The sequence below is a fragment of the Pseudomonas sp. B37(2017) genome (genome assembly GCF_002112885.1).
Classification (GTDB): domain Bacteria; phylum Pseudomonadota; class Gammaproteobacteria; order Pseudomonadales; family Pseudomonadaceae; genus Aquipseudomonas; species Aquipseudomonas paraglycinae.
Genome location: NZ_NEIX01000011.1, coordinates 168,563 through 224,394, shown reverse-complemented (window position 1 = coordinate 224,394; position 55,832 = coordinate 168,563). Strand labels below are relative to the sequence as shown.

The following is a 55,832-nucleotide window of genomic DNA, read 5'->3' as shown; positions in this document are numbered from 1 at the left end:
AACAACCTTGAGTTCGATCACGCTGACATCTTCCCTGATCTGCCGGCCATCGAACGGCAATTCCACCACTTGGTGCGGACCATCCCGAGCGAAGGTCTGGTGATTCACCCGACCACCGAGCCGGCCTTGCAGCGTGTGATCGAGATGGGCTGCTGGACTCCGGTGCAAACCACCGGTGCCGGCGGTCAGTGGCAGGTCAAGTTGCTGAAAGACGACGGCTCGGCATTCGAAGTGATGTTCGAAGGCGTGTCCCAAGGTGTGGTCGAGTGGGAACTGACCGGTCAGCACAACGTTGCCAACGCCTTGGCGACTTTGGCCGCCGCGCGTCACGTCGGTGTTGTACCGTCGATGGGCATCGCCGGGTTGAGCGCGTTCAAGAGCGTCAAGCGCCGGATGGAGAAAGTCGCGGAGGTGCGCGGCATCACCATCTACGACGACTTCGCCCACCACCCGACCGCGATTGCCACCACCCTCGACGGCCTGCGCAAGCGCATTGGCGATGCGCCGCTGATCGCGATCATCGAGCCGCGCTCCAACTCGATGAAGCTCGGCGCCCACCGTGACGGTCTGCCGGACAGCGTGGTCGATGCCGATCAGGTGATCTGGTATGCCCCGGCCAACCTCGGTTGGGATCTGGCAGGCACCGCCGCGTTGTGCACCGTGCCGTCGATCGTCAGCGATTCGCTGGAAGGCATCATCGAACGCGTGAAGAGCCAGGCCCAGCCCGGCACCCACGTGGTGATCATGAGCAACGGCGGCTTCGGCGGCCTGCACGGCAAACTCGCCGAGGCGCTGAAATGAACACTCGTTTCGAGAGCAATGGCCCGGAACGCATCACGCTGGCGATGACTGGCGCATCCGGCGCCCAGTACGGTTTGCGCCTGCTGGACTGTCTGGTGCGCGAGGATCGCGAGGTGCATTTCCTGATCTCCAAGGCCGCGCAACTGGTGATGGCCACCGAGACCGACGTATCGCTGCCGGCCAAGCCGCAAATGATGCAGGCGTTCCTCACCGAATACACCGGCGCGGCCGCCGGGCAGATCCGTGTGTACGGCAAGGAAGACTGGATGTCGCCGGTGGCCTCGGGCTCCGGCGCCCCGGCCGCCATGGTGGTGGTGCCGTGCTCAACGGGTACGCTCTCGGCGATTGCCACCGGCGCCTGCAACAACCTGATCGAACGGGCGGCGGACGTCACCTTGAAGGAACGTCGCCAGCTGATTCTGGTGCCGCGCGAAGCGCCGTATTCGAGCATTCACCTGGAGCACATGCTCAAGCTGTCGAACATGGGCGTGACCATCCTGCCGGCCTCGCCGGGTTTCTATCACCAGCCGCAGACCATCGATGACCTGATCGATTTCGTGGTGGCGCGGATTCTCAATCTGCTGGGCATTCCCCAGGACATGCTGCCGCGCTGGGGCGAACACCATCTGAGCAGCGATGAATAAGCTGCTGGCGATCCTGCTGGCGCTGCAACTGACCGGCTGCGCCACGGCGCGCACGCTGGATGCCGCCAAGCCCGGCGCGCCGGTGGTGTATTCCGGCACCCGGCTTGATCTGTATGCAATGAATGGCGGTTGTTGCGCGATGGATCGATTCGGCGCCGAGGCACCGAGCTATCCCGGCGTGGATCTGCCGGCCAGCGCATTGCTCGATACGCTGCTGTTGCCGTTGTCGTTGCTGACGGTCATCGGTGTAGGGTTTCAAGCGACTGGCGGGTTATGAGCCAATGGCACGACCCCGCAAGGGCGTGCCATTGAAGCTCCCTACAACGTGATCGTTTCGGGCGGAAAGACGATGTCGTCGGAGAATATGTCCTGTCCTGCCGGCAATTCGATAACGCGTTTGCCGGCATTCGCCACTTCATCGATCAACCCGTCATATTCGTCCCGGTTCAATTCCCCTGCCCGTGTGCGGGCTTCGATGACGTCGGCAGGGTTCTGATCTGATCCCGTGGCGTGTGTCAGCGCCTGCAAATGGATATCTTCCACTGTCGCCGCGCGGGTCATGCCTGAGTTGACCAGCCAGACGCGCCTCGACGTGAAACCGATCGACGACATCGAAACATGCCCCTCCATTTTCATGCTCGGGAACCACGTTTTGCCGTCCGCGGGGCTTCGTTCGAGCCGCGTCGGGTTGTAGACGCGATTGTCCTGTCCCGCAACGACTTCCACATTGCGGGTATCGAGCAGGTAGCAAAACCGGATGCGTTGAGCGGGGGGCGTCGAAGTGCCGCTGGTTGTCTGGTGCGCCTCTATGCCTGTCACTCCTCTGGTTTCATTCGCAAAGTCCATGGCGGTCTTCAGGCTGAACATTGCACTGACGGGCGTCTCGCTTGTTGCGCCCACGGCCGATACCACGCGTGGGACCATGGCCCCAGGCCGGGCTATTTCGAAAGGTGTCCGGTCATCCACTTTGAACACGGCGGGAATGTCGGTTCTGTACAGATAATTGTGCGTGTTGCGCTTGAAGCCGCTGAGCCGCAACAGCTCCTGAAAGAAGGGTTCGGTCAGACTCGCCTTCAGCAGGCTGGTGCCTTCTCCCTGATTTCTCAGCTGGATGATTTCAGCATCGATTTCCGGCAGAAACGGTTCGAAGAGTTTTTCGTTGGTTACCAGCCGGGTGCGTTCCTGATAGGTCTTGACCCACCCTGGCATTTCATCATTGATCAGGTTCTTGAACTGCCCTGTCGGCGACAGCTCCTTGCACAATCGTATTAGTTGCTGGACGGAAAGATTGTAGGGCTGGAACCGGGCGAGGATTTGCTCTCGTGTTTTGAGCGGAGAATCAGGGTTGGTCCACAGCCGCAGGTAGTCGATCAGTTGTTCACGCTGGGAAGGGTATTCCCGTTGTTTGACCCAGGCAGGTGGTTTCTGATGGAGCGCAACCTCCCGACGAAAGCGCACGATGTCGGGTCCTTCGATCCGGTAAAGGTTCCAGATGTCGATGTCCCGCCAGAACGGGCGCAGAACATTCTCTTTGTAGATCGGATAATCGGTGGCTTTGACGACAATCAGGCTGGCGCCTTCACGAAACGCCAGTTGAGTGAGAGGTCCATGATTGTCATTCAAGCCAGGCTTGCGCTGCATTTCGACATAACCATGGAAATTCGACTTGTCGAGATCCCAGGTGTAGTGGCGCTGATCACCGTAGGCAAGCGTGGCGTCCGCTGTCCCGGACGTGTCGGGTGTTGATGGGCGTGGAGAGGGCGAGCCGGGTGTTGGCGGGCTTGGCAATGGCGTTTGTGGGCCAGATGGGCTGCGGTGCAAGGTGACGGACTGGAGGTGTTCCGCCCATTGGGCGGGCGTGCGGTTCTGATGGTTCAGGAGGCTGTTGAACAGGTCGCGATCCATGTCCATGCCAGACCAGCGGTATAGCTCGTCAAACAGGTAGGCGTTTTCCATCCGTTGTGTCCGAACGGTAGCCCATAGAGGTTTCTTTCCGGTGCTGTGCGCTTCGCTGCGGAAACGGGTGATTTCTGCGCCCTGTATCCCGTAGAGATCCCAGATATCGCGGTCTGTCCAGGCTGTTAACAGTTCGGCTGGCTGATCGATTCGCGAGGCGGAAGGCTCGACACTGACAAACGAGCCGCTTTCGTCCATGAATGCATGATGCAGCGGCGGCCCGACCTCGTCGGTCCGGCGCATTTTTCGGTGCAGGACCACATAGCCATGGTGATTGTTGGCCTTCTCGTTCCATACGTAATGTTGGGTGTCGACGTAAATCGGTGCAGTGTTCGGCTGCGTCCTGGCCGGTCCCGGCAGGTGGGGCTGTGCTGCGTTATCGTCGGTATTGTCTGCCTGCCGGTGTACCGTGGACTCGAGGGGCTGACTGATAATCCGCGGCTCAGCGACCCGCCAGGTATTGCTTTCGGGGTCGAATTGCAGGATGGGGCCCGAGGGCTGCGCTTCCTGTGACCGCATGGCTCGGTAGGTGCCGAGGCCTTCGTCCCAGGCCACCATGACCGTCGTGGTCGTGGTGTATTGCACCTCGGCATAAATGCGCCCCCTGTGAACCCGCAACCCTTCGGTGTTGACGGCAGGCAATAGCGTTCGCAATTGCGTCGGCAACTCGTACTGACGGATCGATCCGCTCGCGTGTGGGTTGCTGGGTGATCCTCCTTCGGTGTCTCCAGCCGGGTGGGTCAGATCCTGAATCTGTATCGCGGGCAATGTGTCACTTGAAGAGTGGGGTGCAGGCGCCTCCGTGGGGCGGCTGACGCTGTCTGTTTCCGGGAATCGAATCGAACCCGGGAAATCATGACGCTGAGTCAACGACGTTTCCGGAGTCCTGTCGAGGGTGGGGGTATTTTTGCTGGTGCCTTTCGACGTTTTTGTTTGCGGTGCCATCAAGGAATCCTTTCATTGATTGCCTGACGTGCTGTGGTGTCATCCCGTGGCGGAATGGCCGTAGACGCAGGTGTGCTGGAGGGCACGTTATCCATGAAAGGGAAGGGGCACGTAGTAGATAGTTACTACACGCGGGTTGATTCGATTCACTTCATTTCGAATGTCGGCCAGTTCACGCAAGATCCTCGGGCTTCATTGGAAATGGTTACCCGGGACCCGCGTTGAACCGCTGTGGCGAGTGAGCTTACTTGCCGAGTTTTCTCAGTTCGTCCGACTCGACAATCCGCACGCCATCCTGCTCCTCCAGCGCCAGGCGCCACATGGCACGGGCCAGTTGGCAGGCTTCGATGCCACGGTATTTGCCGGGAATCAATTTAGAGAATGGCGCGGCGAGCTGTTCGCCCAGGCGGGGCTCGCTGCGTTCGCCGAGCAACAGCGATGGCCGGCAAATGGTCAGTTGCGGCCAGTCCTGCGCGCGCAATGCGTATTCCATCTCGCCTTTGACCCGGTTGTAGAACACCGAGGACCGGCGATCGGCCCCCAGGGCGCTGATCACGATCAGGTGCCGTGCGCCCATCTCCCGGGCGCGCTTGGCGAACGCCACCACCATGTCCAGATCCACGGCGCGAAACGCCTCTTCGGAGCCGGCCTGTTTGATCGTGGTGCCGAGGCAGCAATAGGCGATGTCGACCCGACCGGCCAGTTGCGGCAGGAAGGTCTGCGGATCACCGACCGGGTTTTCCAGATGCGGGTGTTCGGCCAGCGGCCGGCGTGAGGGGGCAAGGACGCGGCTGATCGTCGGCTCGTTGAGCAGGCGGTCGAGCAGATGTTCACCGGTCAATCCGGTGGCTCCGGCAAGCAAGACATGCTGAGGCGTCAAGTACATAGTGTCTCTCCCTTGATACTGTTCAGCTTAGTTGCTCTTTATCGCTCCGTCGTTCAACGCAGCACTTTGCAATGCTTTTCTCGCTTGCTGTTTACGCAGCAGTTGCCAATGTGCCAGTACGGTTTTCGGCGCCCAGATCTGCGGTTCAGAGGCTTCGAAGCTGTCCGCCAATTCCCGTTCGGCGACGGTGGCCTTGGCCAGCTTGAAGGCTTGTTCCAGGTCGTCGGTCTGGTTCAGCGCCTGGGCAAACAGGGCGTCGCCGAAGTAGGTGAAGTTGGCCTCCTCGGAGCAGCCGAACGACACGCGGTCGGCGCGCGAGGCAGTCATGATCAGCGTGCGTTCATCCTTCAACGCCGGAATGAAGCCACCGGAATAGCACGAGGAGATGACGATGATCTTGTCGCGGTTCTTCAGTGGCGCGAGCACGGCGGCGAGTTCGTCGGCGGGCAGGTCGGCCAGTTCCATGCGCGGCTGGTCGAGCACCAGCTCGTGTTCGGCAGTGCCGTGGCTGGTCAGGTAGATGAACACCAGATCTTCCGGGCCACTGCGTTCGGCCAGGGTCTGCGCTGCGCGGCGCAGGTTTTCGCGGGTGGCCATCGGCCGGTCGCCGAGGTGGTCGCGATGGTTGACCAGGCGGATCTGGCCAAACGCGCCGAAACGGCTGGTGAGCATGTTGGCCACGTAATCGGATTCACGCAGGAACACGCTCTGTTTGCCATCGCCGCCGAGGGTCAGGGTGTACAGCTCCACTGCCGGGGTCGAGACCGGCACATTGGCCAGCGCTTCATCGAGCAGGCGACCCTGGGCCAGCAGGCCGAGTTCTAGGGTGTCCGGCAGCAACTTGCCGTCGGCATCGCGTACCCGCTGGCCGTTGATCCAGGTACCGCTGAGCACGCTGCCATCGGTGAGCACCAGGGTGCCGCGTCCGGAATAACTGTCGCTGTCGAATCCACCGACGTAGAAGCTGCCATCGGACAGGTTCAGGCGTCCCTGACCGCTGAAGCGCCAGTCATTGAAATAGCCGATGTAGTGGCTGCCGTCGGCGCCGATCAGTTCGCCCTTGCCGGTCAGCGCGCCTTCCTTGAACTGCCCGAGCCAGACATCGCCATCGGCGTTTTCGTAGCGACCCTTGCCGTGCAGTTGATTGTTCTTGAAGCCGCCGACGTAGATGTCGCCGTCGGCACTGTTGAAGGTGCCGTTGCCTTCGAGCTGGCCGTTGACGAAGTGGCCGGTGAACTGATTGCCGCTGGGATCGCCGCGCTGGCCTTCGCCGTTGGGTTTGCCGTGGGCGAACTGGCCCTGGTAGGAGCTGCCGTCGTCCAGCTCGAGGCGACCGAGCCCGGAATACTGGTCGGCCTTGAATTCGCCGCGATAGGTCATCGCGTTTTCTTTGAGGGTGCCTTCGCCGTCGCGCCGGCCCAGCTTGAAGCCGCCGGAGTAGCTGCCGGCCGTGGTGGTCAACGTGCCCTGGCCGTCGAACAGCCCTTGCTGGAAGTTGCCGCGATAGACCTCGCCATTGCTGCCGTGCCATTCGCCCTGGCCATGCCATTGCCCCTTGTCGAACGCCCCGGCGTACCAGCTGCCGTTGGGGTAGTCGACCCGGCCCTGACCTTGCAGCAAGCCATCGACCAGTTCACCGCGATAGCGGCCGCCGTCGGGCAGGCGCGCATCCGGCGGCAACAGCGATTCGCCGTCGCCACACGCGGCCAGCAACAGGGTCAAGGCAAGGGGAGCAAGAGGAGCGAATGAGCGCATAGCGGGATCCGGGCAATTAGGCGACCGAGTATGCCGCAGCTATGTGACCTTATACAGCCGGCAGGGAGGAGCGGATGCGAAACAGCGTGAGCCGCTTCGCATCCAGGCGCTTAAACGAAGCAGAGCGACAGCGGTTCGGCGATGTAGGCCGGTTTGTCCGAGCCTTCGATCTCCAGGGTGGCGGTGGCCTTGAGCAGCCACTGGCCAGGTTTTTTCTCGGTCACTTCACCGAGGTCGACCTTGAGCCGGACCTTGGAATTGACCTTGACCGGCTGGATGAAACGCACGCTGTCCAGGCCGTAGTTGACCACCATCTTCACGCCTTGCGGCAGGATCAGGATGTCTTCCATCAGTTTGGGGATCAGCGACAACGACAGGAAACCGTGTGCGATGGTGCTGCCAAATGGCGTTTGCGCGGCTTTGACCGGGTCGACATGGATGAACTGGTAATCCCCGGTGGCTTCGGCGAACAGGTTGATGCGCTCCTGATCGATGGTGAGCCATTCGGAACGTCCGAGTTCCTTGCCGACATAATCTTTGAGCTCTGCAACTGGAACATAGGGCATTGAGACTCTCCTTGGGTTCATCGGTTTTATAGTTTTTCAGGTGGGGGATTTGACCGCCCTGCGAACCACTGTAGATCATCATGGCGATTTGCTCAGGTCAACCGACCATGCTTTTGGCGAATGCCGATCCATAGCGCAGGCGTGCTTATAATGCCCGGCCCGTGCTTGTCGGGAAGTCGGACGGAGATGACGGATGTTGCTACGCGGCCTGACCATGCTGGTGCTGTTTCAATTGCTCGGCACGGCCCTCAATCATTTGCTGTTGCCGGTACTGCCGGGGCCGATCATCGGCCTTTTGCTGTTGCTGGTATTTCTGATCGTGCGCGGTGAAGTCGGCGAGCCGTTGAACCTCGCCGCCGGCAGTCTGCTGCGTTATCTGCCATTGCTGCTGGTGCCGCCGGCGGTGGGCGTGATGGTCTACGCCACGGCGATAGCCGCGGATTTCTGGGCCATCGTCGGTGCGCTGGTGGTCTCGCTGATTCTATCGATGGCCTTCGCCGGCGTGCTGATGCAACGGCTGGTCAAGCGTCACGCGCCGCATTCGGAGGAGTCCTGATGCTGTTCGACTGGCAAGGTGCCTGGGCGTCGGTGATTCACCATCCGCTGTTCGGCATCGGCATCACCCTCGGGGCTTATCAACTAGTGCTGGCGGCGTTCGAGAAAACCCGCTGGATCTTTCTGCAACCGGTGCTGGTCTCGATGCTGTTGGTGATCGGCGTGCTGGTCGGCTGCGGCCTGACCTACGCCGAGTACCGCAAGAGCACCGAGATCCTCAGCATTCTGCTGGGCCCGGCGACCGTTGCGCTGGCGGTGCCGCTGTATCTGAATCTGCGACGCATCCGCCAATTGTTCTGGCCGATTTTTACTACGCTGGTGATAGGCGGCGTGGTCGCCACGGGTATGGGCGTGGCGCTGGGCTGGTGGTTCGGTGCCGATCACATGATCCTGATGACCATGGCGCCCAAATCGGTGACCTCGCCGATCGCCATGCTGGTGGCCGAGCAGATCGGCGGTGTCGCAGCATTGGCGGCGGTGTTTGTGTTGATCACCGGGGTGATCGGCGCGATCTTCGGTCCGGCGCTGCTGACCCGACTCGGCGTGCACAGCCCGGAGGCGCGCGGCATGGCGCTGGGCATGACGGCGCATGCAGTCGGCACGTCGGTGGCGTTGCAGGAAAGCGATGAGTGCGGCGCCTTCGCGGCGCTGGCGATGAGTCTGATGGGCGTGGCCACGGCGGTGTTCCTGCCGTTGGCGGTGTCGATGGTGGTGTAAGGAAATGTCTATGAGTCTGCCGCTTTTTCCGCTGAACACGGTGCTGTTTCCCGGCTGCAATCTGGATTTGCAGATCTTCGAGGCGCGCTACCTGGACATGATCGGCCGCTGCATGAAACAGGGCGGCGGGTTCGGCGTGGTGTGCATCCTGGAGGGCAGCGAAGTCGGCGTCGCGCCGGAAGGTTTCGCCATGGTCGGGTGCGAAGCGCGGATCACCGATTTCCAGCAGCAGGACAACGGACTGCTGGGTATCCGGGTGCAGGGCGGGCGCCGGTTCATCGTGCAGCGCACCGACGTGCAACGCGATCAACTGATCATGGCCGAGGTCGAGTGGCTGGACGAAGAACCCGAGCAACCGTTGCAGGATGAGGACGCCGATCTGGTGGCGTTGCTCAAGGCCCTGGCCGAACACCCGATGGTCGAGGCGCTGAACATGGGCATCGAAGCAGCGGGGCAGCAATCGCTGGCCAATCAGCTGGCGTATCTGCTGCCGTTCGCCGAGGAAGACAAGATCGACCTGTTGCAACTCGACGACCCGCAGCAGCGACTGGATGCGATCCAGGCGCTGCTCGATGAGTTGCAGGGCGAGTTGTTCGCTTAAGACTCAGCCCGGTTATTCCGGCCAGACGATGTCGTTGGCGAACCAGTCCTTGCCGCTCGGCAATGAAAGGATCGGCTTGCCGGCCTTGGCCACCGCATCGATCAAAGCGTCGTATTCATGTTGATTGGAAACGCCACTGTGGGTCCGCGCTTCGATGTCATTGCCGATGTAGCTGCTTTGAGCGAGGGCGGCAACGTCGTCGACCTTCGCGGCGCGGGTGAACGTCGAGTCGAGCAGCCACAGACGCTCTGATTCGATGCCTCGCCTGGACGTTGAAATCAGGGCTTCGAGTTCGTCCTCGGGAAACCAGGCGTTCTTTTCCAGTGCCGCCAGATTGAGCAAGTGGTTCTCCTCGTTGAGGACCACCTCCATCCTTCGCGTATCGATGACGTAAGAGAAGATGAACTGCTGATCGTGGCGGATCGTCTCGTAATTGCGTTCGGTGTCCAGTTCCACGTCCGATGCATCGGACCAGTCGTTGTCGGAGTTCCCCGACTCGTTGTCCGATTCACCCGGTTTCTTGCCGGGATATTTGTTTCTCTGACTGTTGTAACGCAGGTACTCCGGATCGGGAGCCTTGGTGCCCCTGGCGCCATACCTCTTGACCAGCTTGTGGCTGACCGTGGCACTGATCGGTTTTTCGGTCGTGGCGCCGCGCGGGTGTTTCAAGCGCGGCAGCATGCGTCCGTCGTTGTAGAGCTCGAAAGGCGTGCGTTCATCGGCCCTGAACAGGCCCGGAATATCCGTGCGGTACAGGCAGTCGCTGCTATTGCGCAGGTAACCGAGTCGGGTCAGAAAAGCATCGAGAAATTCCCGGGTGACGCTTTTGTCGAAGTCGACCAGATCGCTGCGCAGTGTTCCGTTCCTCACGGGTAGGAGCAGTGGTTCGATTTCCTCCTGTAGTTGATCGAAGCGGGTCGGATCGTTCTCGTCCCGGGAGCGTAAGTGATGCTGCTCGGCCCACTCCGGCATCACCCGGGGATTGGCGGTCAGATCACTGTGCAACCGGATGTGTTGGCGTGGCGACAGGTTATAGGCGCGCAAAAATTCGACGCGCTGGCCGAACGTCATCAGTGGATACATCGTGAGCAACGAGTCGTTCAGCAGTCGGGTGGTGGCTTCATGCGCCGACAAAGGAGAGGTCAGTGCTTGTTTGGCTGGCACCGGCGTATCAATGTCATGGACCTGAGAGTGAGGGCGTTTCAAAGGGTAATGTGAGGCCGGGCTCCAGGTCGATTCACCGGTATTTCTGTAGAGCGCCGGCCCGGGAGACAACTTTTTGTACAGATCCATTACCCGATAGGTGCCCAGGTTCGCATCGAACTCCACATAGACCGTGCCGCTGTCTTTCACATCGACGAATGCGCGTCCGACGATGTAGCGCAGGCCGTCCTTGTTGGGCGGTTGCATGTTGCGCAGCAATCCGGGGTTCAAACGGTAACTGTCCAGTCCGGTCGACGTTTCACGAGAAGCGACCGGCAGGTCAGACACTTCGATTTTCGGCAATCCGGGTGTGTCCGCGAGAGGCGGGGTGTGTCCCGGGCTTCGCTGATGCGAGGTCGTCAGGTCTGGCAACGAATGCGGTAGCTGCGGGTCTGGAGCTTGCGGTCGCAATCGTGGGTGTTCAGCGAGCGAGTCGGCGGACGTATTACCTTTGGAAAAACCTGGCGGCGAGGGTGTTTTTGGTCGCATGGTGTCATTCCTTGACGATGATCAGGTGCTCGGCAGATATCGAGCGGGACGCAGTGGTTTCGCTGCTCCAGACGTTGGTGGCAACGTTGTAGGAGATCTTGCCGGCAGCGGTTTCGCTCAGGCGAATGTGGTGAACCGACACTTCGTCGGACTCAAGCTCTTCACGCAGTTGATGCTCATGAACGTCCTGGGCGATGGCCTGAACCGATGGGTAGGCTCGGGCATCGATGGCGCACAGACCGATCACCTCGAACAGTGCATTGATCCGATAACGGTTTCCCGAGGAGACCACGACTTCAATGGTTTCCAGTGGCAGCAGCGGATCGTTGCTGTCCGGCAGTTGAATCCGGATGCTGCCGATTCTGAGCAGGTTGTCCTTGATGGCGAGATCGCGGTGGCTGACCTGTTCCTCCAGATGTTGTGTGTGAATGAGCCAGGTGGAAGAACCCGAGATCTGGGCATCTGCGTCTGCGGTGGACAGCCGGATGGACGTTGCGCTGGCGGGAAACAGTTCATAGCTGGACGATCGTCCCTCCAGCCAATAGGTCGCGTTGTGCTCGGCTGCCTGAAAGTCGACCCGCTGCGGGGTTGCCTTCAACGTGCGTTTCTCCACAGAGGGTCGGACGAATATATACCGACCGGCTCGCTCGCGCAGCGCGGTGCGGCTTTGCACAACCGTATAACCCGGGTTCCTTGCGTCGTTTAGATACGTGGGACGTGGAAAGTCGAGGTGATAGGAAATCCCGTCTCGCATGACCAGCGTCATCGGATGAATCATCTGCCAGCCAGAGGCCAGAATTCCGGCTCCCATGTCGCGTTTCTTGCCCGGATTTTCTCTTGCAGCACCGTGCAACGAGAGCAGGCCACCACCCTCGTGGAACGTGAGGGTGTGGTGAATGTCCGTGTAGCTGAGCTGCGTGAATGCATTTGGCCGTGTTTTTGTAACGGTATAAATCGCCCGGACTTCATCGATCTCCGTGCTGTCGCGGTCGACGTACAGAGTGCTTCGGGTCGGATTTTCGTGTGGTGTTGCCGTCAGGATTGCGTGACGGATCTGGCGCGAGATGAAGTAATACGAGTGCGGTTTGTTCGAGATCCTGAAGGGATGATCGTTGACCGGCACCGGCGAGGTTTTCGTCGTGCCGACGGTCAGAACGGTAACTTTCACGGTCAGGTCGGCCAGGTCCGGGGTATCGGCAGGCCACGCCGGCTGCAAGTGGTAGCCGTCCTGTGTAATGAATGTCCATTTGTCGTTGCGCAGGGTGCGTTTGCCATCGACCGTCCGGTACACCGCCTCCAGCACCAGTTCCCGCCTTGGCGACCGGATGTCGTCGTCGCGCAGGGATTCAATGACCAGCGCGTCATTGCGTACGTACCAGCGCTGGATGGCTTCGAGTGTCACGCCCAGATAGACCTTGCTCGGCTCCTGGCCATCTTCGTGGAGGGAGACCTTGAGACAGTCAGGGGCAATTTCATAGGTATCGCTACCGCTGCCGCCATCGACCGTGCCATGAAGTCCACGGACAGAGATGCGGTCATCGCCGGCCCCGGCATCGACGCGGTCATCGCCATTGGCGGCAATGGTGTCGGCGCGATCGGAACCGGTCACGCGGTTGAGCGCGCCGGCCAGTGTCTCGACCTTTTCGATGGACCTGAAGGTTGAATGCAGCACCGGCTCACGCGACGGGTCCACAGGGCGCACTGCCAGCCTGCCGCTTTTAAGGTCGACATCAAAACCGATATGGCGCGGCGGGTTGGCAACAGGGTCTTGGTTTTTGTGTTTGCCTTGCAGCCAGAGCAGATCGGTGCCGTCACCGCCGGACAGCTCACTGACGGTGGTCGGGTCGTCAGACAGCGCTTCTGATGCCGACTGAAACAGAAAGGAGTCATCCTTGTTGCCACCGTCCAGGGTTTTGCGACCGCTGGCATAGCTGAAGAAATTCGGCTTGTCCTCGACGCCTTGAACCGTGTCGTGGCCGCCGCCCAGGTTCCAGAAGACCCCTTTCGCCGGGGCGCTTTTCGCACTGGCGATGACAGCGTCCGAGTCGGGTAATCCCTTCCTGGCGTCGTAGGTGTCATCCGTATCGCTGATGACAGGGCGGTTTTCGCTGGTATAGGGCGTTTCGCCTTTGCTTTCATCCCATTGGAAACGATAGAGGCGAGTCGGCTGCAACGTAACCTCGAAACGGCCATTGACGATCACGTCGACACTTTCCTTGAATTCATTGTCGAGCCAGCCAAGGCTGCGGGTTTTCAAGGCTTTGGCATAATCGCCCGTGGTCTTTGCAACCAGGTAGCGATCCATCAGCGCCTTGTCCTGGCTTTGTCCGGTGAACGCGAACCAGCCGGCACGCCAGCGTTCGTGCACGGTCAGCTCGATGTAATCGTCGATGTCGTCGACCATGCGCGCGGCACCGTAGATTCGGGCACCGACAATCATGATCGCCGCCGCTGCAATCCCCACCGGGCCCGCCGCCTGAAAACCCATCAGGGCTGCGCAGCCAAGGGCAATGGACAATGCGCCGCTGAACACGCTCAAGCCGCCGGTGACGTACAGATCCTGAGCTTCCTTGCCTTGGGCCTTGGCGGCATCGTTGAAGGATTTGATGGCGGTGTAGATGTCGAAGGGCAGCGTCAGCACGCTGGCGATCAGACCCGCGCCCCGGCTCAGCCATTTGCCCATGGTGGTCTTGCCGAATTGTTCGAGGGCCATGGATCCCTGACGGATCATCTGTTCGCCGGTCTTGTTCAGCGCGTATTCGAGGCCCAGTGAAGTGATCTCGGCGAGAGCACCCCCCGCATTGATCAGCAATTCGCCCATCTGACCTTTCTTGAGGCCGTCGATGGCGCCCATGTAGGCGCTGTACAAACCGTAGGCCTGCAGCCCGGCGCCCATACTGGTCATGCCGCGACTTTTAGCCTTGTCTACCCAGCCCGGCAGGTGTTCGGGCAGCGGGCTTCTGTGGATATCCAGCTGTTGAGTGGCGGTCAGCAGTTTGCCGATTTTCTGCAGGGGATGCTCAGCATCACTGGCGGATATTTCGCGCAGAAGCGGTGCTGCTTCGGGGGAGCGCAGAGTGACGATTTCGTAGAGTAATTCCGGTACATGTTGGTGCTCCTGACCATCGACTGACTTGATCCGCTGCTCAACCTGGGCGGGATCGAATTGCAGCCCATCGATAAAGGCCTGATCGGGCTCGGGGAAGTACGTGTTGGCCGCTGTAATGGCCTCGCCGTTGACCCGGGCACCCAGCGCCTGAAGTGTCTGGCGGCTCACGGTCAGTTCGCCAAATCGCATGGGCCCGAACAGTTTGTCCAGGTGATTCAGGTCGGGAACTTTGCCGGGCGTTGTATCGGTTTCGGCCGTCGTTGAATTTGATGGAATGTTAATGTCGGAAATTGTTATGGGGGCTGTAAGAATAGTTTCAGGATTGATGTTAAAGGGTTTGGCCAAAATCAATGCTCGCTTGTGAAGTGTCGAAAGACTTTGGCATGGCGGGTGGTTGTGTTCAGTTGTTATTGTTTTGCTGATTGTATTGTTGTTTTTTGTATTGCCTTTGAAGTGGTCTGTCGGGTGTTTTTGATTTAGCGTTGAATCCGACTCGCAGGAAGCGGGCTTCATGAACAAGGAGAGCGTTATGACAATTTATGAAGATGAGTGGGCGTTCTGGGATGATATTGCCGGAAAGTATATTTTCAAACATGCGGGCGTTGATCTGAATGCCGAGATTGTCCTGAAGGCTGCCGGTTACTACGCGGATTCCATGGTGCTTGAGCGCCGCAAGCGCAAACGTGTGAAGAACGAGTCGGCCCAGGCTGCCGATAAATGAAATCCTGTCTGTTGTTCAGTCCGTTTTTAACAAGAAGAGAACCTTCATATGTCTGATGCCAATAATATTACCTTCACGGGGCAACTGTTCGCGGATGGACTTCCGCTGGTGCTCAATTATCAAGTCATGGAGCAGCGTTTGAAGCAACCGCGAATCACCATGGGGCAGAGGTTGAATGCGGAGATTTCCCTGAATGATGAAATCAGTTCGCCAATCGTGACACTCGCGGATCATGATGATGCCGAGCCGCTGTTATTGGAGTTTGTTCCTGATTATCAGGGACGATATGCCCTTAATGTCAAAACGGCCGGTCGTTACTTTGATTGGCAGCTGCGACTTGATCAAAGTACAAGGCATCTTCTGGCCGCGCAAAGTGGCGGTAGTTACTTTGAGCTGGAAACGTATGCCGGAAAGCTCAAGTCGTTTGGTGACCTGCCGTCCAATCCGGTTTCTGTGGCGCTGTTCAGCGTAGAAAAGAAGATGCGCCTGTTTCAGCATGAGACAAAGGAAGGGCTCACCTACTTCCTGGACAAGAATCCGAACGACACCGGGCACAATGCCTACAACCCTTCGTCGGTATCGTTCGTCTTGAGGACCAATCCTTCGCTGCTGTCTGCCGTCGCCTAGTACGAATAGCGCAGCATGGTATGCGGCAAGTGTCGCAGCACGAAGAAGCCGAACAGGGCGACCAGCGCCGGCAACACCAGCCACCAGACTCTCTGCGGCATGGCGCCGAGCGGTGATTGCCGCTGGCTGAGCCAGAGCCCGGCGGCGCACACGCACGCGGCGAGCATGGCGCCGGCCAGCACATCCGTCGGCCAGTGTGCGCCCAGATACACTCGCGACAAGGCAATCGCCAGTGCCGGAATGCAGCCGATCAGCAACCAGGTCAGTCGCAGCCTCGGCGGTTGCCCGCGTCCGGCGAGTACGGCCAGGGTCAGGAACAGCGCGAACGATCCTGACGCATGGCCGCTGGGCATGCTGTAACTGGTGAGCGGATCGGTCAGCACTTCCGGGCGCACCCGGGCGAAGAACATCTTGGTGCCGGTGTTGGCCAGGGCCGTGACAAGCAGGGTGCCGCCCACGAAGATCGCGTGGCGCCACTGGCGGCACAGCAACAGCAGCGCAGTCAGCAGGGCGCTGAACAGCAGCATGTTGCGGAACTCACCGATCAGGGTGAAGACCACTGCCACCTCATCCAGTGCCGGGCGGCGGTGTTCCTGCACCAGGGTCATGACGCCCTGATCGAGGGCGGTCAGGTACGGGTAACCGATGAACAGGCCGATCAGGATCAACAGGCTCATGCTGCTGATCCAGATCGTCGCCCGGCGATGGCGGCGCAGGCTGCTGTTGGCGCTCAGGCCGACCATCACCGCAATGCTGCCGGCGACGATCCCGGCCTGCAGCCAGAAACCCTCCGGCAACGGCAGTCGAATCGCCGCCCCGGTGGCCCAGCCCGGCAGCAGGTACGCGAGGCTCCAGCCGGCCGCTGCCAGCAGACTCACGGCGGCGAAGCGCGGGAAGGGCATGTCGCACATCCCGGCGACCATCGGCAGCATCGGCCGCAACGGGCCGATGAAGCGTCCGACCAGCAGGCTGGCGATGCCATAACGCTGGAAGTAGGTTTCCGCGCCGGCCATCCATTCCGGGTGATGGCGCAACCCCGGCAGACGCCGGATGTTCTGGTGGAAGTGGCGGCCGAGGAAATACGAAATCACATCGCCGAGAATCCCGCCGAGGAAACCCAGCAACAGGGTTTCACTCAGCGACAGGGCGCCGCTGCCGGCCAGCACCGCCACGGCAAACAGCAGCACCGTGCCGGGCACGATCAACCCGGCAATCGCCAGGCATTCCACGCAGGCCACGACAAACACTGCAGCGGCCAGCCACTGCGGATTGGCGGCCAGCCACCCGGTCACGCTATCGAGCCATGGGCCCATACAAACCACTCCATTTCATTGATGTCCCTGATCGGCGAGCCGAAGGGTGTGCATTCACAGCAGAAAATAATCGCGACCTTCGACCTGACCCCGGCGCAGCGGGTTCCGCGTGCACCACTGGGCATAGGCAGCATCGACGAAGCGATACATCAAGTGTTCGTCACGGCCATGGGGAATGCCCAGGCGGGTGGTCTGAATCACATGAGTTGGCGCGGGGCCGGTGTCTTCCACCAGCAGGATTTCATGGTCGAAGCGTTTGGCATCCCACACCGGCACTTTCAGCCCCAGCGCCTTGCACAGCAACGTCTGTCCGGCACAGAGTTTCTGCGACGGACGCGGGCGCCCCTGGGCATCGGGGTTGTTCAGCAGCATCTGCGCTAGACTGGCCGGGCCGCTGATCTCGTCGACCCACGGATAAGCCGATTTGATCAGCACCGCATTGCCCGGACCCTGCGCGCTGAAGTTCAGCGAATCGCCGCCCCGGGCGTAGTACATATAGATGTGGCCGCCGTCCAGAAACAAAGCCTTACGCTTTTCTGTGTAGCCGAGGGACGCGTGGCTGCCTTTTTCTTCGCAGTAATACGCTTCGGTTTCGATGATTCGGGCGCTGAGCCACAAATCGCCGACGCGGTGGCGGATGACTTTGCCGAGCAGATCGCGGGCCAGCGTCTGGGCGTCACGGTCGAAAAAGGCGTCCGCAAGGCCGACAGGCTGGCGCGCGGAGGTGGCGCGAACGGTCAGGTTGGACATGGCAAACAGGGTTTATCCAGGCGGAGGAGGTCGTGATGATAACAATTCGCGGCTTAATCCCGGCTGAACGTCGGCAAATCACCGTCCATTTCGACCATCCGCCCGTCACCGCTGTTAGTCCCGGGACGCGACAGCTATAATCTGCCGCTTTCCTCTTTGCCAAGACCCCAGCAGACCATGACTGAGTCCGTTCTTGACTACATGACCCGATTGGGTCGCGCCGCCCGCGAAGCCTCCCGCGTCATCGGTCGTGCCAGTACCGCGCAGAAAAACCGCGCCCTGCTGGCTGCCGCCAATGCCCTGGACGCCGCCCGCGCCGAGCTTGCGGCAGCCAATGAACAGGATCTGGCCGCCGGTCGCGCCAACGGTCTGGAGCCGGCACTGCTGGAGCGTCTGGAACTGACCCCGGCGCGCATCGATGGCATGATCGTCGGCCTGCGCCAGGTCGCAGCGCTGCCGGATCCGGTCGGTGCGATCCGCGACATGAGCTTCCGTCCGTCGGGCATTCAGGTCGGCAAGATGCGCGTACCGCTGGGCGTGATCGGGATCATCTACGAATCCCGTCCCAACGTGACCATCGATGCCGCGAGCCTGTGCCTGAAGTCCGGCAACGCGACCATCCTGCGCGGCGGTTCCGAAGCGATTCATTCCAACCGCGCGATTGCCGCCTGCATCCAGCGCGGTCTGGCCGAAGCCGAACTGCCGGCTGCCGTGGTGCAAGTGGTGGAAACCACCGATCGCGCCGCCGTCGGCGCGCTGATCACCATGCCGGAGTACGTCGACGTGATCGTGCCGCGCGGTGGTCGGGGCCTGATCGAGCGCATCAGCCGTGATGCCCGGGTGCCGGTGATCAAGCATCTGGACGGCATCTGCCACGTTTATGTCAGCGAACACGCCGACCTGCCGAAAGCTCAGCGCATCGCCTTCAATGCCAAGACCTATCGCTATGGCATCTGCGGTGCGATGGAGACCTTGCTGGTCGATCAAAGTGTTGCGAAGGATTTCCTGCCGTCGATGGCGAAGCAGTTCCGCGAAAAAGGCGTCGAACTGCGTGGTTGCGAACGCACCCGGGCGATCATCGAGGCCGTAGCGGCGACCGAAGAAGACTGGAGCACCGAGTACCTGGCGCCGATTCTGTCGATCCGCGTGGTGGATGGTCTGGATCAGGCCATCGAGCACATCAACCATTTCGGCTCCCACCACACCGACTCGATTGTCAGCGAAAACCTCGCCGACACCCGCCAGTTCGTGGCTCAGGTCGACTCGGCGTCGGTGATGATCAACACCCCGACCTGCTTCGCCGACGGATTCGAATACGGATTGGGTGCCGAGATCGGCATTTCTACTGATAAGCTGCACGCCCGTGGCCCGGTGGGCCTCGAAGGGCTGACCTGCGAGAAGTACATCGTGGTCGGTGATGGCCAGTTGCGCGGCCAGGCGACGGTCTGACTTGTCCGACCTCGACCTGAAAGCGCCGAAACCCGGCAAGAAATCCCGTCCCCGGCGCATTGGCGTACTGGGCGGGACGTTCGACCCGGTGCACGTCGGCCATTTGCGCGGCGCGCTGGAAGTGGCCGAAGCGCTGGAGCTCGATGAGCTGCGCATGATGCCCAGCGCCCGGCCGCCGCACCGCGATACACCGCAGGTGTCGGCGCAGGACCGGCTGGCAATGGTTGAATGTGCGGTGGCCGGTGTGCCGCCGCTGGTGGTGGACGCCCGCGAATTGCAGCGGGACAAACCGTCCTGGACCATCGATACCCTGGAGTCGCTGCGCGCCGAAATGGCCGCCGAGACCCAGGTTTTTCTGCTTCTGGGCTGGGACGCATTTTGCGGCCTGCCCACTTGGCACCGCTGGGAAGAGTTGCTCCAGCATTGCCACATCCTGGTGCTACAGCGCCCGGACGCCGACAGCGAACCGCCGGATGCCTTGCGCAACCTGCTGGCAGCGCGTTCGGTGAGCGACCCGCTGGCCCTGAAGGGGCCGAGCGGACAGATTGCATTCGTCTGGCAGACACCGCTCGCGGTTTCCGCCACCCAGATCCGTCAACTGCTGGCCAGCGGTAAGTCGGTACGTTTCCTGGTGCCCGACGCGGTCCTGGCCTACATCGATGCGCACGGTCTGTACCGTGCGTCGAACTGAACAAGGCGTGCTTCACTGATACGAATCCACGTGTCGCCAAGCCGCCGAAAATATGAGCAAAACGAGTTTTATATGACTGACAAAGACCAAACCAAAGTAAAGCGCAAAGGCACATTCAAGAGCGCCCCGCTGCCAGAGCCGGTCAACACCAACGAACCGCTGAAGGGCGACGAACTGGTCAAGGTGGCCGTTGCAGCCCTGGAAGACGTCAAGGCCCAGGACATTCAGATCATTGATGTGCGCGACAAGCAGAGCATCACCGACTACATGATCATCGCCACCGGTACTTCCAACCGCCAGATCAACGCGATGCTGGACAAGGTTCGCGAAGAGGTCAAAAAGAACGGCGCCAAGCCGCTGGGCGAAGAAGGCAAGGGCGACAGCGACTGGGTGCTGCTGGACCTGGACCTGGTGATCGTGCACATGATGACCGCCTCGGCACGTCAGTTCTACGACCTGGAGCGCCTGTGGGCCGGTGCCGAGCAAAGCCGTGCGGCGGACGCCAAGCACCACAGCCCGGAAAACACCCACGAGCATTTCACCAAGCTCAACAAAGACCAGCTGTAAGGGATTGCTGTGCGACTGCGACTGATCGCCGTCGGTTCACGCATGCCCAAGTGGGTGGAAGAAGGCTGGCATGAATATGCCAAGCGTCTTCCGTCCGAGCTGGCGCTGGAACTGGTGGAAATTCCGCTCAATACCCGTGGCAAGAACGCCGACGTGGCCCGCTTCATCCGTCAGGAAGGCGAAGCCATGCTGGCCAAGGTCGGGCCGAACGAGCGGATCGTCACCCTCGAAGTTCATGGCAAGCCGTGGAGCACCGAGCAACTGGCGGTCGAACTCGATCGCTGGCGCCTGGACTCGCGCACGGTCAACTTCATGGTCGGTGGCCCGGAAGGGCTGGCGCCGGAAGTCTGTGCCCGCGCGGATCAGCGCTGGTCGTTGTCGCCGCTGACGCTGCCGCACCCGCTGGTGCGCATCCTCATCGGCGAGCAGTTGTATCGTGCCTGGACCGTGCTGTCCGGCCACCCTTACCACAAGTAATCCGCCCTCATGTCTCAGCCGATCCGCATCAAGGACCACGAAAAAGACGCCCGTCTGGTGCGTGGTCGCGTCGTGTTCGGCGCAATTGCGGTGGTGGCGCTGATCTGCGTGCTGATTGCGCGCCTGTACTACCTGCAGGTGATTCAGTACGAATATCACTCGACCCTGTCGGAAAACAACCGGGTGCATGTCCAGCCGATCCCGCCGACCCGTGGCCTGATTTTCGACCGCAACGGCGTGGTGGTGGCGGACAACCGTCCGAGCTTCAGCCTGAGCATGACCCGCGAGCGCTCCGGCGACTGGCAGCAGGTGCTCGACGTGATCGTCGAGGTCTTGCAGCTGACGCCGGAAGACCGGGTGATCTTCGAGAAACGCATGCGTCAGGGCCGCCGGCCGTTCGAGCCGGTGCCGATCCTGTTCGAGCTGAGCGAAGAGCAGATCGCCCGGATCGCGGTGAATCAGTTCCGCCTGCCGGGCGTCGAGGTGGTCGCGCAACTGGTGCGTCATTACCCGCAGGGCGCGCATTTCGCGCACTCGGTGGGTTACATGGGGCGGATCAACGAGAAAGAGCTGAAGACCCTCGATCCAGTCAACTACAGCGGCACCCACCACATCGGCAAGACCGGCATCGAGCGCTTCTATGAAGCCGAGCTGCACGGTCAGGTGGGTTACGAAGAGGTCGAGACCAACGCCCGTGGCCGCGTTCTGCGCGTGCTCAAGCGTACCGATCCGGTGCCGGGCAAGGACATTGTCCTGAGCCTCGACATCAAATTGCAGGAAGCCGCCGAGGCTGCGCTGGGTGGCCGGCGTGGTGCGGTGGTGGCGCTCGATCCGAAAACCGGCGAAGTGCTGGCGATGGTCAGCCAGCCGAGTTTCGACCCGAACCTGTTCGTCACCGGCATCAGCTTCAAGGCGTACGCCGAGCTGCGTGATTCGATCGACCGACCGCTGTTCAACCGCGTGCTGCGCGGTCTGTACCCGCCGGGCTCGACGATCAAGCCGGCGGTGGCGATTGCCGGTCTCGATGCGGGCGTGGTGACGGCGTCGAGCCGGGTGTTCGACCCCGGTTACTACATGCTGCCCAACTACGATCACAAGTACCGCAACTGGAACCGCACCGGGGACGGCTTCGTCGACCTCGACACGGCGATCATGCGGTCCAACGACACCTACTTCTATGACCTGGCACACAAGCTGGGCATCGACCGGTTGTCGGCCTACATGAACAAGTTCGGTATCGGCCAGAAGGTCTCGCTGGACATGTTCGAAGAATCCCCCGGCCTGATGCCGTCCCGCGAGTGGAAACGCGCGACCCGGCGTCAGGCGTGGTTCCCCGGCGAAACCCTGATTCTCGGGATCGGCCAGGGCTACATGCAATCGACTCCGCTGCAACTGGCCCAGGCGACTGCGCTGGTGGCCAACAAGGGTGTGTGGAATCGCCCGCACCTGGCCAAATCCCTCGAAGGCGTGAAACCGGTGGATGAGAATCCGATGCCGGACATCATCCTGCGCGATCCGTCGGACTGGACCAAGGTCAACCATGGCATGCAACAGGTGATGCACGGTGCACGCGGTACGGCGCGTAAAGCGGCCATCGGCGCGCAATACCGGATCGCCGGCAAGTCGGGTACGGCGCAGGTCGTGGCGATCAAGCAAGGTGAGAAGTACGACCGCTCCAAGGTTCAGGAACGCCACCGCGACCACGCCTTGTTCGTCGGTTTCGCGCCGGCGGATGACCCGAAAATCGTGGTGTCGGTGATGGTCGAGAACGGTGAGTCCGGTTCCGGCGTCGCGGCACCGGTGGTGCGGCAGGTCATGGATGCCTGGCTGCTGGATCAGGACGGACGGTTGAAGGCCGAATACGCCAGCCCTATCAGTGCGGAGGCTACGGCCCGTGATGAATAATTTCGATCGCATGCTCTCCAGCGAGGATGTGATGCGTCGCCGGGCGACGCTGTTGCAACGTTTGCATATCGACGGCCCGTTGCTGGTGCTGCTGCTGATTCTCGCGGCCGGCAGCCTGTTCGTGCTGTATTCGGCCAGCGGCAAGAGCTGGGATCTGCTGGCCAAACAGGCCACGTCGTTCGGCATCGGTCTGGTGTCGATGATCGTCATTGCCCAGTTCGAGCCAAGGTTCATGGCGCGCTGGGTGCCGCTCGGCTACGTGATCGGGGTGGTGCTGCTGCTGGTGGTGGACATCATGGGCCACAACGCCATGGGCGCGACCCGCTGGATCAACATTCCCGGGGTGATCCGCTTCCAGCCCTCGGAATTCATGAAGATCCTGATGCCGGCGACCATCGCCTGGTATTTGTCCAAACGCACGTTGCCGCCGCAGCTCAAGCATGTCGGCATCAGTCTGCTGCTGATCGGCGTGCCGTTCGCCCTGATCGTGCGTCAGCCGGATCTCGGCACTTCGCTGCTGATTCTGGCCGGCGGCGCCTTCGTACTGTTTATGGGCGGGCTGCGCTGGCGCTGGATTCTCAGCGTACTGGCGGCGGCGATTCCGGTGTCGGTTGCGATGTGGTTCTTCATCATGCACGACTACCAGAAGCAGCGGATCCTGACGTTCCTCGACCCGGAAAGCGATCCACTGGGCACCGGCTGGAACATCATTCAGTCGAAAGCTGCGATCGGTTCCGGCGGGGTATTCGGCAAGGGCTGGTTGCTGGGCACCCAGTCGCACCTGGACTTCCTGCCGGAAAGCCACACCGACTTCATCATCGCCGTACTGGGCGAAGAGTTCGGGCTGGTGGGCATCTGCGCGCTGTTGCTGATCTATCTGTTGCTGATCGGTCGCGGCCTGGTGATTACCGCCCAGGCGCAGACGCTGTTCGGCAAATTGCTGGCTGGCGCTTTGACCATGACGTTTTTTGTTTACGTTTTCGTCAACATCGGTATGGTCAGTGGCCTGTTGCCGGTGGTGGGGGTGCCGTTGCCGTTCATTAGCTACGGCGGAACTTCGCTGGTGACGCTGCTGTCAGCGTTTGGGGTTTTGATGTCGATCCATACCCATCGCAAGTGGATCGCACAGGTTTGAATAAGGTGAAGAGTTCAATGCAAGTAATGCGTGACTGGGCGACACGATACGCACCGTGGCTCGGCCTGGTAGGCATCCTTGGCAGCGCGCAGGAAGCGTTGGCCGGCGATTACGAAGGCTCGCCCCAGGTGGCCGAATTCGTCGGTGAAATGACCCGCGACTACGGTTTCGCCGGCGAACAGCTGATGGCCGTGTTCCGCGAGGCCCAGCGCAAGCAGGCGATTCTCGACGCCATTTCCAAACCCGCCGAACGGGTCAAGCAGTGGAAAGAATACCGTCCGATGTTCATCACCGACGCGCGCATCGCCCGCGGTGTGGACTTCTGGCGTCAGCACGAGGCGACTCTGGCCCGCGCCGAGCAGGAATACGGCGTTCCGGCCCAGGTGATCGTATCGATCATCGGCGTTGAGACCTTTTTCGGACGTAATACCGGCAATTACCGGGTGATCGATGCCTTGTCCACGCTGGGTTTCGACTATCCTCCCCGTGCCGAATTTTTCCGCAAGGAGCTGCGTGAGTTCCTGCTGCTGGCGCGCGAAGAGCAGGTCGACCCGCTGACCCTCAAGGGTTCCTACGCCGGGGCGATGGGCTTGCCGCAGTTCATGCCGAGCAGTTTCCGCGCCTACGCGGTGGATTTCGACGGCGACGGCCACATCAATATCTGGAACAACCCGGATGATGCGATCGGCAGCGTCGCCAGCTATTTCAAGCGTCACGGCTGGGTCGCCGGCGAGCCGGTGGTCAGTCGCGCGGATATACGCGGTGAGCAGGTAGATGAAGGCCTGACCACCGGCATCGAGCCGACGAAAACCGTCGGGGAGTTGCGAGCGCTGGGCTGGTCGAGTCATGATGCGCTGCGCGATAACATGCCGGTCACCGCATTCCGCCTCGAAGGCGACAATGGCCCGGAATACTGGATGGGCCTGAAGAATTTCTACGCGATCACGCGTTATAACCGCAGCGTGATGTACGCCATGGCCGTACATCAACTGTCTGAACAGCTGGTACAAGCACGGGGCGTCAAGTAATGCGGGCATTGCCTATCAATAAACCCCTGAAGCTGGTGGCTTTCGCTGCGTTGGCGGTGCTGGTCGCCAGTTGTTCGACCAGCCGTTCGCCGAGCCAGAAGCCGACCACCGCCGTGCGTTCGCAGCCGGGCCTGGACATCAACCGGGCCCACAAGGACGGCGCGCCGTGGTGGGACGTCGACGTATCGCGCATCCCGGATGCCACGCCGACCCTGCACACCGGCCCGTACAAGGCCAACCCGTACACCGTGCTGGGCAAGACCTACTTCCCGTTGCAGGAATCCAAGACGTACGTGGCCTCCGGCACCGCGTCCTGGTACGGCACCAAGTTCCACGGTCAGAACACCGCCAACGGCGAGGTCTACGACCTGTACGGCATGAGTGCCGCCCACAAGACATTACCGCTGCCGAGTTACGTTCGGGTGACCAACCTGGACAACAACCGCACGGTGATCCTGCGAGTCAACGACCGTGGCCCGTTCTACTCGGACCGGATCATCGACCTGTCCTACGCCGCCGCCAAGAAGCTCGGTTATGCCGAAATCGGCACCGCGCGGGTCAAGGTCGAAGGCATCGACCCGCAGCAATGGTGGGCCGCCAAGGGCCGTCCGGCGCCTTTGATGCTCAACGAGCCGCAAGTCGCGCAGAATAGCGCCCCGGTGATCACGGCCTCGGCCGGCACCGTCGAGCAATGGACTCCGCCGCCGCAGCAGCACGCCGCGGCCGTCGTGCCAGTTCAGCTTGATGCAAAAAAAAACGCTTCTGCACCAGCGTCTGGCCAGTATCTGCAGGTGGGCGCGTTCGCCAACCCGGACGCTGCAGAGCTCCTGAGGTCGAAGCTCAGCGGGATGGTGAGCGCTCCGGTGTTTATCAGCTCGATCGTGCGCAATCAGCAGACCCTGCACCGGGTTCGCCTGGGACCGATCGGTTCGCCGGGTGAAATTGCCCAGGTACAGAACAGCGTGCGCCTGGCCAACCTGGGTTCGCCAAGTGTGGTCACCGAGTAAACGTAGGACTTGATTGACGGTTCACCAGCGATTGGGGGGTGAACCAGGTTGTTGGCTCGTCGAAGAACAAAAGCCCGGCAAGGGTGACTGGAGTGAGCAACTGAACACGCGATGCTCGTAGGGTTTGCTCGAAAGCTCGCCGAGCGGCGATCAGGCAAGGCAAAAACAGGTGAGGAAGCGGAGTGTAGGGGACCTACATGAGCATTTCGAATCTGTTTTTAACGCAGCATGATCGTCGCGCAGGCAGGTTTCGGGCAAAACCTGAAAGACATCTGATTAAATTTTGTCCGCCAGGACAGTTTCCATTAGCGATTTCGAGAGACGGATGAACATCACCACCTTTGCCAAACGCCTGTGTCTGCTAGTCCCGCTGCTCCTCTCGCCAGCCGCCTTCGCGGCCGAGATGATGCCGTCGCCACCACAACTGGCCGCCAAATCCTACGTGCTCATGGATGCCAACAGCGGCAACGTGCTGGTGGAGAACAACGGTGACCAGCGTCTGCCGCCGGCCAGCCTGACCAAACTGATGACCGCGTACATTGCCACGCTGGAAATCCGTCGCGGCCAGATCGGTGAAAACGACCCGGTGACCGTCAGCGAAAACGCCTGGCGCACCGGCGGTTCGCGGATGTTCATCAAGGTCGGCTCGCAAGTCACTGTGAGCGACCTGCTGCACGGCATCATCATCCAGTCCGGCAACGACGCCAGCGTCGCGGTGGCTGAACACATCGCCGGCAGCGAAGATGCGTTCGCCGACCTGATGAACAAGACCGTCGCCGATCTGGGCATGACCAATACCCACTTCATGAACCCGACCGGTCTGCCGAACCCTGAGCACTACTCGTCGGCTCACGACATGGCGATCCTGGCTCGCGCGATCATCCACGAAGACCCGGCTCACTACGCGATCTACTCGCAGAAAGAGTTCTTCTGGAACGGCATCAAACAGCCTAACCGCAACCTGCTGCTGTGGCGCGACAAGACCGTCGACGGTCTGAAAACCGGTCACACCGACGAAGCCGGCTACTGCATGGTGTCCTCGGCCGTACGTGACGGCATGCGCCTGATCGCCGTGGTGTTCGGCACCAACAGCGAAGTGGCCCGCGCCGCCGAGACCCAGAAGCTGCTGACCTACGGTTTCCGCTTCTTCGAAACCCAGACCTTCTACCAGAAGGGCACCGAACTGGCTCAGGCCCCGGTGTGGAAAGGCACTACCAGTCAAGTCAAGGCCGGCCTGGCACAAGACCTGACCATGACCCTGCCTAAAGGCCAGCTGAAGAAGCTCGCTGCCAGCATGACCATGAACCCGCAACTGACCGCGCCAATCGCCAAGGGCGACGTGATCGGTAAAGTCGAAGTGAAACTGGACGACAAGGTGGTGCACAGCGCCGACCTGATCGCCCTGGACGCTGTCGAGGAGGGTGGTATCTTCCGCCGCATGTGGGATAGCATCCGTCTATTCTTCTACGGCTTGTTCAACTGATTTGAGTTGACCTGCATGGCCCCGTTCCGATCCGGAGCGGGGCCTTGTTCGTTACCGGGCTTACGCTTACGAGGCCGTTACGCCATGACCGATACCGAAGTAAAGGCGCCAAAGATCGAATTTCCCCAGGTTGATTATCCGGTTAAGGTGATCAGCGATACGGGCGTCGGCAACAAAGACAAGATCATCGACATCGTCAAGAAACACGCCAAGATCAACGATGAGCGTGTCGACGAGCGTCAAAGCAGCAACGGCAAGTACACCACCATCCAGTTGCACATCGTCGCGACCGACCAGGATCAGCTGTACAACATCAACAGCGAACTGCGGGCTACCGGTTTCGTGCACATGGTGCTGTGATGCCGGGCACGCTGGGCTTTCGCGAGCTTGGCCAGATGGCTTACGAGCCGGTCTGGCAGGCCATGCAACGTTTTACCAATGAGCGTGGCACCACGGCCCCGGACGAAATCTGGCTGGTCGAACACCCGCCGGTGTTCACCCAGGGCCAGGCCGGCAAGGCCGAGCACCTGTTGCTGCCGGGGGATATTCCGGTGGTGCAGGTCGACCGCGGCGGTCAGGTGACCTACCATGGCCCCGGCCAACTGGTGGCGTACCTGCTGCTGGATGTGCGCCGACTCGGTTTCGGCGTGCGCGATCTGGTCAGCCGCATGGAGCGCTGCCTGATCGAACTGCTGGCCAGCTACGGCGTGACCGCCGTGGCCAAGCCGGATGCTCCCGGCGTCTACGTCGACGGAGCGAAGATCGCTTCTCTGGGTTTGCGGATTCGCCACGGTTGTTCCTTTCATGGCCTGGCCCTGAACGTGGACATGAACCTGGAGCCGTTTCGACGGATTAATCCCTGCGGCTATGCCGGGCTGGCGATGACCCAGCTGAGCGAGCACGCAGGATCGATTGAATTTGCCGAGGTAAGTGCCCGGCTGCGCGCGCAGCTCGTCAAACACCTCGACTATGCTGAGCAGACGACCCTGACGGGCGGAATCGACTGATATGACTACTGATGCAGTGCAAACCATGATCCCGACGCTCGACGTGACCGAGCGCCCGGCCCCGCGTCCCAAGGTTGAAGCCGGCGTCAAGCTGCGCGGCGCCGAGAAGGTTGCACGCATCCCGGTGAAGATCATTCCGACCACCGAACTGCCGAAGAAACCCGACTGGATCCGCGTGCGCATCCCGGTTTCGCCGGAAGTCGACCGCATCAAGAGCCTGCTGCGCAAACACAAGCTGCACAGCGTCTGCGAAGAAGCGTCCTGCCCGAACCTGGGCGAGTGCTTCTCCGGCGGCACCGCGACCTTCATGATCATGGGTGACATCTGCACCCGTCGTTGCCCGTTCTGCGACGTTGGTCACGGTCGTCCGAAGCCACTGGACGTCAACGAGCCGGAAAGCCTGGCCATCGCCATCGCCGACCTGAAACTCAAGTACGTGGTGATCACCTCGGTTGACCGCGACGACCTGCGTGACGGCGGTGCCCAGCACTTTGCCGACTGCATCCGCGAAATCCGCAAACTGTCGCCGAACGTGCAGCTCGAAACCCTGGTCCCGGACTACCGTGGCCGCATGGACATCGCCCTGGAAATCACCGCGGCCGAGCCGCCGGATGTGTTCAACCACAACCTGGAAACCGTACCGCGCCTGTACAAGGCTGCCCGTCCGGGTTCGGACTACCAGTGGTCGCTGACCCTGCTGCAACGCTTCAAGCAGATGATGCCGCACATCCCGACCAAATCCGGCCTGATGCTGGGTCTGGGCGAGACCGACGACGAAGTCATCGAAGTCATGAAGCGCATGCGCGAACACGACATCGACATGCTGACCCTGGGCCAGTACCTGCAACCGTCCCGCAGCCACTTGCCGGTGCAGCGTTTCGTGCACCCGGACACCTTCGCCTGGTTCGCCGAGGAAGGTTACAAAATGGGCTTCAAGAACGTCGCGTCCGGCCCGTTGGTGCGTTCTTCGTACCACGCCGACGAGCAGGCGAAACTGGTCAAGGCCGAGCTGCTCGGTTCCTGATTCAGCGCTGAATAAAAAATGCCCGCCGGGGTTTATCGCCCGGCGGGCATTTTTTTGCCTGGCTTACACTCGTTACTGACTTTTCCTGCAATCTGCGGCGCGGCTTAGCCTCTTCTGTTTGTCGCCGTTCCTGACTACTGTGTGAGCATGACTTCACACAGGGAGATCCATGGATGACCGTTCGACCGACCCACACCCTTTTTCCGCACAAGCCTGTGCCTGCACTGCCGTCGGAAGGGCTGATAGGTGTCATTGCGCCCGCCGGCCCCGGCACGCTGGATACCGAAAAGGCCGTTCAGTGGATGCGCGCCCGGGGTTACGGTTTGCGAGTGTTCCCTGGCGTCTACGAGAAGGAGGGTTATCTGGCCGGCAGCGACGAGGTACGGCTCAACGATCTGCACGCGGCGTTCGCTGACGAAGAGGTGGATGCAATCATTTGCCTGCGCGGTGGCTACGGCACGCCAAGGTTGCTGGACCGGATCGACTACGACTTGCTGAGCCGCCATGCCAAGCCCTTCGTCGGTTACAGCGACATCACCGCGCTGCACCTGGCCATCAGTCGCTACGCCGGGTTCGTGACCTTTCATGGGCCGTTATTGAATGCCGATCTGCTGGGGGACAAGGAACCGCCGACGGTGACGTCGTTCTTCGCCATGTTGCGCGGTCAGTTGAAGGCCGGCAGTGTGCTGAGTCATCCGGCGGCTTATCCATTGACCACCGTGGAGCCCGGCATTGCCCACGGGCGTCTGCAGGGTGGCAATCTGGCGATGATCGCTGCGACCTTGGGCACGCCCTACGAAATCGAAGTCGAAGGGGTGATTCTGCTGATCGAGGACATCAACGAGCCGCTGTACCGGATCGACCGTTTGCTGACCCAGATGCGTCTGGCGGGCAAGTTGGCCAGATTGCGAGGCGTGTTGGTCGGGGATGTGGCTGGCGTGGATATCGAGGCTTTGAACCGCTTGCTCAAGCAGACCTTTGAACCGCTGCGGATTCCGGTACTGTCCGGCTGGCGCAGCGGGCACTGCGATCCGAACCTGACGCTGCCGCTGGGGGCGCTGGTTCGACTGGATGCGGGTAAGAAGGAATTGATGCTGGAGCAGGATGTGGTGATTCGCTGATCGAGCCACAAAAAAAGACCGCCGCCTGAAGAGGCGGCGGTCATTTTGTTTTTACTGGTTACGCAGGCTTTCCAGCAGCTTGTGCGTCGGATAACCGTCCGCCGGCCAGCCGAATGACTGCTGTGCACTGCGGATCGCCTTGCGCGTATTGGCGCCGATGATCCCGTCTGCCGCACCTGCGTCATAGTTGCGCGCGGTGAGCAGGTTTTGCAATTCGATCCGTTCGGTGCGGCTCAACGGCAGATCGTCTTTTGGCCAGCTGCCATTGATCAGGCCGGCACCGTTGAAGCGCTCGGACAACAGGCTCACGGCCAGTGCGTAGGACGACGAGTTGTTGTACTTGAGGATCGCCCGGAAGTTATCGAGGATCAGGAACGCTGGACCACGGTAGCCGGCCGGCAGCAGCAGCGCGGCCGACAGTTGCTCGGAGTCGGCCGGCACCTGGCCGCCGTTCGGCAGGATTACGCCCAATTGCCGCCATTCGGCGACGCTCTTGCGAATTGCGCCGTCGGCCAGGGTGTAGTTGAAACCGCTCGGCAGTTGCACTTCGAAGCCCCACGGCTGGCCACGCTGCCAGCCTGAGCTTTGCAGGTAATGCGCGGTGGAGGCCAATGCGTCAGCCGGGCTGCCCCAGATGTCGCGGCGACCGTCACCGTCGAAATCCACGGCGTGGGTGTTGTAGGTGGTCGGGATGAACTGGGTCTGGCCCATGGCACCGGCCCAGGAACCGAGCATTTTCTCTGGCGTGATGTCGCCCTGTTGCAGGATCTGCAGCGCCGCGATCAGCTGCGCATGGGCAAAGCCCGGACGGCGGCCTTCATAGGCCAGGGTCGCCAGCGAGTTGATCACCGACTTGCTGCCCTGGAACTGGCCGAAGTTGCTTTCCATCCCCCACACCGACACCAGCGCCTGACGATCGACGCCATAACGCTGTTCGATGCTTTGCAGGATATCGGCGTACTGGCTGATCAGGGCCTGGCCTTTGCGCACGCGCAAGGGTGAAAGGGCACCGTCCAGGTATTCCCACACCGGCCGGGCAAATTCCGGCTGGCTGCGGTCGGCGCGAATCACGCTGGCATCGAAGCTGACATTGGCGAACGCGCGGTCGAACAGGTCGGCACGAATGCCGGCGGCCAGAGCTTCCTTGCGGAAACCGGCCTGCCATTCGGCAAAGGTCTGGGTCGGTTGCAGGTCGAGGTTGTCACCGGACGGCACTACCGGCGGGATGACCGCTGGGGCTGTGGCAACGGGGACGGTCTGAAGCGGTTGAGCGTCGGCGGCGGTGGGTTTTTCCGCGCAGGCGACGAGCAGTACGAAGCTGGAGGCAGCGATCAGTTGGCGCAAGGGCCAACGACGGGAAAGACTGAGGGGCATGCACAGGTCCAGGGAATACTAATCAGGTGCAGACCTTAACATGAGGAGGGGGTGCTGTGCTTCAAGCGGCCAGAAAGTAAGAAGCCTCCCAGCTGTCAGACTGGAAGGCTTCGCGGCGGTAGCTGCCTTTACCCTTGGTTGGTCGTTCCTGGCGGCTGCGGAACAGGGGTTGGGCGACGATGGATTTGGCCTTGTTGTGGCCATGTTTCGATGGCTTTTTGCTCATGAGGATTCTCTCGATCGAGTGGGGTTTTGCGCGGCAGATAATCTGCCGATCTCGGGCGTCTGTCTATAGGGCCGAGGGCGGGATGTTCTGTAGGAAATGGACTCGGTAAAAACGGGATCGCAGAGCGCGATCCCGGATTTCATTCGGCAGGCAATGTCAGACGCTGACCGGCCATCAACAGCGCCAACCGGCTCAGGCTCATCCACGGCGAGCCGGCCGCCTGACCCTTGATTTGCGCATCGATGCGCTGGGCCTCCAGCAGCAACTGCGCCCAGCGTTGCGCCGAGTAGCGTTGCAAGGCCTTGCTCATCAGCGGTTTGCGCTTGTCCCAGACTGGCGGCTTGGCCTGACTGAAGCACTTGTCCAGCGGCGTGCCCTGGCTGTATTGCAACGAGATGTTGGCCAGCAGGCGCAACTCCCGGGCCAGGGCCCAGAGGATCACCGGCGGCTCGACCCCTTCACCGCGCAGCCCTTCGAGCATGCGCAGGGCGTGGGCCGGTTCACCGTTGAGCACCGCGTCGGTCAGGCCGAATACGTCAAAACGCGCACTGTCGGCCACGGCCGCCTGTACGGTTTCGACGGTGATCTGCCCGCCCTCGGCCATCAGCTTGAGCTTTTCGATCTCTTGCGCAGCGGCCAGCAGGTTGCCTTCGACCCGCGCAGCAATCAGCTCGACCGCGTCCTGACTGGCAGACAGGCCGGCCTGGGACAGACGCTGACGAATCCAGCTCGGCAACTGGTTGGCGTCCACCGGCCAGATCTGCACGAACTGGGTCTGCTGACCTTCGACCAGCGCCTTGCCCCACTTGGTCTTCTGCGCGCTCCCGTCCAGCTTCGGCAGGCTGATCAGCAGCACCGTGTCTTCCGCCGGGCGCGAGCAGTATTCGATGAGTGCGGCAGCGCCCTTGTCACCGGGCTTGCCCGAAGGCAGGCGCAGTTCCAGCAGGCGTTTTTCGGCGAACAGCGACATGCTGGCGCCGGCCTGCAGCAACGTACCCCAATCGAAATTGGCGTCGGCAGCGAAGACCTGGCGTTCGTCGAATCCTTGCTGACGGGCAGCGGAGCGAATGGCGTCGGCAGCTTCCTGGCACAGCAGCGGGTCATCGCCGCTGATGATGTAGACCGGCGCAAGAGCGCCTTGCAGGTGTTTGCCGAGTTGGGCGGGAGCGAGCTTCATAAGAGAGGGCGAACGGGGCGCCTGAGCGCCCCGAACGTCTTACTGCTGCGGCAGTTCGAGCGGCGACTGACGCGGGGTTTCCGCTTCAGCCTTCTGTGCCGCTTCGAGGGCGTCGGCCTCTGCCTTGGCACGGGCGTTGGCGGTTTGCTGCAGAGCGTCCAGCTGTGCCGGCGTCAGCTGTTGCAGACGCAGCATCATGCGCTGAACCAGCTCGCGGCGGGTTTCACGGCGGGCATCGTTGGCTTCCTGGTCGGAACCCACCAGGTTGTTGCCGTCGTGGATGAACACTTTCTGCACTTCAAGCTTGTCGCTTTTGAGCAGCAGGTCTTTTTCACCACGGATATCGTAGGTCAGCACGGTGCTCACCTGATATTCGCCAGTACGACCGGCGCCGGCATAGCTGAGGATGCGCTGAGTTTCTTGCTCATCGGCCAGGTACAGTTTGTATGGCGCACCGGAAACGACCTTGACGCCGCTGGCCTCCAGCACCTGACGCAGTTGCGTCACGGTTTCGCCGTAGGCGTTGCGGGCGCTCAGATCGAGCTCCTTGATCGACAGTTCGTTGGTGCCGGTACCACGCAGCTGGAAACCGCAGGCGCTCAACAGGACGGCGAGGCCCATCACCAGCAGATTGCGTTTGATCATTGTGTTGCTCCCCTTGAAACCATGTGGGCCGACTCTGTGGCCCGAAAGGTTTTACTGGGCGCCAGGCTCACCTGACGCCCGATCCAATTAGCTGGCGACGATATTGACCAGTTTCCCGGGCACTACGATCACTTTGCGAATGGTCAGACCGTCAACGAAACGCAGCACGTTTTCGTTGGCGCGGGCTGCCGCTTCGACTTCTTCGCGGGTGGCGGCGGCCGGCATTTCGATCTGGCCACGCAGCTTGCCGTTGACCTGGATTACCAGGGTCAGGCTGTCCTGCACCAGCGCGCTTTCGTCCAGCACCGGCCAGCCGGCGTCGATTACCGGATCGGCGTGGCCCAGGCGGTTCCACAGCTCGTGGCTGATGTGCGGCGTGATCGGAGCCAGCAGCAGCGTCACGGTTTCCAGACCTTCCTGAACCAGTGCGCGATCCTGTTCGGTCGCTTGCGCGGCTTTTTCCAGCACGTTCATCAGCGTCATCACCTGAGCGATGGCGGTGTTGAATTTGTGGTTCTGGCCGACGTCATGGCTGGCCTGCTTGATCGCCTGGTGGATCGCGCGACGAATGACTTTCTGCTCGTCATTCAGGCCGGCGATGTCCAGTTTGCCCGGCAGGCCCTGAGTGATGTGGGCCTGAGCCAGACGCCAGACGCGCTTGAGGAAGCGGTGCGAGCCTTCCACGCCGGAGTCGGACCATTCCGCGCTCATGTCAGGTGGCGAGGCGAACATCATGAACAGACGGCAGGTGTCGGCGCCGAACTGGTCGATCATCGACTGAGGGTCGACGCCGTTGTTCTTCGACTTGGCCATCTTCTCGGTGCCGCCGATTTCCACCGGCAGGCCGTCGGCGATCAGCTTGGCGCTGATGACCTTGGCCTTGCTGTCGCGCTCGAGTTCCACGTCCGCCGGGTTGAACCAGGTGTAGGCACCGTTGGCTTCGCGACGATAGTAAGTCTCGGCAACCACCATGCCCTGGGTCAGCAGGTTCTTGAACGGCTCGTTGGAGCTCACCAGGCCTTCGTCGCGCATCAGCTTGTGGAAGAAGCGCGCGTAGAGCAGGTGAAGAATGGCGTGTTCGATACCGCCGATGTACTGATCCACCGGCAACCAGTGGTCGGCCGCGGATTTTTCCACCAGGCCGCCTTCGAAGTGCGGCGAGGCGTAACGGGCGTAGTACCAGGACGACTCGACGAAGGTGTCCATGGTGTCGGTTTCACGCTTGGCAGGCTGACCGCATTTCGGGCAAGCGCACTCGTAGAACTCCGGCATGCGTGCCAGCGGCGAACCGGCGCCGTCCGGCACCACGTCTTCCGGCAGGACGACAGGCAGTTGATCTTCCGGCACCGGCACGTCACCGCAGGCATCGCAGTGGATGATCGGGATCGGGCAGCCCCAGTAGCGCTGACGGCTGATGCCCCAGTCGCGCAGGCGGAACTGGGTGCGCGAGGCACCGAGGTTTTTCTTGATCAGAGCGACTTCCATGGCGTCGAACGCGCCAGCGAAGTCCAGGCCGTCGAACTCGCCGGAGTTGATCAGCGTGCCGTGCTCGCCGTAGGCGTCCTGCCATGGCGCCGGGTTGGTTTCACCGGAGCTGGTGCGCACCACGGATTTGACCGGCAGGTTGTACTTGTGGGCGAATTCGAAATCGCGCTCGTCGTGCGCCGGCACCGCCATGACCGCGCCGTCGCCGTAGTGCATCAGCACGTAGTTGGCGACCCACACCGGCAGTTTCTCGCCGGTCAGCGGGTGCTCGACGAACAGGCCGGTCGGCAGGCCTTTCTTCTCTTGAGTGGCGACGTCGGCTTCGGCGACGCTGCCGCCCTTGCATTCGGCGATGAACGCTTGCAGCTCAGGGTTGTTCTTGGCGGCGAGAGCAGCGAGGTGGTGCTCGGCGGCCACGGCAACATAGGTTGCGCCTATCAGGGTGTCCGGACGGGTGGTGAAGACTTTCAGGGTGCCGCTTTCACCGATCGAATCGACGTTGTACGGGAACTGCACTTCCATCCCGCGCGACTTGCCGATCCAGTTGCGCTGCATGGTCTTGACCTGCTCGGGCCAGCCAGTCAGTTCATCGAGGCTCTCCAGCAGCTCATCCGCGTAGGCGGTGATCTTGAAGTAGTACATCGGGATTTCGCGCTTCTCGATCAGCGCGCCGGAACGCCAGCCGCGACCGTCGATCACCTGTTCGTTGGCCAGAACGGTCTGGTCGATCGGGTCCCAGTTCACGGTGCCGTTCTTGCGGTAGATCACGCCTTTTTCGAACAGGCGAGTGAACAGCCATTGTTCCCAGCGGTAGTAATCCGGTTTGCAGGTGGTGACTTCGCGCGACCAGTCCACCGCCAGGCCCAGGCTGCGCAGCTGGGATTTCATGTAGGCGATGTTTTCGTAGGTCCACTTGGCCGGGGCCACGTTGTTCTTCATCGCGGCGTTTTCCGCCGGCATGCCGAAGGCGTCCCAACCCATCGGTTGCAGAACGTTCTTGCCGAGCATGCGCTGGTAGCGGGAGATCACGTCGCCGATGGTGTAGTTGCGCACGTGCCCCATGTGTAGCTTGCCGCTGGGGTAAGGGAACATCGACAGGCAGTAGTAAGTCTCCTTGCCTGGCTGTTCACTGACTTCAAAGGACTTTTGCTCGTCCCAGAACGACTGGGCGGCGGCTTCGATTTCACGGGGCTGATATTGTTCGTGCATGGCTACTTTTGTACTGGATAGGGGTGGCCTAATCCTCTTCAATGCGACGTTCGGGGCGTGCCGGACGAGCTGGAAGTGGAGTTACAGGAAGCGCCGTAGCATACATGACCGCGCTCGGCCTAGGGAAACCCTGATTGCAGCCGTTTGACCGGCTGAAATCGCGGCGAGGGCCGTTGGTCGCGGCGTGCAGCCGGTTTGTGCAGCGAAGCTAAGCTCTAACTGGGGAGTGAGTCTTATCTTCAATGAGGTGAGGGATGGTGGAGTCACAGCAAAAAAACGTTACCAAACCCGAGTTGTACGAGCGGTTGATCGATCGTCTGGGTATGGCCCTGGACGCGGCAAAAACCGCTGGAAGGCTGCGCGACGAGCGCCCCCTGGAGCTGGAATTGCGTGGCTTGAGTCCCGCCGAGTTCAAACTGGTCAAGGCCTATCTGGATCGCAGTGAGCGTGAAACCCACGGATACCTGTCACAAGCGGTGAAACAACTCGATGCAGCCCATACGGCCAATGTCATCTGGCTCAAGGACAAGGCGCCCGGCAGAGACCCCGTCAAGGTTCGGACTCTGCAGGCCAAGTAAACGCATGGCAGGTCAAAAAGCGGATCTTTTTCAACGGGATCCGACCCTACTGGTTGTCGCGTTGTATCAACCCACTTAGGCTTCGGGCATCTCTGGAGATGCTCGATGCCTTTTCGTTATTTCATTAAACAACTTCTATTGCCGCCCGGCCTTCTCTTGCTGCTGTTGCTGGCGGCCTGGTGGCTGCGTCGCTCGCGGCCACGGCTGGCGGGGCTGTGTTTTGCATTGGGGTTTGGCGGCTTTTTGCTGATGAGTCTGCCGGTGGTCGTGCAGTGGGGCGCCAAGGCGCTGGAGCGCGAGCCGCCGCTGGCCCGGGAAGCATGGACAAGCCTGGCGCAGCGTGCTGATGCGATTGTGGTGCTGGGCTCCGGTCGCGAGCGCGGCGATCTGGCCTGGGGCGAAGATCAGCCGACCGGCGTCGGGCTTGAGCGGCAACGTTATGCGGCGCGACTGGCCAAGGCGTCGGGGTTGCCGATTCTGACCAGCGGTGGCCTGCATTACGGTACGCCGCCGACTGAAGCCAAATTGATGGCCGATTCGTTGCGCGATGATTTCGGTGTGACGGTGCGCTGGCAGGAAGGGGAGAGCCGCACCACGTGGGAAAACGCCGAATTCAGCGCCAAAGTGCTGCTGCCGGAAGGCGTCAAACGCATCGTGCTGGTGACCCAGGCCTGGCACATGCCGCGAGCGGTGTGGAGTTATCAACAGGCTGGATTCGAAGTGGTGCCGGCGCCGGTCGGTTTCCTCGGCACGGACAATGCGCGACCGTTTGGCGGCTGGCTGCCGGAGTTCAAGTCGATCTGGCAGAGCGGGCAGTTGATGAACGAGGCGGTGGGGCAGATCGGTTATTCGCTGTTCTACCGAGGAGGTGACAGCGCCGAATGATCACTCCCGCGCAGAACGCGGGAGTGAGCGGGTTTTCAGAGTGTCTTGGACATCCGGTTGGTCATCAGCGCCCAGCCGAACAGCACTACGCACAGGATGATCAGCGGCCACGAGCGCCATTGCAGATACGGCGTCAGGTTGTGCATCGGCACCACTTCACCGTACAGCACGCCCTGTTCGAACTGCGGGATACGCTCGGTGATCTGCCCGAACGGGTTGATCAGCCCGGTCACACCGTTGTTGGTCGCACGAATCATCCAGCGTCCGGCTTCAAGTGCGCGCATCTGCGCCATTTGCAGGTGCTGCAGCGGGCCGATGGACGTGCCGAACCAGGTGTCGTTGCTGATCGTCAGCAGCAGATCGCTGCGTGCCGCCAGACCTGCGGCGAACTCCGGGTAGACCACTTCATAGCAGATGAACGGCGCGATCTGATAACCCTTGGCCTGCAACAGGGCCTGATCGGCAGGGCCGCGGGCGAAGTCGGACATTGGCAGGTCGAAGAATGCGATCAGCCCGCGCAGGATGTCCTGCAACGGTACGTATTCGCCGAACGGCACCAGCTTCTGTTTCAGATAAGTGCCATCGCCTTCGCCGACCACGGTGATGCCGTTGAAGAAGCGTTTTTCGTGACGGACCATTTCGCGGATCGGTACGCCGGTGATCAGCGCCGATTTACGCTCGGCGGCGAAGTTGCCCATCATGGTCAGATAGCCCTCGGCGGACTCCTTGAGCACCGGGACAGCGGTTTCAGGCCAGATCAACAGGTCGACCGGTTTGGAGCGGAAGCTCAGGTCGCGGTACAGCGCCAGTTGCGCATTGAGCTCGGCCGGGTCCCATTTCATGCTTTGTGCGACGTTGCCCTGAATCGCGGCAACGGTCAGCGGCGCGCCCGCCGGGCTGGTCCAGGCATGGCCCTTGAGCGCAATGCCTGCCGCCCATGGCCCTATCAGCAATACCAGGCCGGCGGCGATGAAGATTTTGCGGCGGGTTTGCAGCAGGCGCGGTGCGTTGTAGATCAGTGCAGCGGTCAGCGCCAGAACGAACGACACCAGCCACATGCCGCCCACTGGCGCGAGCCCGGCCAGCGGGCCGTCGAGCTGGCTGTAACCGGAATACAGCCAAGGGAAACCGGTGAGGAACCAGCCACGGAAAGCTTCCTGACCGACCCACAACGCCGCAAACGCCAGGGCGTCGGCCACTGGCGCTTCATTACGCCGCAACCAGCGCGCCCAGAGCCACGCAGGCAGGGCGAAGAACCAGGCAATGGCTGCCGTGAAGATCAGCATCAGGAACCCGGCCAACAGCACCGAAGCGCCGCCGAAATGGTGGATGCTGTAATAGATCCAGCTGGTGCCGGCGCCGAACAGGCCGAAACCGAAGCACCAGCCACGACCCAGTGCCTGACGCGGGCTCAGTTCGCGCAGGCCGGCATAGAACAGGCCGACCGCCAGCAATGCCAGCGGCCAGAGATCGAACGGTGCCAGAGCGAAGGTGGTGATTGCACCGGCCGCCACGGCCAGCAGGTTACCGGGCCAGCCGGGACGGGTTGTCCAGCGCATTTCAATCCTTAGATTTTTTACCGGGCGATTGGGGTCAGTCGCAGCAAATGAATCCGACGGCTGTCGGCATTCAGGATGCGGAAACGATAGGCGCCGATTTCAGTGATTTCGTTACGTTTTGGCAAGTGCCCGAACGCGCTCATCACCAGCCCGCCGACGGTGTCGAACTCGTCGTCGGAGAATTCGCTGTCGAAGAACTCGTTGAAGTTCTCGATCGGCGTCAGGGCCTTGATCAGGAAATCACCGCTGGGCAGCGGCTTGATGTAGCTGTCTTCTTCGACGTCGTGCTCGTCTTCAATGTCGCCGACGATTTGTTCAAGCACGTCTTCGATGGTCACCAGACCGGCCACGCCGCCGTATTCGTCGATGACGATGGCCATGTGGTTGTGGTTGGCGCGGAATTCACGCAGCAACACGTTCAGACGCTTGGACTCCGGCACGAAGGTGGCCGGGCGCAGCAGGTCCTTGATGTTGAAGCTGTCGCCGTTCTCCTTGAGGATCAGTGGCAGCAGATCCTTGGCCAGCAGCACGCCCATCACGTCGTCATGGCTTTCGCCGATGACCGGGTAGCGCGAGTGGGCCGAGTCGACCACAGCGGGGAGGAATTCGCGGGGTGTCTGGGTCGCCTTGATGCTGATCATCTGCGAGCGCGGCACCATGATGTCGCGAACCTGCAGGTCAGCCACCTGGATGGCGCCTTCGACGATGGCCAGCGCTTCGCTGTCCAGCAGTTTGTTCTGATGTGCATCGCGCAGCAGCTCAAGCAGCTCCTGGCGGTTCTTCGGCTCGTGGGCAAAAGCCTGGGTCAGTTTACCCAGCCATGACTTTTGCCCGTTGCTCGATCGATCTTCGCTCATAGCGATTACTCTGAATCCTTTGTTGTAACAGTAGGGGATGTTTCGGTTTCGTCGTCCGCGTACGGATCGGGATAACCCAATTCGGCAAGCAACTCGCGTTCCAGTGCTTCCATTTCCTCGGCTTCCTCGTCATCTATATGGTCGTAACCAAGCAGATGCAAGCAGCCGTGAATGACCAGATGTGCCCAGTGGGCCTTTAGTTCCTTGCCCTGTTCGGCAGCTTCGCGCTCGACCACCGCCACGCAGATCACCAGATCGCCCAGCAATGGAATGTCGAGAAACTCGTCGGGCACTTCAGCGGGAAAGGACAGGACGTTGGTCGCGTAATCCTTGTGCCGCCAGGTGTGATTTAGTTCGCGGCCTTCTTCCTCGTCGACCAGACGAATGGTCATTTCCGAGTCAGCGGTGCGCTGGCGCAGGGCCAGTTCGCACCATTGGCGGAACTCGGCTTCGGTCGGCGCAGACGCTTCGGTCGCGATTTGCAGGTCAAGCTCAAGCATCGTGGCGGGTGTCCTTTGGCGCTTCATCAGCGACACGCGTCTCGAAGCGCTCGTAGGCTTCGACGATGCGTTGCACCAGCGGGTGGCGCACCACGTCTTTGGGCTGGAAGTGGGTGAAGCTGATACCCGGCACATCCTTCAGGACTTCGATGACGTGATGAAGTCCGGACTTGGTGCCGCGCGGCAGGTCGACCTGGGTAATGTCGCCGGTGATCACGGCCGTGGAGCCGAAACCGATCCGGGTCAGGAACATCTTCATCTGCTCGACGGTGGTGTTCTGACTTTCATCGAGAATGATGAAGCTGTTATTCAGCGTACGACCGCGCATGTAGGCCAGTGGCGCAACTTCGATCACCTGACGCTCGATCAGCTTGGCCACGTATTCGAAGCCGAGCATTTCATAGAGCGCGTCGTAGAGCGGGCGCAGGTACGGGTCGATCTTTTGCGACAGGTCGCCGGGCAGGAAGCCGAGTTTTTCACCCGCTTCGACCGCCGGACGCACGAGCAGGATGCGACGAATCTGCTCGCGCTCCAGGGCATCCACCGCGCAGGCGACAGCCAGATAGGTCTTGCCGGTACCGGCCGGGCCGATGCCGAAGTTGATGTCGTTGCCGAGGATTTCCTTCACGTAGCGCAACTGATTCAAGCCGCGTGGGCGAATCATGCCTTTCTTGGTGCGCAGGGCGACGGAGGCTTCGGCGGGGGCGTGGTTGTCCAGCTGCTCGACGGCCGATTCCTGGAGAAACAGGTGAACCGTATCCGGCGACAGCTCTGAACCCTTGGTTTCCCGGTACAGGCGGCGAATTAGGTTTTCCGCGGAAGTGGTGTGCTTGGGTTCGCCGATCAGCTCGAACTGATTGCCGCGGTTGCGGATCTCGATGGCCAGGCGCTGTTCGATCAGGCGCAGGTGCTCGTCGAACTGCCCGCACAGATTGGCGAAGCGGCGAGCCTCAAAGGGCTCGAGGATGAAACGATGTGGTTCGATGGGTGCGTTCAAGGTCGTATTTAGCCGCCCTGGGGCAATTAGGATGAAATCAAGGATAACGCCAGTGGCGTGGGTGCGAAAGCTCTTAAATTGATGCTGTTTCTGTGGGAGCGAGCTTGCTCGCGAAAGCAGTCTGTCAGACACAGGAATGCTGAATGTGTCGCAGCCTTCGCGAGCAAGCTCGCTCCCACATGGGATATGCGGTGTTACTGGATCAGCGAGCCGCGCAGCGAGTGCGGTTGCGCCGCGTCGATGTGCACGTCGGCGAACTGGCCGATCAGGGTCGGATTATCGCAGCGGAAGTTGACGATACGGTTATTCTCGGTGCGCCCTTGCAGCTCGCCCGGGTCTTTCTTCGAATAATCGGTCACCAGAATCCGCTGGACCGAACCGACCATTTGTCGGCTGATCTCGAACCCTTGCTGATTCAAACGGTGCTGCAAGGCGTTCAGGCGTTCTTTCTTCAGTTCTTCCGGGGTGTCGTCGGCCAGATCGGCGGCCGGAGTGCCCGGGCGCTGGCTGTAGACGAACGAGTAGGAAAAATCGAAACCGACGTCGGCAATCAGCTTCATGGTCTGTTCGAAATCTTTCTCGGTTTCCCCCGGGAAGCCGACGATGAAGTCCGAACTGATGCAGATGCCCGGTACGGCTGCGCGCAGTTTGCGCAGCTTGGATTTGTACTCCAGCGCCGTGTGGTTGCGCTTCATCGCGGCCAGGATCCGATCCGAACCCGACTGCACCGGCAAGTGCAGGTGCTTGACCAGTTCCGGCACTTCGGCGTGGGCCTGGATCAGGCTGTCGGAAAACTCCAGTGGGTGCGAGGTGGTGTAGCGGATGCGGTCGATGCCATCGACCGCCGCGACCACGCGGATCAGTTCGGCCAGATCCGCCAGGCGACCGTCGTGGGTCAGCCCGCGATAGCCGTTGACGTTCTGCCCCAGCAGGGTCACTTCGCGCACGCCGTGTTCGGCCAGGTGAATGATCTCGGCGATCACGTCGTCGAACGGCCGGCTGACTTCTTCGCCGCGGGTGTAAGGCACCACGCAGAACGTGCAGTACTTGCTGCAGCCTTCCATCACCGACACATAGGCGCTCGGCCCATCGATGCGTGGCTCGGGCAGGTGGTCGAATTTTTCGATTTCCGGGAACGAGACGTCGACTTGCGGCAGCTTGCTGATGCGCGCGGCGTCGATCATTTCCGGCAGGCGGTGCAGGGTCTGCGGGCCGAACACCACGTCGACGTACGGGGCGCGATCACGGATCGCCGCACCTTCCTGGCTGGCCACGCAACCGCCGACGGCGATCACCATGTCCGGGTTGGCCAGTTTCAGTTCGCGCCAGCGGCCGAGCTGGGAATACACCCGATCCTGGGCGCGTTCGCGGATCGAGCAGGTGTTGAGCAGGATCACGTCGGCATCTTCGGCGCGCGCCGTGACTTCCAGGGCCTGGTGTTCGCCCAGCAGATCGACCATGCGCGAGCTGTCGTACTCGTTCATCTGGCAACCGTGGGTTTCGATGTAAAGCTTCTTGGCCATGGAATAGGGTCGTCACGTGGTTCAAAGAACCGCGCATTATAGGGAACATGTCCCCAGGTTCCTACCGCTGCGCGTCCGGTGGCTATGCTATAGTTCGCGCCCTCATTTTTACCCCGATGTCGTCCGCCCGCCATGACCAAACGCGAAGCTCCAATCTACAAGGTGATTTTCCTCAACCAGGGCCAGGTGTTCGAAATGTACGCCAAGCAGATCTATCAAAGTGATCTGTGGGGTTTCCTGGAAGTGGAAGAGTTCGTCTTTGGCGAGCGCACGCAAGTGGTCGTCGATCCGAGCGAAGAAAAGCTCAAGGCGCAGTTCGAAGGCGTGGTGCGCAGCTTTGTGCCGATGCACTCGATCGTGCGTATCGACGAGGTCGAGCGACTGGGGACGCCGAAGATCAGCGAAGCCCGTGGCGGTGTTGGCAATGTGATGCCGTTTCCGGTGCCGATGCCCGAGAAGTAAACCGTAAGACCGAGTCGCCTTCATCGCGAGCAGGCTCGCTCCCACAGTAGATCTCCAGTGCTCAGAGGATCTCTTGTGGGAGCGAGCCTGCTCGCGATGGGGCCAGTATGATCAGGGCAGGGGCGAAAACGGCGTACGCCCGTCGGCGCTCTGCAATTCCATCAGGTATTTACGGAAAATTTGCCCGAGCACTTGCGTGGCAGTCTCAAGATCTTCGCGGGACATTTTTTCGGAGACTTCGTCGGCCGTATCCAGCGCATCTTCAGCACCGTTGACCGCCGCCATCTTCAGCACGATGTAGGCCTGAATGTTGTTGGCCTGCACGCCTTCGCCGTGGAAGAACATGGTGCCGAGCTTGAATTGCGCCTGGGCGTGGCCTTGCAGCGAGGCCTTTTCGAAATAGCTCAGGGCTTGATTGAGGTCGCGCGGCGCGTTCTTGCCGTCGTAGTAGAACTCACCCAACTCGTATTGCGCTTGCGCATCCCCCTCATCCGCTGCCTTTTGGCAGGCGGCGAGGGCCTGCGTGACATCTTGCGGCTGAGTATTGAGGGTGCAGCGACCCATCGCCGGGATCAACAACGAGTTGCCGCCTGCTTGTGCATGTGCGAGCAGCGGCTGAAGGAGCAACAGGCAGCCCAAGGCAAGGGTGCGGCCGGTGCGGTTCATGGGAATCGACTTACCTCTGAAGGGCGCGCGGACCCGTCGAGGGATCCAATAAGCGCGCATTATGAAATAAGCAGGGCCATCCTTACAAAGTCTTTACTCGATTTTCTGCTGCGCGGGAAATATATCGCCCACTTTAGGGGAGATTTTTGGCAGGAGTGTCGGAAAAGGCGTGCGGATGTAGGAGAACGCTGACGCTGGCAATGGCCAACGTCAGCGGCGGGGCGTTTTACTTCAACTTGGCGAAGGCGCGCTCGGCGGCGTCGAGGGTCAGTTTCAGCTCGGCTTCGCCATGGGCGATCGAGGTGAAACCGGCTTCGAAGGCGCTCGGTGCCAGATACACGCCACCTTCCAGCATCAGGTGGAAGAAGCGGCCGAACAGTGCCGCATCGCTGGCCATCACGTCTTCAAAAGTAACAATGTCGTCGGCACCGCTGAAGTACAGACCGAACATGCCGCCCGCCTGGGTGGTCACGAACGGAATGCCGGCGGCATCGGCGCGCTGTTGCAGGCCATCGAGCAGACGCGTGGTGTAGTCGGTCAGCTCGGCGTGGAAGCCCGGACGGCTGATCAGGCGCAGGGTGGTCAGGCCTGCGGCCATCGCCAGCGGGTTACCCGACAAGGTGCCCGCCTGATAGACCGGGCCCAGCGGCGCGATGCGTTCCATGATCGAGCGCTTGCCGCCGAAGCAGCCGACCGGCATGCCGCCGCCGATGATCTTGCCGAAGGTGGTCAGGTCCGGGGTTACGCCGTAGTAAGCCTGGGCACCGCCGAGGGCAACACGGAAACCGGTCATCACTTCGTCGAAAATCAGCACCACGCCGTGCTTGTCGCACAGGCTGCGCAGGCCTTCGAGGAAACCCGGCGCCGGCGGTACGCAGTTCATGTTGCCGGCCACTGGCTCGACGATGATGCACGCGACGTCCTGGCCGACTTCAGCGAGCATTTTTTCAACGGCGTCGATGTCGTTGAACGGCAGGGTCAGGGTGTGTTTGGCGAACGCTGCCGGTACGCCGGCCGAGCTCGGTACGCCCTGGGTCAGTGCGCCGGAGCCGGCCTTGACCAGCAGGCTGTCGGAGTGACCGTGGTAGCAGCCCTCGAACTTGATGATGCTGTCACGGCCGGTGAAACCACGGGCCAGACGGATCGCGCTCATGGTCGCTTCGGTGCCGGAGCTGACCATGCGCACCATCTCCATCGACGGCACCAGCGAGCAGACCAGATCGGCCATCTCGGTTTCCATCGCGGTCGGCGCGCCGTAGGACAGGCCGTGTTGCAACTGGTTGCGCACCGCGTCCAGCACGTCCGGGTGGCTGTGGCCGAGGATCATCGGGCCCCAGGAACCGACGTAATCCACATAACGCTTGTCGTCTTCGTCAGTGACGTAGGCGCCTTCGGCGTGCTTGAAGAACAGCGGCGTGCCGCCGACGCTCTTGAACGCGCGAACCGGCGAGTTCACGCCACCGGGAATGTGCTTCTGGGCGTTGGCAAACAGGGTTTCGGAACGAGACATGATCGGGCTCTCAGACTTTTAGTAATTCATTGAAGGCGCGGGCGCGGCGGGTCACTTCGGCGGTGCTGTCGGCGCCGAACAGGCCATGAACCACGGCCAGCAGATCGACACCGTGGGCCACCAGCGGCGCGGCGTTGTCGAGGGTGATGCCGCCGATCGCGCAGATCGGCAGGTGCAGGGTGCGTTTGGCTTCGTCGAGCAGATCGAGGCTGCAACTCGGTGCACCGGGTTTGGTATTGGAATTGAAGAAGCGACCGAAGGCGACGTAACTCGCGCCTTCTTTGGCGGCCTGTTCGGCCAGTTCAAGCTGCGCGTGGCAGGTCGAGCCGATGATCGCCTTGGAACCGAGCAGGGCGCGGGTCGGCGACAGCGGGCCGTCGGTCTGGCCAAGGTGCACGCCGACGTTCAGGCGTGCGGCCAGTTCTGCGTCATCGTTGATGATCAGTTGCGTCTTGTAGCGTTCGCACAGATCGCGCAGGGCTTCGGCCTCACGCAGGCGACGGGCTTCGTCGCTGCTCTTGTCGCGGTATTGCAGCAGGGTGACGCCGCCTTCCAGCGCCGCCTCCACGTAGGACAGAAACTTGCCGGCCAGCAACTGGCTGTCGGTGATGGCATACAGGCCACGTAGTTTCATCGCGCAGACCTCAGGCTCGAAACATCAGGAACAGAAATCCAGCGGCAGGCGACGCGGCACGAACTGGCCTTTGCCCAGCTGTTCGGCATCGCGCAGGGTGCGCCAGGTGTAATCCAGCGCGGTACGCACCGCGCTGGCGAGGTTTTCGCCCAGTGCCAGGCGACCGGCGAGGGTGCTGGCCAGGGTGCAGCCGGAACCGTGATAGCTGCCCGGCAGGCGCTGGCACTTGAAGGTTTCGCGCAGACCGTCGCGGCTGTACAGGCGGTTGTGGATTTCGGTTTCGTCGCCGTGACCGCCGGTGATCAGCAGGTTCTTGATGTACGGCAACAGTTTTTCAGCACACTCGTCCGCGGTGCCTTCTGGCAGTTCGGCGAGGATCCGGGCTTCGGGAAGGTTGGGGGTGGCGATGATCGACAGCGGCAGCAGGCGTTCGCGCATGGCGTAGCCGACTTCGTCCTTGCCCAGGCGTCCACCGCCGCCGGCGCGCAGCACCGGGTCGCAGACCACTGGCAGGTGCGGGTGCGCCTGGAGCAGTTCGACGACGGTGTCGACCATTTCCAGGGAACCGAGCATGCCCAGTTTCACTGCCGCGACTTCGGAGTCGTTGAGCACGGCATTGGCCTGAGCCAGTACCCACTCACGGTCGAGGACGCGAAAGTCAGTGACGTTGACCGTGTCTTGCACGGTCAGGGCGGTGACGGCCGGAGCCGCATGGCAACCCTGAGCGAGCAGGGCTTCGATATCTGCCTGCAGGCCGGCGCCACCACTGGGGTCGTGGCCGGAGAGACAGAGGACAACGGGGCGTGAGCTGTAGATATTCATGGTGCGCGAGCTTACCACCAAACCTGTTTTTCGGGTGTTGTGGCGCAGTGCGCGGCCGATAACACGGGTAGCGAGATCCACAGCGCTTGTCACAATCTGACCGAGCCAACAGCTCTAGCCCGGCGTTCTGCTCTGGAACGCCCGTTTTAGAGCCTTTGTAGGAAAAATTTCCATGGTGCTCAATGGCCATCAACGGCTATGCTAGAGTGGATCCAAACCAATAACAGGTAATACCGGTTTTACGTCATCTCAAAGGGAATGGGGGGCTTCCTGACACAACCGGCCAAGCCACGCTGGGGCTTCAATGCGCTATTTGTTGATGTTGCTGTTCTGCTTGCCCCTCCTGGCAAGCGCCGTCGAGTTCGACGAGTTCACCCAGAGCCTCCCGCTGGGTCAATCCCTGCAAGTGTTCGAAGACCCGAGCGGTCAGGCGAGCATTGCCGACGTCCGCGCGCAAGCCGCCGCCGGAAACTTCAAACCCCATGACAAAGCCACGCTCAATGCCGGTTATTCGCGTTCGGCGTTCTGGCTGAAGATCGACCTGCATTACCGCCCGACCAATCCGTCGGCGCAGCGCAGCTGGTTGCTGGAGCTGGCGTATCCGCCGCTCGATCATCTCGACCTGTATCTGCCCGATGCCGCCGGCGACTATCGTCTGGTGCGGCAGACCGGGGACGCCTTGCCGTTCGCCAGTCGCGAGATCCGCCAGAACAATTACCTGTTCGACCTGGCGTTCAAGCCGGATCAACAGCGAACCGTTTACCTGCGGTTGTCCAGCGAAGGCTCGATCCAGGCGCCGGTGACGTTGTGGTCGAGCACCGCGTACCTCGAAGACCAGCCGGTGCGCCTGTACGTGCTGGGGATCATTTATGGCGTGCTGCTGGGGATGCTGGTCTACAACCTGTTCATCTACCTCAGCGTGCGCGACACCAGTTACCTCTATTACATCTTCTATATCGCTTCGTTCGGCCTTTATCAGCTGTCGGTCAATGGCGCGGCGGTCGAGTATTTCTGGCCGGACAACCCGTGGTGGGCCAACGCCGCCACGCCGTTCTTCATCGGTTGTGCGGGGTTGTTCGGCAGCCAGTTCGCTCGCAGTTTCCTGCAGACGAAGAACCACAGTCGTTGGCTCGATCGCCTGCTGATGGCCCTGATCGCGTTCGGCGCCGTGGTGATCGGTCTGTCGTTGATGACCAGTTATGGCCTGGCCCTGCGTCTGGCGACGACCCTGGCGCTGACCTTCACCGTGGTGATCTTCGCCGCCGGGATCCTGGCCTGGTGGCGCGGCCTGCGGGTGGCGCGTTATTTCATCATCGCCTGGTCGGCGTTCCTGATCGGCGGCATCGTCAACACCATGATGGTACTGGGCCTGCTGCCCAACGTATTCCTGACCATGTACGCCAGCCAGATCGGCTCGGCCATCGAAGTGGCGCTGCTGTCGCTGGCGCTGGCCGACCGCATCAACGCGATGCGCGAACAACAGGCGCAGACCCTGTTCGACGCCGGCCAGAAACTCGAAGTGCTGAACCAGCAACTGGCCCACAGCAACAAGCTCAAGGACGAATTCCTCGCGACCCTCACTCACGAACTGCGTACGCCGATGAATGGCGTGATCGGTTCGCTGGAGCTGATGCAGACCGTCGAACTCGATCCGGAACTGGAGCAATACCAGCAAACCGCCGCCGGTTCGGCCCGGGACATGATGCGCATGGTCAACGGCATCCTGACCCTGACCGAATTGCAGGCCGGCAAGCTCAAGGCCACACCGGGCAGTTTCAGCCTGCGCGGGGTGGTCGAGGCGTTGCGGATTCAGTTCGATGGCAATGCTTCGAGCAAGTCGTTGGACTTCAAGGTCGACGTACTGCCGACCCTGCCGGATCGCCTGCATGGCGACAGCGCCAAACTCGCGCAATGCCTGGAATGCCTGCTGGACAACGCGATCAAGTTCACCCGCGTCGGCGGTCTGGCCTTGCGGGTCACTGGCAAGCCATCGACGGACAATCGCCTGGCGCTGTCCTTTGCGGTGATCGACACCGGCATCGGTTTCACCGATCTGGGCGAGGCGACGATGTATCAACGGTTCTTCCAGCTCGACGGTTCGATGACCCGCGAGTACGGCGGGCTGGGTGTCGGTCTGGCGATCTGCCGTCAATTGGTGGAATTGCTCGGTGGCAAGCTCACGCACCGTTCCGAGCCTGGAAGTGGCAGCCGTTTTCAACTGGATGTCGAGTTTGAGTTGCCGGAAGTGGAAGCCGTGCCCGCGCTCAGCCGCGACACCGTGCGCGCGCCGCAGGATTGCACCGTACTGCTGGTGGACGACAACAGCGTCAACCAGTTGGTGATGCGCGGCATGTTGCTCAAGCTCGGTTTCCGCGTGCGTACCGCCGACCACGGCGCGGCGGCGCTCGACTGTTTGCAGCGCGAACGCTTCGATGCCGTGCTGATCGATTGCCAGCTGCCACCGCTCGATGGGGCATCGCTGTGTTGCCAGATTCGTGACCTGCCGGGATGCGCCCATTTGCCGGTGTTCATGATCGCGCTGGGGGCGGATCGCGAGCATTGCGCGTCGGGTGGTTCGATCGATTACCTGAGCAAACCGGTGAAATTCGAGGATCTGCAGGTTGCGATGCAGCGGCGGGTGTTGAGTTGCTGATAGGGTGAAAGCGCCGGTATTTAGGCTGATATGACACTTTGATCGGTTCGGGGGCGGTGCTTAACTGAAGCTCTGGCCGATCAAGGAGCCCCGTCATGAACCTGCATCAGTTCGCCGAAACCCACGAAGTCACCAACCAGCCACCGTCGCTGGACGGCACCAACCTGTACCGCATCGACCTGCCGTTGCAGGAGTGGTCGCGGCGGTTCGGCGCCGGTTGGGCCGAGTCGCGGATCGACGCCTACGGCGCGCTGGTCGGCGGGCCGCTGATGGAGGCCGGGTTCCTCGCCAATCAAAACAAACCTGTGTTCGCCAGCCATGACCGCTACGGTCATCGCATCGACCTGGTGGAGTTTCATCCGGCGTATCACGAGCTGATGCGCACCGCCATTGAACATGGCCTGACGTCGTTGCCTTGGGCTCATCCACAGGACGGCGCGCATGTTGCCCGCGCTTCCATGAGCTACCTACACAGCCAGGCCGAGGCCGGCAGCGGTTGCCCGCTGACCATGACCTTCGCCAGTGTGCCCGCGATGCGTTTGCAGCCGAATCTGGCCGAACAGTGGCTGCCGAAAATTCTCGCCACCGAATACGACCCGCGCAATGTCGGCATGGCCCACAAGGCTGGCGTCACCATCGGCATGGCGATGACCGAGAAACAGGGCGGCACCGACGTCCGTGCCAACACCACCAAGGCCTATCCGGTCGGCGCCAGCGGGCCCGGTCAGGCTTATGAACTGGTGGGGCACAAGTGGTTCTGTTCGGCGCCGATGTGCGATGCGTTCCTGACGCTGGCGCAGACCGACAAGGGCTTGAGCTGCTTCCTGCTGCCGCGCCATCGCCCGGACGACACGCGCAATCAGTTCTATATCCAGCGCCTGAAAAACAAACTCGGCAACCAGTCCAACGCCTCCAGCGAAGTGGAGTTCCGTGGTGCGCTGGCGTGGATGGTCGGTGAGGAAGGGCGCGGCGTGCCGACCATCATCGAGATGGTGGCCATGACCCGTTTCGACTGCATGGTCGGCTCCAGCTCGCTGATGCGTCAGGCGCTGACCCAGGCCAGCCATCACTGTGCCCATCGCAAGGTCGGCGGCAAACTGCTCAGCGAACAACCGCTGATGCAGAACGTGCTGGCCGATCTGGCACTGGAAAGCGAAGCCGCGCTGGCGTTGAGCCTGCGCATGGGCAAGGCGCTGGATCATCTGGACGATCGCCATGAAGCGCAGTTCGCCCGACTGGTGACGGCGGTGGGCAAGTACTGGATCTGCAAACGCGCGCCGGGGATGATCAACGAAGCCGCCGAGTGCATGGGCGGCGCTGGTTATGTCGAAGAGAGCATCCTGCCGCGGCTGTACCGCGAGGCGCCGGTGAACTCGACGTGGGAAGGCTCCGGCAACGTGCAATGCCTCGACGTGCTGCGGGCATTGTCGAAAGAGCCGGGTGTGCTTGATGTGTTGTTCAGCGAGTTGGGCGACGGCCATGGTGACAAGCGACTGGCCGCGCACATTCAGCAGTTGCATGCGCAGTTCAAGGACACCGGCGACATTCAATACCGAGCTCGGCAACTGACCGAAGACATCGCTTTGGGACTGCAAGCGAAGCTGCTGCTGGAAGCCGGGAATTCGGCGGTCAGCGATGCGTTCATCGCCAGTCGTCTGAACGGAGGCGGGCGGGCCTACGGCGCGTTGCCGCGCGGGCTGGATGTTGAGGCCATCGTCGCCCGCTCTACGCCGCAAGGTTTCTGAAGCATCCCTGTGGGAGCGGGCTTGCTCGCGAAGGGGCCGGTACATTCAACATCAATGTTGGCTGTGCTGACGCCTTCGCGGGCAAGCCCGCTCCCACAGGGACCGCATATGCCTGTCAGATTGATGAATAGCCACAACGCCACTGTTTCCGTGACGCCACGATGCAGGCAAGATGAAGCTCTGCAAGTCAGAACACAGGAAGCTGATCGTGACCGAAGCGTTTATTGTCGTTCAAACCGCCGAACAGGCCGTGGATCGTCTCGCCGAGCTGCATGAGCGGGCCACTACGGCGCTGAACTCGGCGCTCAAGCGTTATCTCAAGGATCGCGTCGAGCCCGACGCCGAGCAACGTGCCCTGTTCCGTTATCCCGAACTGCGTCTGACCTACCACTGCCAGGGCGAAGTCCCGCAAACCACCCGCGCTTACGCCAAGGTGCAGTTGCCGGGCACCTACAGCGTGACCGTCACCCACCCGGCGGCGTTTCGCAAATACCTGCTGGAACAGCTCACGCCGCTGATGCATGACTTCACCGTGACCGTCGAAGTCGGGGTCAGCGAGCAAAACATTCCGTACCCCTACGTGGTCGAGCAGGGCGATGAACTGGCCGGCTCCGGCGTCACTGCCGCCGTGCTGGCGCGAGTGTTCCCGAGTACTGACCTGTCCGCTGCCACCGATGGCATCGCCGACGGTCTCTACGACTGGGAAAACACCGATCCGCTGCCGCTGGCGCTGTTCGATGCAGCCCGCGTCGATTTCTCGCTGCGTCGTCTGGTGCATTACACCGGCAGCGACTGGCGCCATGTGCAGCCGTGGATCCTGCTGACCAACTACCACCGTTATGTCGACCAGTTCATCGTCCATGGTCTGGAGCAACTGCGCCGCGACCCGCGTTTCGTACGCATGGTGTTGCCTGGCAACGTGATCATCGAAAAAGGTATGGATCACGGCGAAGCCTCGGCGATTGCGGCCGGTGTGGTCTGGCACCGCTACCAGATGCCGGCCTATCACCTGATCGCCAGCGATGGCCACGGCGTGACCCTGGTGAACATCGGTGTCGGCCCGTCCAACGCCAAGAACATCACCGACCACCTGGCCGTGCTGCGTCCGCATTGCTGGCTGATGATCGGTCACTGCGGCGGCCTGCGTCAGTCGCAGACCATCGGCGACTACGTGCTGGCTCACGCTTACATGCGTCGCGACGGGATTCTCGACCGGGTGGTGCCGCCGAACATTCCGATCCCGGCGCTGGCCGAAGTGCAGTTGGCGTTGCAGCAAGCGGCGGCCAACATCACCGGGGAAAAAGGTGAAGAGCTGAAAAAACGCCTGCGCACCGGCACCGTGCTGACCTACGACGACCGTAACTGGGAACTGCGCTGGGCTCAGGAGCGACCGCTGATCAACCTGTCCCGCGCCGTGGCGGTGGACATGGAAAGCGGCACCATCGCCGCCCAGGGTTATCGCCTGCGGGTGCCGTACGGCACGTTGCTGTGTGTGTCGGACAAGCCGCTGCACAGTGAAATCAAGCTGCCGGGTTCTGCCAACGCGTTCTACGAGCGTGCGGTCAGCCAGCACTTGAAGATCGGCATCGAAGCAGTGGATCTGCTGCGTACCGAACTCAACTCGCTGCACTCGCGCAAACTGCGCAGCTTCGACGAGCCGCCGTTCCGCTAACGGTTTGTCGTGGTCATTTGGCGGTCGGGGCACTAGCATTGTCTGCCCTGATCGCTAAATGTCTTCTCTCTTATGTCCCGTCCACCGCGTCCACCTTCCCGCCGCCCCGGCGCGAAGCCAGCTTCTTCAGCCCCGCGCCGGGTCGCCAAGGCACCACCGGCCGAACCGAAGCTGATCCTGTTCAACAAACCGTTCGATGTGCTGACGCAGTTCAGCGACGGCGAAGGGCGGGCGACGCTCAAGGATTACATCGACATTCCTGGCATTTATCCGGCCGGACGGCTGGATCGCGACAGCGAAGGTTTGCTGCTGCTGACCAACGACGGTCAGTTACAGGCGCGGATCGCCGACCCGAAGCACAAACTGGCGAAAACCTATTGGGTGCAGGTCGAAGGTGTGCCGACGGACGAGCAGTTGCAGCGTCTGCGTGACGGCGTCGAATTGAATGACGGCATGACCTTGCCCGCCGAAGCGCGGCAACTGGATGAGCCGGAGCTGTGGCCACGCAACCCACCGGTGCGCTTTCGCGCAACGATTCCGACAACCTGGCTGGAATTGGTGATTCGCGAAGGGCGCAACCGTCAGGTGCGGCGGATGACGGCGGCGGTGGGGCTGCCGACGTTGCGGCTGGTGCGGGTCAGGATTGGTGACTGGTCGATCGAAGGGCTCGATCAGGGGCAGTGGAAAGAAGTGCCGGCGCGCTTATAAGGCGCCGGATTCGATCAGGCCGATCACCACGCTCTTGATGATGAATGCGGCCACGCCCAGGCCCAGCACGAAGAACAGAATGAACGAGCCGAAGCGCCCGGCCTTGGACTTCTTCGCCAGATCCCAGACGATGAAACCCATGAAAATGATCAGGATGCTGACCAGACCGGTCATCATCCACTCTTCAAATACTGCTGGATCCATCGGGCATCTCCGGCGCTGCGCGGCTGAAAGGGCGGCCGGAAGTATACGCCAGCGGCGAACGACGCAGCATTGACCTGCGTCGGTGTGCCGCAGTCATTCGTCGATTTCAGCTGCGCAGATGAGTCAGCGGCAATTCAGTGCTGTTGAGCACCTGATTCAACACAAAGCTCGAACGCACGCTGGTCACGCCTTCGATCCGCGTCAGATGCCCCAGCAGCAGCTTCTGATAGTGATCCATGTCCGGCACCACCACTTTCAGCTGATAGTCGGCATCAACCCCGGTCACCAGGCTGCACTCCAGCACCTGCGGCAAGGTACGGATCGCCGCTTCGAAGTTCTCGAAACGCTCCGGCGTGTGCCGGTCCATGCCGATCAGCACGTAGGCGGTCAGGCTCAGGCCGAGCATCTTGCGATCGAGCAGGGCGACCTGGCGGGAGATGTAGCCATCGTCCTCCAGCTGCTTGACCCGGCGCGAGCACGGGGAGGGCGACAGACCGATGCGCTCGGCCAGTTCCTGGTTGGAGATGCGGGCGTCGCGCTGCAATTCCGCCAAAATACTGAGGTCGTAACGGTCGAGTTTGCTCATCAAACGATCCTTTGTCTTAACTATTGCGGCGGATTATCTATCCAGGGTTAAAAATTGCGCAAGTGATGTTTATTTGAGCAATCTTCGCAATCATCTGTCGCGGCTCCGGGCCTATTCTTATCACCAGAATCACTGCTCGGTAACACAGTCCACGCGGCCCGCCCAATCCGGCCTGCCGCGGCCGCCACCCCCACCGGGGATGTGCCGGCCCCCGAGCTGCACACTGTCCAGAAGACGGCGTGAGGTGAGCCGACGTCAAAAGCGTCGAGCCAGGACGAAGTTCTCTAGAAGGGAGGCCGTCGGGTCTCCCTTTTTTCTTGCCCGCGATTTGGCCCATCGCGCTCAATAAATAAATGACGTGACTGATAACCTGTAGCAGAACCCGGTGTACTCATCCCCGGTCTTAGCTACACGCCCTCTTAATTTCAGGCTCTAGTCCGCAGTGAGGAATTTCATGAAGTCGCGCATCTGGCGTCTGGCCAGTGTTGGTTTGCTGTGTGTGAGTGTCGGTGCGCAAGCGCTGGCGGATGAGCCGCAGAATCGCGGCCCCGATGGCGGCGGACGCGGGCCGGAGCATCAGGGTAACAATCAGGGCCATGGCGGCGGCAATCAGCAGCGCGGCC

General features: G+C 61.4%; 53 protein-coding genes (2 of these 53 running past the window's edge). 29 read left to right on the top strand and 24 right to left on the bottom strand.

Features of this window, described 5'->3' with window-relative positions; all coding sequences use genetic code 11:
• The 3 genes in view from mpl to CAF90_RS24490 are tightly spaced (each overlapping or abutting the next) and all read left to right on the top strand, a layout consistent with a single transcriptional unit that may run on beyond the window.
• On the top strand, window positions 1-801 hold the 3' portion of the coding sequence (gene mpl / locus CAF90_RS24500; protein ID WP_007958628.1) for a UDP-N-acetylmuramate:L-alanyl-gamma-D-glutamyl-meso-diaminopimelate ligase. 549 nt of this gene lie to the left of the window's left edge; 801 of the gene's 1,350 nt are visible here — the last part of the coding sequence; its start codon lies off the left edge, out of view; it ends in the stop codon at window positions 799-801.
• Window positions 798-1,445 carry a flavin prenyltransferase UbiX gene (ubiX, locus tag CAF90_RS24495; protein WP_039771880.1) on the top strand — a complete coding sequence of 216 codons (648 nt, stop codon included), beginning with the start codon at window positions 798-800 and terminating at the stop codon, window positions 1,443-1,445. The genes mpl and ubiX overlap by 4 nt, the downstream gene beginning before the upstream one ends.
• On the top strand, window positions 1,438-1,722 hold the full coding sequence (locus CAF90_RS24490) for a YceK/YidQ family lipoprotein (protein ID WP_064382190.1): 285 nt from the start codon (window positions 1,438-1,440) through the stop codon (window positions 1,720-1,722). Before ubiX ends, CAF90_RS24490 begins: the two co-directional genes overlap by 8 nt.
• 41 nt (window positions 1,723-1,763) lie before the next feature.
• On the opposite strand, the gene CAF90_RS24485 is transcribed toward CAF90_RS24490, so the two are convergent.
• The 4 genes from CAF90_RS24485 to CAF90_RS24470 form a co-directional block, all read right to left on the bottom strand.
• On the bottom strand, window positions 1,764-4,346 hold the full coding sequence (locus tag CAF90_RS24485; protein WP_085608770.1) for a hypothetical protein: 2,583 nt from the start codon (window positions 4,344-4,346) through the stop codon (window positions 1,764-1,766).
• A gap of 244 nt (window positions 4,347-4,590) precedes the next feature.
• A complete protein-coding gene (locus tag CAF90_RS24480; RefSeq protein ID WP_007958634.1) occupies window positions 4,591-5,232 on the bottom strand; it encodes an oxidoreductase in 642 nt (213 codons plus the stop codon).
• A gap of 27 nt (window positions 5,233-5,259) precedes the next feature.
• Window positions 5,260-6,987 carry a C13 family peptidase gene (locus tag CAF90_RS24475; RefSeq protein WP_085608769.1) on the bottom strand — a complete coding sequence of 576 codons (1,728 nt, stop codon included), beginning with the start codon at window positions 6,985-6,987 and terminating at the stop codon, window positions 5,260-5,262.
• A gap of 110 nt (window positions 6,988-7,097) precedes the next feature.
• Window positions 7,098-7,553: a MaoC family dehydratase gene (locus tag CAF90_RS24470; protein WP_007909575.1), complete on the bottom strand. Its 456-nt coding sequence runs from the start codon at window positions 7,551-7,553 to the stop codon at window positions 7,098-7,100.
• 193 nt (window positions 7,554-7,746) lie between these two features.
• Here CAF90_RS24470 and CAF90_RS24465 point away from each other — a divergent pair, with 193 nt between their 5' ends.
• From CAF90_RS24465 to CAF90_RS24455, 3 genes are read left to right on the top strand one after another with little or no spacing between them, the layout of a single operon-like run.
• Window positions 7,747-8,109, top strand: coding sequence for a CidA/LrgA family protein (locus tag CAF90_RS24465; RefSeq protein WP_007958636.1), 363 nt, complete (start codon window positions 7,747-7,749; stop codon window positions 8,107-8,109).
• A complete protein-coding gene (locus CAF90_RS24460) occupies window positions 8,109-8,825 on the top strand; it encodes an LrgB family protein (RefSeq protein ID WP_007958637.1) in 717 nt (238 codons plus the stop codon). The genes CAF90_RS24465 and CAF90_RS24460 overlap by 1 nt, the downstream gene beginning before the upstream one ends.
• A gap of 10 nt (window positions 8,826-8,835) precedes the next feature.
• Window positions 8,836-9,426, top strand: coding sequence for an LON peptidase substrate-binding domain-containing protein (locus CAF90_RS24455; RefSeq protein WP_085608768.1), 591 nt, complete (start codon window positions 8,836-8,838; stop codon window positions 9,424-9,426).
• Window positions 9,427-9,438: 12 nt separating this feature from the next.
• Here the strand turns inward: CAF90_RS24455 and CAF90_RS24450 are convergent, their stop codons facing one another.
• Together CAF90_RS24450 and CAF90_RS24445 are read right to left on the bottom strand one after the other, a co-directional pair.
• Window positions 9,439-10,917 (bottom strand): hypothetical protein, encoded by a 1,479-nt coding sequence (locus CAF90_RS24450; protein ID WP_256578515.1) that lies wholly within the window; start codon window positions 10,915-10,917, stop codon window positions 9,439-9,441.
• Between the two features lie 205 nt (window positions 10,918-11,122).
• The gene (locus CAF90_RS24445) at window positions 11,123-14,740 is read right to left on the bottom strand and encodes a calcium-binding protein (protein WP_256578514.1); all 3,618 of its coding nucleotides are present in this window, start codon (window positions 14,738-14,740) and stop codon (window positions 11,123-11,125) included.
• Here CAF90_RS24445 and CAF90_RS24440 point away from each other — a divergent pair.
• Entirely contained in the window at window positions 14,739-14,948 is a 210-nt protein-coding gene (locus CAF90_RS24440) for a hypothetical protein (protein WP_007958643.1), read from the top strand. The two genes, CAF90_RS24445 and CAF90_RS24440, sit on opposite strands and share 2 nt — an antisense overlap.
• Window positions 14,949-14,996: 48 nt before the next feature.
• A complete protein-coding gene (locus CAF90_RS24435; RefSeq protein WP_085608765.1) occupies window positions 14,997-15,575 on the top strand; it encodes a hypothetical protein in 579 nt (192 codons plus the stop codon).
• On the opposite strand, the gene CAF90_RS24430 is transcribed toward CAF90_RS24435, so the two are convergent.
• Window positions 15,572-16,888: a bifunctional DedA family/phosphatase PAP2 family protein gene (locus CAF90_RS24430; protein ID WP_085608764.1), complete on the bottom strand. Its 1,317-nt coding sequence runs from the start codon at window positions 16,886-16,888 to the stop codon at window positions 15,572-15,574. The two genes, CAF90_RS24435 and CAF90_RS24430, sit on opposite strands and share 4 nt — an antisense overlap.
• 54 nt (window positions 16,889-16,942) lie before the next feature.
• Entirely contained in the window at window positions 16,943-17,638 is a 696-nt protein-coding gene (locus CAF90_RS24425) for a DNA-3-methyladenine glycosylase (protein ID WP_007958648.1), read from the bottom strand.
• 177 nt (window positions 17,639-17,815) lie between these two features.
• Here CAF90_RS24425 and CAF90_RS24420 point away from each other — a divergent pair, with 177 nt between their 5' ends.
• From CAF90_RS24420 to CAF90_RS24360, 13 genes are all read left to right on the top strand, one after another.
• Window positions 17,816-19,087, top strand: coding sequence for a glutamate-5-semialdehyde dehydrogenase (locus CAF90_RS24420; protein WP_007958650.1), 1,272 nt, complete (start codon window positions 17,816-17,818; stop codon window positions 19,085-19,087).
• Window positions 19,056-19,778: a nicotinate-nucleotide adenylyltransferase gene (gene nadD / locus CAF90_RS24415; RefSeq protein WP_085608763.1), complete on the top strand. Its 723-nt coding sequence runs from the start codon at window positions 19,056-19,058 to the stop codon at window positions 19,776-19,778. The genes CAF90_RS24420 and nadD overlap by 32 nt, the downstream gene beginning before the upstream one ends.
• A gap of 72 nt (window positions 19,779-19,850) precedes the next feature.
• Entirely contained in the window at window positions 19,851-20,345 is a 495-nt protein-coding gene (rsfS, locus tag CAF90_RS24410) for a ribosome silencing factor (protein ID WP_007958654.1), read from the top strand.
• Window positions 20,346-20,354: 9 nt separating this feature from the next.
• Complete coding sequence (rlmH, locus tag CAF90_RS24405) at window positions 20,355-20,822, top strand: 23S rRNA (pseudouridine(1915)-N(3))-methyltransferase RlmH (RefSeq protein WP_003185785.1); 468 nt, start codon at window positions 20,355-20,357, stop codon at window positions 20,820-20,822.
• A gap of 9 nt (window positions 20,823-20,831) precedes the next feature.
• Window positions 20,832-22,727 (top strand): penicillin-binding protein 2, encoded by a 1,896-nt coding sequence (gene mrdA / locus CAF90_RS24400; protein WP_007958656.1) that lies wholly within the window; start codon window positions 20,832-20,834, stop codon window positions 22,725-22,727.
• 31 nt (window positions 22,728-22,758) lie between these two features.
• Window positions 22,759-23,862 (top strand): rod shape-determining protein RodA, encoded by a 1,104-nt coding sequence (gene rodA / locus CAF90_RS24395; protein ID WP_052026248.1) that lies wholly within the window; start codon window positions 22,759-22,761, stop codon window positions 23,860-23,862.
• A 17-nt stretch (window positions 23,863-23,879) separates the two neighbouring features.
• The gene (gene mltB, locus CAF90_RS24390) at window positions 23,880-24,890 is read left to right on the top strand and encodes a lytic murein transglycosylase B (protein ID WP_085608762.1); all 1,011 of its coding nucleotides are present in this window, start codon (window positions 23,880-23,882) and stop codon (window positions 24,888-24,890) included.
• Window positions 24,890-25,897 carry a septal ring lytic transglycosylase RlpA family protein gene (locus CAF90_RS24385; RefSeq protein WP_085608761.1) on the top strand — a complete coding sequence of 336 codons (1,008 nt, stop codon included), beginning with the start codon at window positions 24,890-24,892 and terminating at the stop codon, window positions 25,895-25,897. Before mltB ends, CAF90_RS24385 begins: the two co-directional genes overlap by 1 nt.
• A gap of 325 nt (window positions 25,898-26,222) precedes the next feature.
• Window positions 26,223-27,380: a D-alanyl-D-alanine carboxypeptidase family protein gene (locus tag CAF90_RS24380; protein WP_011336095.1), complete on the top strand. Its 1,158-nt coding sequence runs from the start codon at window positions 26,223-26,225 to the stop codon at window positions 27,378-27,380.
• Window positions 27,381-27,464: 84 nt separating this feature from the next.
• On the top strand, window positions 27,465-27,740 hold the full coding sequence (locus CAF90_RS24375; RefSeq protein ID WP_007958664.1) for a DUF493 domain-containing protein: 276 nt from the start codon (window positions 27,465-27,467) through the stop codon (window positions 27,738-27,740).
• Window positions 27,740-28,387 (top strand): lipoyl(octanoyl) transferase LipB, encoded by a 648-nt coding sequence (gene lipB / locus CAF90_RS24370; protein ID WP_039771855.1) that lies wholly within the window; start codon window positions 27,740-27,742, stop codon window positions 28,385-28,387. The genes CAF90_RS24375 and lipB overlap by 1 nt, the downstream gene beginning before the upstream one ends.
• Window positions 28,388-28,412: 25 nt before the next feature.
• The gene (lipA, locus tag CAF90_RS24365; RefSeq protein WP_162130488.1) at window positions 28,413-29,411 is read left to right on the top strand and encodes a lipoyl synthase; all 999 of its coding nucleotides are present in this window, start codon (window positions 28,413-28,415) and stop codon (window positions 29,409-29,411) included.
• A gap of 173 nt (window positions 29,412-29,584) precedes the next feature.
• Window positions 29,585-30,532 carry an LD-carboxypeptidase gene (locus CAF90_RS24360; protein ID WP_085608760.1) on the top strand — a complete coding sequence of 316 codons (948 nt, stop codon included), beginning with the start codon at window positions 29,585-29,587 and terminating at the stop codon, window positions 30,530-30,532.
• Between the two features lie 51 nt (window positions 30,533-30,583).
• Here CAF90_RS24360 and CAF90_RS24355 read toward each other — a convergent pair whose 3' ends face one another.
• From CAF90_RS24355 to leuS, 5 genes are all read right to left on the bottom strand, one after another.
• Window positions 30,584-31,906 carry a lytic murein transglycosylase gene (locus CAF90_RS24355; RefSeq protein WP_085608759.1) on the bottom strand — a complete coding sequence of 441 codons (1,323 nt, stop codon included), beginning with the start codon at window positions 31,904-31,906 and terminating at the stop codon, window positions 30,584-30,586.
• 61 nt (window positions 31,907-31,967) lie between these two features.
• Window positions 31,968-32,132 (bottom strand): alternative ribosome rescue factor ArfA, encoded by a 165-nt coding sequence (gene arfA / locus CAF90_RS24350; RefSeq protein ID WP_007958672.1) that lies wholly within the window; start codon window positions 32,130-32,132, stop codon window positions 31,968-31,970.
• A gap of 139 nt (window positions 32,133-32,271) precedes the next feature.
• A complete protein-coding gene (gene holA / locus CAF90_RS24345; RefSeq protein WP_007958673.1) occupies window positions 32,272-33,309 on the bottom strand; it encodes a DNA polymerase III subunit delta in 1,038 nt (345 codons plus the stop codon).
• Window positions 33,310-33,348: 39 nt separating this feature from the next.
• Window positions 33,349-33,954 (bottom strand): LPS assembly lipoprotein LptE, encoded by a 606-nt coding sequence (gene lptE, locus CAF90_RS24340; RefSeq protein WP_085608758.1) that lies wholly within the window; start codon window positions 33,952-33,954, stop codon window positions 33,349-33,351.
• An 87-nt stretch (window positions 33,955-34,041) separates the two neighbouring features.
• The gene (gene leuS, locus CAF90_RS24335; RefSeq protein ID WP_085608757.1) at window positions 34,042-36,648 is read right to left on the bottom strand and encodes a leucine--tRNA ligase; all 2,607 of its coding nucleotides are present in this window, start codon (window positions 36,646-36,648) and stop codon (window positions 34,042-34,044) included.
• Between the two features lie 254 nt (window positions 36,649-36,902).
• Here leuS and CAF90_RS24330 point away from each other — a divergent pair, with 254 nt between their 5' ends.
• Complete coding sequence (locus tag CAF90_RS24330) at window positions 36,903-37,226, top strand: hypothetical protein (RefSeq protein WP_007958676.1); 324 nt, start codon at window positions 36,903-36,905, stop codon at window positions 37,224-37,226.
• Between the two features lie 105 nt (window positions 37,227-37,331).
• The gene (locus tag CAF90_RS24325; protein WP_085608756.1) at window positions 37,332-38,111 is read left to right on the top strand and encodes a YdcF family protein; all 780 of its coding nucleotides are present in this window, start codon (window positions 37,332-37,334) and stop codon (window positions 38,109-38,111) included.
• A gap of 35 nt (window positions 38,112-38,146) precedes the next feature.
• Here the strand turns inward: CAF90_RS24325 and lnt are convergent, their stop codons facing one another.
• The 5 genes from lnt to miaB all read right to left on the bottom strand — a co-directional run bounded on the left by lnt (window position 38,147) and on the right by miaB (window position 43,547).
• Window positions 38,147-39,670, bottom strand: a complete 1,524-nt coding sequence (gene lnt / locus CAF90_RS24320) for an apolipoprotein N-acyltransferase (RefSeq protein ID WP_085608755.1) — start codon at window positions 39,668-39,670, stop codon at window positions 38,147-38,149.
• Window positions 39,671-39,687: 17 nt separating this feature from the next.
• Entirely contained in the window at window positions 39,688-40,527 is an 840-nt protein-coding gene (locus tag CAF90_RS24315) for an HlyC/CorC family transporter (protein ID WP_007909641.1), read from the bottom strand.
• Window positions 40,528-40,532: 5 nt separating this feature from the next.
• Window positions 40,533-41,027, bottom strand: coding sequence for an rRNA maturation RNase YbeY (gene ybeY / locus CAF90_RS24310; protein WP_007958682.1), 495 nt, complete (start codon window positions 41,025-41,027; stop codon window positions 40,533-40,535).
• A complete protein-coding gene (locus CAF90_RS24305) occupies window positions 41,020-42,024 on the bottom strand; it encodes a PhoH family protein (protein ID WP_085608754.1) in 1,005 nt (334 codons plus the stop codon). The genes ybeY and CAF90_RS24305 overlap by 8 nt, the downstream gene beginning before the upstream one ends.
• 194 nt (window positions 42,025-42,218) lie before the next feature.
• Entirely contained in the window at window positions 42,219-43,547 is a 1,329-nt protein-coding gene (miaB, locus tag CAF90_RS24300) for a tRNA (N6-isopentenyl adenosine(37)-C2)-methylthiotransferase MiaB (protein WP_074691567.1), read from the bottom strand.
• A gap of 132 nt (window positions 43,548-43,679) precedes the next feature.
• On the opposite strand from miaB, the gene CAF90_RS24295 reads away from it, so the two are divergent.
• Window positions 43,680-44,009: a DUF1820 family protein gene (locus CAF90_RS24295; protein ID WP_007958692.1), complete on the top strand. Its 330-nt coding sequence runs from the start codon at window positions 43,680-43,682 to the stop codon at window positions 44,007-44,009.
• A 111-nt stretch (window positions 44,010-44,120) separates the two neighbouring features.
• Here the strand turns inward: CAF90_RS24295 and CAF90_RS24290 are convergent, their stop codons facing one another.
• From CAF90_RS24290 to CAF90_RS24275, 4 genes are all read right to left on the bottom strand, one after another.
• Entirely contained in the window at window positions 44,121-44,675 is a 555-nt protein-coding gene (locus tag CAF90_RS24290) for a tetratricopeptide repeat protein (RefSeq protein ID WP_003228518.1), read from the bottom strand.
• Between the two features lie 226 nt (window positions 44,676-44,901).
• Entirely contained in the window at window positions 44,902-46,185 is a 1,284-nt protein-coding gene (hemL, locus tag CAF90_RS24285) for a glutamate-1-semialdehyde 2,1-aminomutase (RefSeq protein ID WP_064599654.1), read from the bottom strand.
• A gap of 10 nt (window positions 46,186-46,195) precedes the next feature.
• On the bottom strand, window positions 46,196-46,819 hold the full coding sequence (thiE, locus tag CAF90_RS24280; RefSeq protein ID WP_085608753.1) for a thiamine phosphate synthase: 624 nt from the start codon (window positions 46,817-46,819) through the stop codon (window positions 46,196-46,198).
• A gap of 24 nt (window positions 46,820-46,843) precedes the next feature.
• Window positions 46,844-47,641 carry a hydroxymethylpyrimidine/phosphomethylpyrimidine kinase gene (locus CAF90_RS24275; RefSeq protein WP_007958699.1) on the bottom strand — a complete coding sequence of 266 codons (798 nt, stop codon included), beginning with the start codon at window positions 47,639-47,641 and terminating at the stop codon, window positions 46,844-46,846.
• A 304-nt stretch (window positions 47,642-47,945) separates the two neighbouring features.
• On the opposite strand from CAF90_RS24275, the gene CAF90_RS24270 reads away from it, so the two are divergent.
• The 4 genes from CAF90_RS24270 (at window position 47,946) to CAF90_RS24255 (ending at window position 54,419) form a co-directional block, all read left to right on the top strand.
• Window positions 47,946-50,294: a hybrid sensor histidine kinase/response regulator gene (locus tag CAF90_RS24270; protein WP_085608752.1), complete on the top strand. Its 2,349-nt coding sequence runs from the start codon at window positions 47,946-47,948 to the stop codon at window positions 50,292-50,294.
• A 95-nt stretch (window positions 50,295-50,389) separates the two neighbouring features.
• The gene (locus CAF90_RS24265; RefSeq protein WP_085608751.1) at window positions 50,390-52,039 is read left to right on the top strand and encodes an acyl-CoA dehydrogenase family protein; all 1,650 of its coding nucleotides are present in this window, start codon (window positions 50,390-50,392) and stop codon (window positions 52,037-52,039) included.
• 172 nt (window positions 52,040-52,211) lie between these two features.
• A complete protein-coding gene (amn, locus tag CAF90_RS24260; protein WP_162130486.1) occupies window positions 52,212-53,711 on the top strand; it encodes an AMP nucleosidase in 1,500 nt (499 codons plus the stop codon).
• A 72-nt stretch (window positions 53,712-53,783) separates the two neighbouring features.
• A complete protein-coding gene (locus tag CAF90_RS24255) occupies window positions 53,784-54,419 on the top strand; it encodes a pseudouridine synthase (protein WP_085608750.1) in 636 nt (211 codons plus the stop codon).
• On the opposite strand, the gene CAF90_RS24250 is transcribed toward CAF90_RS24255, so the two are convergent.
• Complete coding sequence (locus CAF90_RS24250) at window positions 54,414-54,623, bottom strand: DUF2788 domain-containing protein (protein ID WP_003228500.1); 210 nt, start codon at window positions 54,621-54,623, stop codon at window positions 54,414-54,416. The two genes, CAF90_RS24255 and CAF90_RS24250, sit on opposite strands and share 6 nt — an antisense overlap.
• A 106-nt stretch (window positions 54,624-54,729) precedes the next feature.
• Window positions 54,730-55,209, bottom strand: a complete 480-nt coding sequence (locus tag CAF90_RS24245) for an Lrp/AsnC family transcriptional regulator (RefSeq protein WP_007909658.1) — start codon at window positions 55,207-55,209, stop codon at window positions 54,730-54,732.
• A gap of 454 nt (window positions 55,210-55,663) precedes the next feature.
• Here CAF90_RS24245 and CAF90_RS24240 point away from each other — a divergent pair, with 454 nt between their 5' ends.
• A protein-coding gene (locus CAF90_RS24240; protein ID WP_085608749.1) for a DUF6515 family protein crosses the window boundary here: on the top strand, window positions 55,664-55,832 show its 5' end (the start). Its footprint extends 881 nt past the window's final position; 169 of the gene's 1,050 nt are visible here — the first part of the coding sequence; the start codon lies at window positions 55,664-55,666; the stop codon falls past the right edge of the window.

What these genes read in the sequence shown, in the direction of transcription:
- ubiX (WP_039771880.1), top strand. Translation starts at nt 798, where the DNA reads ATGAACACTCGTTTCGAGAGCAATGGCCCGGAACGCATCACGCTGGCG.
- CAF90_RS24490 (WP_064382190.1), top strand. Translation starts at nt 1,438, where the DNA reads ATGAATAAGCTGCTGGCGATCCTGCTGGCGCTGCAACTGACCGGCTGC.
- CAF90_RS24485 (WP_085608770.1), bottom strand. Translation starts at nt 4,346, where the DNA reads ATGGCACCGCAAACAAAAACGTCGAAAGGCACCAGCAAAAATACCCCC.
- CAF90_RS24480 (WP_007958634.1), bottom strand. Translation starts at nt 5,232, where the DNA reads ATGTACTTGACGCCTCAGCATGTCTTGCTTGCCGGAGCCACCGGATTG.
- CAF90_RS24475 (WP_085608769.1), bottom strand. Translation starts at nt 6,987, where the DNA reads ATGCGCTCATTCGCTCCTCTTGCTCCCCTTGCCTTGACCCTGTTGCTG.
- CAF90_RS24470 (WP_007909575.1), bottom strand. Translation starts at nt 7,553, where the DNA reads ATGCCCTATGTTCCAGTTGCAGAGCTCAAAGATTATGTCGGCAAGGAA.
- CAF90_RS24465 (WP_007958636.1), top strand. Translation starts at nt 7,747, where the DNA reads ATGTTGCTACGCGGCCTGACCATGCTGGTGCTGTTTCAATTGCTCGGC.
- CAF90_RS24460 (WP_007958637.1), top strand. Translation starts at nt 8,109, where the DNA reads ATGCTGTTCGACTGGCAAGGTGCCTGGGCGTCGGTGATTCACCATCCG.
- CAF90_RS24455 (WP_085608768.1), top strand. Translation starts at nt 8,836, where the DNA reads ATGAGTCTGCCGCTTTTTCCGCTGAACACGGTGCTGTTTCCCGGCTGC.
- CAF90_RS24440 (WP_007958643.1), top strand. Translation starts at nt 14,739, where the DNA reads ATGAACAAGGAGAGCGTTATGACAATTTATGAAGATGAGTGGGCGTTC.
- CAF90_RS24445 (WP_256578514.1), bottom strand. Translation starts at nt 14,740, where the DNA reads ATGAAGCCCGCTTCCTGCGAGTCGGATTCAACGCTAAATCAAAAACAC.
- CAF90_RS24435 (WP_085608765.1), top strand. Translation starts at nt 14,997, where the DNA reads ATGTCTGATGCCAATAATATTACCTTCACGGGGCAACTGTTCGCGGAT.
- CAF90_RS24430 (WP_085608764.1), bottom strand. Translation starts at nt 16,888, where the DNA reads ATGGGCCCATGGCTCGATAGCGTGACCGGGTGGCTGGCCGCCAATCCG.
- CAF90_RS24425 (WP_007958648.1), bottom strand. Translation starts at nt 17,638, where the DNA reads ATGTCCAACCTGACCGTTCGCGCCACCTCCGCGCGCCAGCCTGTCGGC.
- CAF90_RS24420 (WP_007958650.1), top strand. Translation starts at nt 17,816, where the DNA reads ATGACTGAGTCCGTTCTTGACTACATGACCCGATTGGGTCGCGCCGCC.
- nadD (WP_085608763.1), top strand. Translation starts at nt 19,056, where the DNA reads ATGGCCAGTTGCGCGGCCAGGCGACGGTCTGACTTGTCCGACCTCGAC.
- rsfS (WP_007958654.1), top strand. Translation starts at nt 19,851, where the DNA reads ATGACTGACAAAGACCAAACCAAAGTAAAGCGCAAAGGCACATTCAAG.
- mrdA (WP_007958656.1), top strand. Translation starts at nt 20,832, where the DNA reads ATGTCTCAGCCGATCCGCATCAAGGACCACGAAAAAGACGCCCGTCTG.
- rodA (WP_052026248.1), top strand. Translation starts at nt 22,759, where the DNA reads ATGCGTCGCCGGGCGACGCTGTTGCAACGTTTGCATATCGACGGCCCG.
- mltB (WP_085608762.1), top strand. Translation starts at nt 23,880, where the DNA reads ATGCAAGTAATGCGTGACTGGGCGACACGATACGCACCGTGGCTCGGC.
- CAF90_RS24385 (WP_085608761.1), top strand. Translation starts at nt 24,890, where the DNA reads ATGCGGGCATTGCCTATCAATAAACCCCTGAAGCTGGTGGCTTTCGCT.
- CAF90_RS24380 (WP_011336095.1), top strand. Translation starts at nt 26,223, where the DNA reads ATGAACATCACCACCTTTGCCAAACGCCTGTGTCTGCTAGTCCCGCTG.
- CAF90_RS24375 (WP_007958664.1), top strand. Translation starts at nt 27,465, where the DNA reads ATGACCGATACCGAAGTAAAGGCGCCAAAGATCGAATTTCCCCAGGTT.
- lipB (WP_039771855.1), top strand. Translation starts at nt 27,740, where the DNA reads ATGCCGGGCACGCTGGGCTTTCGCGAGCTTGGCCAGATGGCTTACGAG.
- lipA (WP_162130488.1), top strand. Translation starts at nt 28,413, where the DNA reads ATGATCCCGACGCTCGACGTGACCGAGCGCCCGGCCCCGCGTCCCAAG.
- CAF90_RS24360 (WP_085608760.1), top strand. Translation starts at nt 29,585, where the DNA reads ATGACCGTTCGACCGACCCACACCCTTTTTCCGCACAAGCCTGTGCCT.
- CAF90_RS24355 (WP_085608759.1), bottom strand. Translation starts at nt 31,906, where the DNA reads ATGCCCCTCAGTCTTTCCCGTCGTTGGCCCTTGCGCCAACTGATCGCT.
- arfA (WP_007958672.1), bottom strand. Translation starts at nt 32,132, where the DNA reads ATGAGCAAAAAGCCATCGAAACATGGCCACAACAAGGCCAAATCCATC.
- holA (WP_007958673.1), bottom strand. Translation starts at nt 33,309, where the DNA reads ATGAAGCTCGCTCCCGCCCAACTCGGCAAACACCTGCAAGGCGCTCTT.
- lptE (WP_085608758.1), bottom strand. Translation starts at nt 33,954, where the DNA reads ATGATCAAACGCAATCTGCTGGTGATGGGCCTCGCCGTCCTGTTGAGC.
- leuS (WP_085608757.1), bottom strand. Translation starts at nt 36,648, where the DNA reads ATGCACGAACAATATCAGCCCCGTGAAATCGAAGCCGCCGCCCAGTCG.
- CAF90_RS24330 (WP_007958676.1), top strand. Translation starts at nt 36,903, where the DNA reads ATGGTGGAGTCACAGCAAAAAAACGTTACCAAACCCGAGTTGTACGAG.
- CAF90_RS24325 (WP_085608756.1), top strand. Translation starts at nt 37,332, where the DNA reads ATGCCTTTTCGTTATTTCATTAAACAACTTCTATTGCCGCCCGGCCTT.
- lnt (WP_085608755.1), bottom strand. Translation starts at nt 39,670, where the DNA reads ATGCGCTGGACAACCCGTCCCGGCTGGCCCGGTAACCTGCTGGCCGTG.
- CAF90_RS24315 (WP_007909641.1), bottom strand. Translation starts at nt 40,527, where the DNA reads ATGAGCGAAGATCGATCGAGCAACGGGCAAAAGTCATGGCTGGGTAAA.
- ybeY (WP_007958682.1), bottom strand. Translation starts at nt 41,027, where the DNA reads ATGCTTGAGCTTGACCTGCAAATCGCGACCGAAGCGTCTGCGCCGACC.
- miaB (WP_074691567.1), bottom strand. Translation starts at nt 43,547, where the DNA reads ATGGCCAAGAAGCTTTACATCGAAACCCACGGTTGCCAGATGAACGAG.
- CAF90_RS24295 (WP_007958692.1), top strand. Translation starts at nt 43,680, where the DNA reads ATGACCAAACGCGAAGCTCCAATCTACAAGGTGATTTTCCTCAACCAG.
- CAF90_RS24290 (WP_003228518.1), bottom strand. Translation starts at nt 44,675, where the DNA reads ATGAACCGCACCGGCCGCACCCTTGCCTTGGGCTGCCTGTTGCTCCTT.
- hemL (WP_064599654.1), bottom strand. Translation starts at nt 46,185, where the DNA reads ATGTCTCGTTCCGAAACCCTGTTTGCCAACGCCCAGAAGCACATTCCC.
- thiE (WP_085608753.1), bottom strand. Translation starts at nt 46,819, where the DNA reads ATGAAACTACGTGGCCTGTATGCCATCACCGACAGCCAGTTGCTGGCC.
- CAF90_RS24275 (WP_007958699.1), bottom strand. Translation starts at nt 47,641, where the DNA reads ATGAATATCTACAGCTCACGCCCCGTTGTCCTCTGTCTCTCCGGCCAC.
- CAF90_RS24270 (WP_085608752.1), top strand. Translation starts at nt 47,946, where the DNA reads ATGCGCTATTTGTTGATGTTGCTGTTCTGCTTGCCCCTCCTGGCAAGC.
- CAF90_RS24265 (WP_085608751.1), top strand. Translation starts at nt 50,390, where the DNA reads ATGAACCTGCATCAGTTCGCCGAAACCCACGAAGTCACCAACCAGCCA.
- amn (WP_162130486.1), top strand. Translation starts at nt 52,212, where the DNA reads ATGAAGCTCTGCAAGTCAGAACACAGGAAGCTGATCGTGACCGAAGCG.
- CAF90_RS24255 (WP_085608750.1), top strand. Translation starts at nt 53,784, where the DNA reads ATGTCCCGTCCACCGCGTCCACCTTCCCGCCGCCCCGGCGCGAAGCCA.
- CAF90_RS24250 (WP_003228500.1), bottom strand. Translation starts at nt 54,623, where the DNA reads ATGGATCCAGCAGTATTTGAAGAGTGGATGATGACCGGTCTGGTCAGC.
- CAF90_RS24245 (WP_007909658.1), bottom strand. Translation starts at nt 55,209, where the DNA reads ATGAGCAAACTCGACCGTTACGACCTCAGTATTTTGGCGGAATTGCAG.